Consider the following 55171-nt stretch of genomic DNA (forward strand, 5'->3'; position numbering starts at 1 on the left):
AAGCGCTTCGACGCCAAGGGCCGCACCAGCTGATCCGGGCCCGGCGCCCCACGCCCCACGCCACCCTCTTGACTTGGTTGGACTGACCATGCTCCTCTTCGCGCGGCGCGTGGAGGCCGCGGGCCGCGACGGCTGGGCCCCGGACGACCAGCTGATCGAGCCGGGGCTGCTGGCGGTGTCCGTGCCGCTGCGGGACCCGGCGGGCCGGATCGTCTGCGCGGTGAACGTGGTCAGCCACACCAGCCGCCACGACATCGCGTCCCTGGGCCGGACCGCGCTCGCCGCCCTGCGCGACCTGGTCCCCGCGATGGAGGCGGCGCTGGCCGCCCCCGCCGCGGGCGGGCCGGGCACCGAGCCGGGCGCCGAGCCGCCCCCGGCCGGGGGCGGCGTCGTCGGCGAGGACCCGGCCCGGCTGGCCAAGCGGGAGATGGGGGCGGGCTTTCTCCAGTCGCTGGCCCGCGGGCTGGCCGTGCTGCGCGCGCTGGGCTCCGCGGCTCCGCCCGGTCCGGGGCCCGAGCCCGGTCCGGGGCTCCCGGCCCGTTCGGGGCTCCGCCAGGGCGTGACCCTCACCGCCGTCGCCCAGGCCACCGGCCTGGCGCGCGCCACCGCCCGCCGCTCGCTCCTCACCCTCCTGGAGCTCGGCTACGCCGAGACCGACGGGGAGCGCCTCTTCCGCCCCACCCCCCGCGTCCTGGAGCTCGGCCACGCCCCGCTCGCCGGGCTCGGCTTCACCGACATCGCGCGCCCACATATGCGCGAACTGGTCGGCGCCGTCCACGAGTCGGCGTCCCTGGCCGTCCTCGACGGCGACGACATCCGGTACGTCGAGCGCGTGCCGACCGTCCGCATCATGAGCGTCAACATCACCATCGGCACCCGCTTCCCCGCCTATGCCACCTCCCTGGGCCGGGTGCTGCTGGCGGGCCTGGACCCGGACGCGCGCGCCGCGTACCTCGCCGCCCTCGACCCGCGCCCGCTGACCCGGCACACCCTCACCTCCGCACCCGGGCTCGCACGCGTCCTGGAGGGCGTGGCGGAGAGCGGATACGTCCTCGTCGACGAGGAGTTGGAAGAGGGGCTGCGCTCCCTCGCCGTACCCGTACGGGACGCGGACGGGCGGGTGGCGGCCGCGCTCAACCTCGCGGTGCACGCGGGCCGGGGCACCCCGGAGGACACCCTGAGCACCCTCCTGCCGCCGCTGCGCGCCGCCGCGGCCCGCGTCGAGGCCGACCTGCGCACGGCCTCCGCCCACCGCCCCCATGGCCTGGGCGCCAGGCGGCCGACGGGCGTCTGAGAGAGTGGCAACATGAGCGTGTCTTGGCGCGCTGCGCGGGCTGGACTGAGGAGCCGCGGAGCGACGGAGGAGCGAGCAGTGACGAGGGAAGCCCGTGCGTTGGAGCGCGCCGGGACTGAGCGGGTGGAGGGGTGCGTGTCTTGGGGCGCTGCGCGGGCTGGACTGAGGAGCCGCGGAGCGACGGAGGAGCGAGCAGTGACGAGGGAAGCCCGTGCGTTGGAGCGCGCCGGGACTGAGCGGGTGGAGGGGTGCGTGTCTTGGGGCGCTGCGCGGGCTGGACTGAGGAGCCGCGGAGCGACGGAGGAGCGAGCAGTGACGAGGGAAGCTCGTGCGTTGGAGCGCGCCGAGACTGAGCGGGAGGCAGGGGCATGAGTGCAGCCAACGGCCCCACGGGCCATGTCGTGGTCGTCGGCGGGGGCATCTCCGGGCTCGCGGCTGCCCACCGCCTGCTGGCCGGCGGGGCCCGGGTGACCGTCCTGGAGGCGACCGGCCGGCTCGGCGGCAAGCTGTACGCGGGCGAGATCGCGGGCGTCCCCGTCGACCTCGGCGCCGAGTCGATGCTCGCGCGCCGCCCCGAGGGCGTGGACCTGGCGCGCGCGGCCGGGCTCGGCGACCGGCTCCAGCCGCCCGCGACCGCCACCGCCTCGCTGTGGACCCGCGGCGGGCTGCGCCCGATGCCCAAGGGCCATGTGATGGGCGTGCCCGGGGACCTCGCCCCGCTGGCCGCCTCCGGGGTGATCTCGGACGAAGGACTCGCGCGGATCGCGGCGGAGAGCGGGCTGCCGCGGCCGGAGCTGGGCGAGGACGTCGCCCTCGGCGAGTTCGTCGCGGAGCGGCTGGGCCGGGAGGTCGTGGACCGGCTGGTCGAGCCGCTGCTGGGCGGGGTGTACGCGGGCGATGTGTACCGGACGTCGATGCGGGCTGCGGTCCCCACGCTCTTCGAGGCGGCCCGCACCCACGGCTCGCTGACCGAGGGCGCGCAGGCGCTCGCCGCGCGGGCCGCGGCGGCGCAGCCCGGCCCGGTGTTCACCGGCATCGACGGCGGGATCGGGCGGCTCCCGCTCGCCGTCGCCGACGCGGTGCGCGCCGCGGGCGGCGAGATCCGCACCGGCGAGCCCGTGCGGGAGCTGCGCCCGACCGCCGCCGCTGCCGGTGCCGAGGGCGCGGGGGAGGGCCGGGCGGCGCGCTGGACGGTCGTCACAGGCCGCGGCGAGACGCTGGAGGCCGACGCCGTCGTGCTCGCCGCCCCCGCACCGGTCGCGTCCCGGCTGCTCGCCGCCGACTCCCCGGCGGCCTCCGCCGAACTGGCCGGCGTGGACTACGCCTCCATGGCGTTGATCACCATGGCCTTCCGCCGCGCCGACGTGGAAGGGATCGCCCCCGGAAGCGGATTCCTCGTGCCGCCCGTCGACGGCCGCACCATCAAGGCCGCCACGTTCTCCAGCCGCAAATGGGGCTGGCTGGGGGAGGCCGACCCCGAACTCTTCGTGCTGCGTACCTCGATCGGGCGGTTTGCCGACGAGGCGGACCTGAGCCGCGACGACGACGATCTGGTAGGGCTGTCGCTCGCCGACCTCGGCGAGGCCATCGGCCTGGCCGCGCGCCCGGTCGCCACCCGGGTGAACCGCTGGGAGGGCGGGCTGCCGCAGTACCCCGTGGGCCACCTCGGCCGCGTGGCCCGCATCCGCGCGGAGGTCGCGAAGCTCCCTGCGCTGCGGGTGTGCGGCGCGGTGTACGACGGCGTGGGGATCCCGGCCTGCGTCGCCAGCGCCCGCACCGCCGCCGACGAACTGCTGGAGCTGCTGACCACGCGACACCGCCCGGACTCACCCGAGGCCGCTTAGGCCCTGTCCGGCGGCACCTGAGGCCTGCGGCGGGCTCGCCCCCCCCGGGGGGGCTTCGCCCGGATACCGCCTAGCCGCCACCCAGGCGCGGGGCGCCGGGCGCGGAGAGCGAGAATAGGGACCATGACTGCTGCACCCGCTCCCGAGACCGGCCCGTCCGGCAAGGTTCCCAACGCCGGCAAGAAGGCCAAGGACCTCAACGAGGTCATCCGCTACACCCTGTGGTCGGTGTTCAAGCTGCGCGACCTCCTGCCGGAGGACCGCACCGGCTACGCCGACGAGGTCGAGGAGCTGTTCGCGCAGCTCGCCGCGAAGGACGTCACCGTGCGCGGCACCTACGACGTCTCCGGGCTGCGCGCGGACGCGGACATCATGCTCTGGTGGCACGCGGAGACCTCCGACGCCCTTCAGGAGGCGTACAACCTCTTCCGCCGCACCAGGCTGGGCCGGGCCCTGGAGCCGGTCTGGTCGAACATGGCGCTGCACCGCCCCGCCGAGTTCAACCGCTCGCACATCCCGGCGTTCCTGGCCGACGAGAACCCCCGCGACTACGTCAGCGTGTACCCCTTCGTCCGCTCCTACGAGTGGTACCTGCTGCCCGACGAGGAGCGCCGCGCGCTGCTCGCCGACCACGGCAAGATGGCGCGTGGCTACCCGGACGTGCGGGCCAACACGGTCGCGTCCTTCTCGCTCGGCGACTACGAGTGGATCCTCGCCTTCGAGGCCGACGAGCTGCACCGCATCGTCGACCTCATGCGCCATCTGCGCGGCTCCGAGGCGCGCCGGCACGTGCGCGAGGAGGTGCCGTTCTACACCGGGCGGCGCAAGCCGGTGTCCGAGCTGGTCGCCGGGCTGGCCTGACCGGAGCCGGCCGGGCCGCCGTCATCCGTACGCCGCACCCGCGGCCGGTTCCGTTTCCAGGTCCGGTTCCGCTCCGGGACCGGGCGCCGACCAGACGGTGGGCTCGGGCAGCGCGCGCGGGGCGCAGGAGGCCGAGCGGCCCGGCGTCCGCCCGGTCAGCAGGTACGTGTCGACGTGGCGGTTGACGCAGGGGTTGGGGCCGCCCCACAGCCCGTGGGTGCCCGCCTTCCGCTCGGTGACCAGCGACGAGCCCGGCAGCCTGCGCCGCAGCTCCTTGGCGCCCTCGTACGGGGTGGCCGCGTCGCGCTCGGAGGCCAGCAGCAGTACTGGCGGCAGCTTCCCGCGTCCCGCGCCGCCCCGGGGGCCCACCGTCAGCGGCCGCCGGTGCGGTGCGGACCAGTAGGCGCACGGCAGGTTCATCGCCGCGTTGTCCCAGGTCTCGAAGGGCGCGCGGCGGGCCAGCGCGGTGTTGTCGCGGTTCCAGCGGGCCCAGCTGCGCGGCCAGGGCGCGTCGTTGCACTGCACGGCCGTGTAGACGGCGTTGCCGTTCTCCTCGGACACCGCCGCGGCCGGATCGGGCGCGGCCAGCGTCACCAGGGGCTCGGCGTCGCCGTCGAGATACGCGGCCAGCGCGTGCGCGCTCGGGTCCCAGTAGGCGTCGTTGTAGACGGTCCGCTGATACGCGTCCTGGAGCTGCGCGGTGCCCACCTGCCCGCCCGCCGGGTGGCGCGCCAGCCGCCGCCGGGCCTTGTTGTAGGAGGCGAGCACCTTCGCCGAGGTGTCGCCCAGGTGGTAGACCTCGTCGTACCGGGCGACCCAGCGCCGCCAGTCCCGCCAGCGCCGCTCGAAGGCCAGCGACTGCTTCAGATTGCTGCGGTACCAGATCTGCCGCGGGTCGGGGTCGACCACGCTGTCGAAGACCATGCGGCGCACATGCCGGGGGAAGAGCGTGGCGTAGACGGCGCCGAAGTACGTACCGTAGGAGGCGCCCACGAAGTTGAGCCGCTTCTCGCCGAGGGCGGCGCGCAGCACATCGAGGTCGCGGGCGTTGTTGAGGGTCGTGTAGTGGCGCAGCGCGCTCCCCGTGTTGCGGGCGCAGCCGCGCGCGTAGGCCCGCGCCCGCTTGACGATCTTCCGCTTGAAAGCCGCGGAGGGGCGGACGGGGAAGTTCGCCGGCGCCTTGGCGAAGGCGGCCGGGTCCTGGCAGGACAGCGGCCTCGAGCGGTCCACGCCGCGCGGGGCGTAGCCGACGAAGTCGTACGCCGCGGCGGCCTTGCGGAACGTGGCCACACTCGCGTACGCGGGGAACCCCAGGCCGGAGGCGCCGGGCCCGCCCGGGTTGTAGAGCAGCGCGCCCTGGCGGCTCGACCGGGGGCCGGTGGCGCGGATCCGGCTGACGGTGAGGGACAGCTGGGTGGCGCGGGGGTGCGCGTAGTCCAGGGGTACCTTGACGGTGCCGCAGCGGGCCGCGTCGGGCAGTTCCTCGTCGAGCGGGCAGCTGCCGAAGTCGATGCCGTGGGCGGCGGCGAGCCGGGCGGCGAGCGCCACGCCCCGGTCCTCGGCGGCGGTGCCGGGGAGGGAGGCTGCCGTGGCGGCGCCGGTGGCCGCGGCGGCGGTGGCGGCGGGCGCCGGGACGGCGAACAGGGCGGCCATGGCCAGGGCCAGGGACAGCGGCCGGAGGAAGCCGTTCAGCGGTACTGCTCCCACGGGCCGTCCCCTCGTAGTGCGTTCGCGTTCCGCTTGTCGTTCCGCGACGACCTGTCACTTGTCATTCCGTGACGAAAGGGATACTTGGCCCGGCGGTCGGCCATGTAAAGCACCGCGCCGAGGTGTCGGGGTCAATGACCCCAATGCGCCTTGAAGGCCGCGCGCAGCTCGGGGTCGGGGAGGGCGGACGCGCCGTGCAGCGCGAGCGCGACGAGCATCGCGTGTTCACCGCCGCCCCGGCCGTCACCGCCGCCCTGGCCATCGCCGTCGCCCCGGCCATCGCCGTCACCGTCGCCGCGACGTCCGCCGACGCGCCGGGCGGGCCGCGGCCGGGGCGCCTCGATCCGGCCCAGCAGCCGCTGCCCGGCGGGCGACGCCCACCGGGTGTACGGATGCACCTCGGCGCGGGCTATCGCCAGGCAGCCGAGGGTCAGCAGCAGCGGCAGCGCGAACCACGCCGCCGCCTGCCCCCGCCCCGAGTCGGGCGGCACGATCAGCAGCGCGGCCACCCCCATGAGCAGGACCAGCCCGGTGGCCGCCCACACCTGACGGACCGCGGCCGCCACGTTCGTACGCGCCGCCGCGGGCACCGCGAGCCCGGCGGCCACCAGCCGGTCGGCGAGCGCCCGGACCGGGGCCGCGACGGCGAGCGCGGCCCGCACCGGAGGGACGGGCGACTGGCCCCGCGGGCCTATCGCGGCGATGACGGAGCGCTCCAGCTCGTTCCGGCCCTCCGGGTCCACCACCGTGACCCAGCCGGTGTGCGCGAGCAGCAGCCGGCGCTGCCGGTCCATCGCCACCAGGGCGAGATCGCCGACGCGCCGCGGACCGCCTGAAAGGAACGCCACCTCGTACAGGCTCAGTCGGCGGCCGGCCCCGGCGCACTCGGGCTCCCGGGCGGCGGCGACGGCGGCCGAGCACAGCCGGGCGCAGGAGACGACGGCCGCGGCACAGGCGATGAGCAGGAACAACAGCCAGAACATGGCCGATTTGTACTCGACCCGCCCCGCCTTCCGCCAGACATTTCATCAGATGAACGCGGTGGTGGTGGCGGACGCCCGCCACCACCACCGGGATACGACGCGGCCGGTCAGCCGCCCCCGCAGCCGCCACCCCCGCCGCAGCTGGAGCCGCCCCCGCCCCCGCAGCTGGAGCCGCCGCCGCAGCTGGAGCCGCCACCGCCGCCGCCCCCTCCGCCGCAGCTGGAGCTGCCGCAGCTCGAACCGCCGCCCCCGGAGCCGCCGCCGCACCACGAGCCGCCGGAGCTCCCGCAGGACGTCGACCCCGAGGAGTTGGAGGAGGCGGAGTTCGAGGACCCCGAGGAGCCGGAGGACAGGGAGGAGCCGGAGGACGAGGCCGCCGCGGCGGCCTGGACGCGCTCCGCCTCCATCAGGTGGTGCCGCAGCAGCTCGTCGGCGGCCAGCGCGCCCACCCCTGCCAGCGCGACCGTCTCGGCCACGGACGCCACCCGGGTGCCGTCCCTCGGCTCGGTCGAGGCGTACGCGAGGTTCCGCCGGAACGACGCCAGCGCCCGCCTCCCGGACGTCGTGATCCGCTTCCGGTTCGAGGCGGCGCAGATCACGGCGGTCAGGAACCCCACGATCAGCGCCGGGAAGATCTTGAAGATGAACGGCAGCCCGCCGTCGTACTCCTCCCCCGTGGAGGCCCAGATGCCCAGGAACACGCCCGCGACGCAGGCGAGCGTCTGGAGGGCGGCCATCCACCGCCAGAAGCGCATCTTCTCCGGCCGCACCATCAGGCCGCGCTGCGCGAGCCGGTCGCCGATCGACTGCACCGCCCGGTGGCGCATCAACTCCGAGCGCAGCAGGGTGAGTCCGCCGTGCGGCGCGCGGGCGTGCACCTCCAGCAGCGCCTCCTCCACCGGGTTGCGGGCCACCGCCTGCCGCACCGAGACCACCCCCGGGCCGCCCACCGCAAGCCGCCCGTCGGTGTACATCTCGCAGATCACCGTGTCGGCCACCCGGCCCGGGCCGGCCTCCAGGAAAGCGGCCTCCAGAAGGTCGCGCGCCCGGTTGTCCCCCTGCGTGCCGGCCCCGCTCCGGGAGCGCACCGTGCCCGTGATGAGCGCCGCCGACGACACCGCGATCGCCAGATAGACCAGTTCCGTGTTCATGTTCCTCACCTTCCGAGCAGCGCGAGTCGGGCGGCCCGCGCCAGGCGCGCCGCGGGGCCGGGCCGTACCGGAGCGGGCCCCGACCGCTCCTGCCACCACTGCGTCAACTGCCGCCGCGCCGATGGGTCCTCCGGCCGCTCCGCGGCCAGCAGGTGCTCGGCGAACGCCAGGGCGTCGCGCCGGTAGCCGGCGGTCATCGGGCGGCCCAGGGCGTAGTCCAGGAACGCGGGGCGAAAGCCCGTGCCCAGGATCCGCGGCAGCTCGGGGGCGACCTTCCCGACCACATCGGCCCGCTTGGCCACCAGCGCCCGGCTCTGCACCCCCAGCCGCCGCCGGTCGAACCCCTCCGGCGCGGGGGTGCCCGCGACGAGCGAGGACAGCAGGGAAGCCTGCGCGAGCGCGAGCCGCCCCCGGGCGCCCTCCAGGGCCTCCTCCAGGGCCTCCTCCACGGCCTCCTCCACGGCCTCCGGCCCGGTCACCGAGCCGGAGGCCGGTCCGGTCGCGGCGGCCGAGCCGGCCGCGGCGGTTACGGCGCCCGCCTCGGAAGTGTTCCGGACCCCCTTGGCCACCACGCCGCGTATCGCGTCGAGTTCGGCCGCGAGCTCCCCGGTCGCGGGGAAGTTGTCGTCGCGCTCCAGCAGCACACCGGGCGGCGCCGTACGGGCGCACAGCTCGGCGAGCACATCGAGCACCGGCTGGGTCACCGGGTGGGCGTGGCTGTCGTGCCACACCCCGTCCCGCTCGACCCCGCCCGCGACATGGACATACGCGATGGCCGAGGTCGGGAGCGCGTCCAGGGCCGCCGCCGGGTCCTCGCCCCGGTTGACGTGGTTGGTGTGCAGATTGGCCACGTCGATCAGCAGCCGTACGCCCGTCCGCTCCACGAGCTCCGCGAGGAACTGCCCCTCCGTCAACTCCTCGCCCGGCCAGGAGATCAGCGCCGCGATGTTCTCCAGCGCGAGTGGCACCGGCAGCGACTCCTGCACGATGCGGACGTTCTCGCACAGCACGTCCAGTGCGTCGCGGGTGCGCGGCACCGGCAGCAGATGCCCGGCCTCGGCCGCCGGTGAGGCGGTCCGTGGGCCCCCCGCCCGTACGAACGCGATGTGTTCCGTGACCAGTGGCGAGCCCAGCGCCTCCGCCCGCTCGGCGAGCGCGGTGAGCCGTGCCGTGTCCGGTCGCTCCGCGCCGCCGAGGCCGAGCGAGACGCCGTGCGGGACGATCGTCGTCCCCCGCTCCCGCAGCCGCAGCAGCGCGTCGGGGAGGTGGCCGGGGCAGATGTTCTCCGCCACGACCTCCACCCAGTCAATGCCCGGCAGTCGCTCGATGTCATCGGCGATCTCCGGGCGCCATCCAATGCCGGTTCCGAGGCGCCTCATGGCTTCCCCCTCCTCGTCCGTCCCCTCGTCTGGGGTGATGACCCCGATGGGAAAGGACGAACCCAGGAGCGGTGCGGTTCAGAGGTTCATTTGAGCTTCGGGCGTTCACTGTGTGCCGCGTCCCGGACAAGCGGAGGGTGACGGTCGGCCGAAGTCCGCTTTTGTGGCGTGTCGTACGTGACGCACATCGCCAAATGTCATTACTGTTACAAACTTTTGGCGCTCTGAGGCGACAGATGTTCGGAAAGCATCATAGGGTCGGACCGTCTTCGGGGGGACGGACCATCAGACCTTTGGCCGCGCCCCGCGCGCGGATCGTGGGGGACACGTGCAGGGCAGCAACAACGCCGGGGGAAGACACCGCCGCGAGGCACCACCGCGAAGAGCGCCGCGCGGCAGAGCGTCGAGCGGCAGGGCGCCGGTGGCCTTCCAGGGGTGGGCGCTGCGTCGCTGGGCCGTCCGCCGCGTCCGGCTGGACTATCCCCGCGCGGGCAGAAGCGGCCCCTTGCGCTGGCTGCCCTCGTGGCGGCAGCTGGCCATGCTCTTCCTGTTCTGTGTCGGCGGGCTGACCGGCGTGCTGAGCTTTCTGTATCTCCAGACCGACATCCCGGACGACCTCAACGAGTTCGCGACCCAGCAGGACAACGTCTACTACTGGGCGGACGGTTCGGAAATGGCCCGCACGGGCCCGGTCAACCGCCAGGAGGTCCCGCTCGACAAGGTGCCGGAGAAGGTGCAGTGGGCGGTGCTCGCCGCCGAGAACGCCAGCTTCTACTCCGACAGCGGCGTCTCGCCCAGCGGTCTGATGCGCGCCCTGACCCGGATGGTGACGGGCGGTGAGACCCAGGGCGGTTCCACCATCACCCAGCAGTATGTGAAGAACGCCTATCTGAATCAGGAGCAGACCTTCTCCCGCAAACTCACCGAGATGTTCATGGCCATCAAGCTGGACGACCGGATGGACAAGGAGGAGATCCTCGAGAGATATCTCAACACCAGCTGGTTCGGCCGCGGCACCTATGGCATCCAGCGGGCCGCCTACGCCTATTACGGCAAGGACGTCTCCAAGCTCAATGTGAGCGAGGGCGCCATGCTGGCCTCCCTGCTCAAGGGCGCCGGGACCTTCGACCCCACGCTCGGCGCCAAGAACCACCGCCGGGCGGAGGAGCGCTGGAAATGGATCCTGGACCGGATGGTCGACATCGGCAAGCTCTCCAAGGCCGAGCGCGCCAAGTACACGAAATTCCCGGAACCCAAGGCGCCGCCGAAAGCGGAGGGGCTGACCGGCCAGGTCGGGTATCTGGTGGAAACGGCGAAGGCGTATGTGGCCTCCCACACCGATATCTCCGACGCCGATTTCGACCTGGGCGGCTATCAGATACACACCACCTTCGACAAGTCGAAGGTGAACGAGCTCGCCAAGTCGGTGGACAAGATGCGCGACGGCCTCGACCCGAAGTCGCGCAAGGAGGACCGGTACGTACGGATCGGCGCCGCGTCCGTCACCACGGACGGCCGTATCGCCGCGCTCTACGGCGGCCCCGGCTATCTCGAACAGGGCTTCAACGACGCCAACGCCTCCAATGTCCCGGCCGGCACGTCCTTCACGCCCTTCGTCTACGCCGCGGCCCTGCGCGACGGCGTACAGCTCGAACGTGACGGGGCGCGCACCCCGGTGTCCCCGACCAGCCTCTACGACGGCAACGACAAGGTGGCCGTGCGCACGCCCGAGGGCCCGTACTGGGACCGCAACGGCCAGATCGTGCGCGGTACGAACGACGGGCACCGCTCGTGGGGGCAGGTGACCCTGCGTCAGTCCATCGTGGAGTCGATCAATACCCCGATGATGCAGCTCGGCATGGACGTGGGCCTGGACCGGGTGCGCAAGGCGTCCGTCGACGCGGGGCTCCTGCCCAGCAGCTTCGGCGACCGGGTGCCCGCCTTCTCGCTCGGCACGGCCACCCCCAGCTCCATCCGCATGGCCAGCGCCTACGGGACGTTCGCGGCTGGCGGCAAGCACACCCCGCCGTACTCGGTCACCGGGCTCACCCACCGCGGCGAGCGGGTGCCCCTCGAAAAGCAGGCCGCGACCCGGCCGTTCAGCCAGGAGGTGGCGGCGCAGGTGAACGAGGCGCTGCACGGGGCGGCGCAGAGCGGGACCGCGCGCACGGCCTCGGTGATCGGCCCTGATGTGGCGGGCAAGGCGGGTACCGAGCAGGACAACACCTCGTCGTGGTTCGTGGGTTATACGAAGGAGATGTCGACGGCCGTCTCGCTGTCGCGGCTGGATCCGAAGACCCAGGAGCTGCTGCCGCTGGACGGGCTGGGCGGATCCGGCACCGGGAGCACCGACGGCACCCCCGGCACCTCTGGCATCGGGGGCACCCCCGGGACCCCCGATCCCGCCGGCACCACCACTCCGGGCGCCGGATCCACCTACGCCGTCGACATCTGGACGCGCTATATGAAGGCCGTCACTTCGTCTTCGTGAAGGCGGACCAGTCGGGTGACTGAGCCGGATCCAGCGTGCGGAGCTTGTCCAGGACCTTCGGGTCCTGGGCGTCCAGCCAGTCGGCGAGCTGCTTGAACGAGACGCACTCGACGTCCTTGCGGGGGCACACGTTCCGCATCACGTCCTCGATGGCCTGCATATAGATGCCGCCGTTCCAGGTCTCGAAGTGGTTGCCGATGAACAGCGGCGCCCGGCTGCCGTTGTAGACGCGCTCGAAGCCGTTCATATAGCCCTCGCGGGTCAGCCGCTCCCACTCCGGGTACCTCGCCGGGTCGCCCTCGGTGGTGTCGCCCGACTGGTGGTAGAGGAAGTTGAAGTCCATCGAGAGGACCTGCTTCTCGCTCTCCGGGTAGGGCACCAGCTGAAGCGGGAAGTTCCAGATCCCGTCCGTCTTCGACGGCCAGATCTGGAAGTCGCCGGGCGAGCTCGCGTCGTACCGCCAGCCCATCGACTTGATGGCCGGGATGAGGTTCTTCTGCCCCTCCAGGCACGGCGCCCGGCCGCCCACCAGCTCGACGTCGTAGTCGAAGGGCAGCGGGGCGACGTCCGTGAAGCCGGTGTTGGTCTTCCAGTTCTTCACGAACGAGTAGGCCTGCTCGGTCTCGCTCTTCCACTCCTCGGTGCTCCAGTCCTCGCCGCCCTTGGCGCCGCAGAAGTGGCCGTTGAAGTGGGAGCCGATCTCGTTGCCCTCCTGCCACGCCCCGCTCAGCTGCTCCAGCGTCTCCCGTATGTGCTCGTCGGTCGGGTACGAGATCGCGGCCGAGCCCCGGTTGTGCTGCGGCGGCTGGTACAGGCCGCTCTTCGACTTGGGCAGCAGATACATGCCGCTCAGGAAGAACGTCATGGTCGCGCCGCTCTCCTTGGCCACATCGCGGAAGTGGGAGAAGAGATGGTCGCCGTTCTCCAGCGCCCCGTCCCAGGAGAAGACCACGAACTGCGGTGGTTTCTCGCCGGGTTTCAGCTTCTTGATCTTGAGCTGGTTGGGCTGCGGCCCGGTGTACGAGGTCGAGCCGTCCCCGAGCACCTTGACCTTGCCGTCCCAGTCGGCGTACTTGTCCTTCTTCTTCTTGGTGCCGGGGGCCTCCCCGCCCGGCACGGGGGAGGAGCCCGCCACCGGGGCCTTCCCCCCGGGCGAACCGTCGTCCGCCTCACCGCCCGACGGCAGGACCGCCAATAAGACGGCGACGACGACGGCCACGACGATCAGCGCGCCCATGGGGCCCGTCACGCCGTAGGCGTTCCTCGGCCTTAACGCTTTCAAAGCCTTCAAGGTCTTCAAGCCCCCCTCACGGGTCGCGCCCCCGGAGACAGTACGGCTCACCAGTATCACTGAAGAATTACCGTCTCTTCACACAGGCCCCGCATCAATCGGCCGCCGCCCCGCGATGCGCCGCCGCCGGTCCTGGGCGATGCTGGATAAACACGTCAAGAGGTGAGAGGCAACGGATGCGTACCACCGGACTGACATCCCGCACGCTGACCGCCCTCCGCGCCAGGCGTCCCTACCCCGCGGTCACCATCACCCTGCCGACCCACCGCCGCGAGCCCTACCGCCCGGCGGACACCGTGCGGCTGCGCAACCTGGTCGCCGAGGCCAAGCGCCGGCTGGAGGCGGACCCCGACGTCCCGCGCGAGGCCCGCTACGACATCAGCGGGCAACTCGACCGGGCCCTGGCCGATGTGGATCTGCGCTACGCCCTGGACTCGCTCGTGATCTGCGCGGCGAAGGACGAGAACGAGGTGTGGTCCCTGCCGAGGGGCGCCCCCGAGCGCGTCGTGTTCAGTGACACCTTCCTGACCCGCAACCTGGTCGCGGCGCGGGAGCGGACCCGCCCCTACTGGGTGCTGGCGGTCGCCGTGGACCGTACGACGCTGTGGCGCGGCAGCAACGGCAACCTGGTGGAGGAGCGCGCCGCGGGCTTCCCGCTGGAGCCCGAGCCGATGGACAACGAGGACGTCGAGCGCAAGGAGCGGGTCGGCGACGTCCCCGGCCCGTACGACGACGAGGGCACCCGGACCTATCTGCGGCAGGTCGACACCGCCCTGGACGCCCTGCTGACCACCGACCCGCTCCCGCTCTACCTGGTCGGGCTCGCCCCCGCGCTGAGCCTCCTGGAGGAGGTCGGCTCGGCGGCCAAGGCGGCGGACAGCAAGGTCGTCAAGGGCGGGCTCCAGAACGGCCCCGCCCGCGCGCTCGCCGACGCGCTCGCTCCCGCCCTGCGGGAGCAGGCGGCGCGGCACACCGGGCGCGTCCTCGAACGCATCGGGATGGCGCAGGGGCGCCGCGCCTTCGCCGCCGGTCTCGAGGAGGTCTGGCAGGTGAGCAAGGAAGGCCGGATCGAGCTGCTCGCCGTCGAGGAGAACTACCAGCGGACCGTGAGGGTCACCGGCGAGCATCTGACCCCGGTCGACCCCGAGGAGGGCTCGCCCGCCGACCTGGGCGCGGCGGTGCTGGAGGACATCGTCGACGAGATCATCGAGACCGCGCTGGACACCGGCGCGGAGATCGCCTTCGTCCCGGACGACTCCCTGGCCGCGCACGAGCGCATCGCGGCGGTCCTGCGTTTCTGACGGGTCTTCGGTCACACGACGCTCACAGTGGGGACGACGCGGCGTTGCCTGCCGCTGCCAGCGTGGCGGCCGGTCACCCCCCACCGCAAGCGACCGACCGAGGACAGCACCATGACGGCAACAGCCCCGCGCGCCGCGCGGCGACCCCGCACCCTCCACGAGGTCAAGGGATGGTTCCCCAGCCTGGACCAAGTGCTCTTCGACCGCTTCCTGTCCCGGCAGCGACGGCTGGGACACCGCGGCGACCTGCTGGAGATGGGCGCCTACCTGGGCAAGAGCGCCATCTTCACCGCGGGCTATCTACGGGCCGGCGAGCGCTTCACGGTCTGCGACCTCTTCGACGCGCCCGCCCCCGACGAGCGGAACGCGGCCGAGGCCAGGAAGTCGTACGCCACCCTGACCCGGGTCGCCTTCGAACAGAACTACCTGGCCTTCCACGACTCCCTGCCGGACGTCGTCCAGGGCCCCACCTCGCTCGTCCCGCGCCATGTCGCCCCCGACAGCTGCCGCTTCGTCCACGTCGACGCCTCGCATCTGTACGAGCACGTGGCGGGCGACATCGACGCCGCCCGCACGGCGATGGTGCCGACCGGGGTGGTGGCCCTGGACGACTTCCGCTCCGAGCACACCCCGGGCGTGGCGGCCGCCACCTGGGAGGCGGTGTTCCTGCGCGGGCTGCGGCCGGTGTGTCTGAGCACGCAGAAGCTGTACGGCACCTGGGGCGACCCCGAGCCGCTCCAGGAGGAGCTGCTCGCCGACGAGGAGTGGCGGGCCGGGACGCACCTCAGCGTGCAGGAGATCGCCGGACACCGGGTGCTGCGCTTCTCGGGCCGCCCGCCCAACCCGGCCGCGCCCCGCTCCCGGTACGCCGACGAGCCCCGCGAGGCCGATGAGGGCGGGCGCGACGGGGCCGGGCGCACCGAGGCGCAGCCCGGCGCGCGGCGCCCGACGCCGGACCGTTCCGCGCCGTCCGCGCGGCGGCGCCGCGGCCCGGTCCGCAGGCTGGCGGCCGATGTGCTTCCGCCGGTCGTCACCCGGGCGATCCGCCGACGGAGCGGCGGCGGCCGGTAGCCGCGGGCGGTCGGGGCCGTCAGGCGCGGCCGGGCCCGCGCAGGGCCGGGTGGTCGGCGACGACCGTGCACGAGCCGGGCGCGATCTCGGTGTACCCCGCGTCGCGCACCACGGGCAGACCGCTCGCGACCAGCCGGGCCCAGTGGTCCGCCGACGGGGTGCGCACCGACAGCGGGAAGCCGGCCGCCTGCCAGGCCGCTCGGGTCGCGTCGTCCAGCTCCCACCAGGCGAGCTGCGCGCCGTGCCCGGCCTGCGCCATGGCCTTGCCCGCCGACATGTCGATCTCCGGGTTGAGCCACAGCACCGGCGCGGCGGGATCCGGCGCGGGCGGCGGCTCGGGGTCGTCCAGGTCGGTGCCCGAGACCTGGAGCTTGGCCAGGTCCTTCGGCCAGCCGTCGAGTGGCACCGGGGGGAACACCCGCACCTCGGCCGCCGCCGCGCCGCCGTCGGCCGCCGGGCCGCCGAGCGTGATGCCCGGCAGCGCCTCGGCCCGCCGCCACTCCGCGCCCCGCGCCCGCCGTACGACCTTGCGGATCCGGGCGTCCTGCCAGCTCCGCACGGCCTCCGTCCACTCGCCGTCCGGCGCCGTCGCCCGCTCGTCCGACAGCAGCACGAGCACGGCGCGCGCCGCCGTCTCCAGGGCGTCCGTACGGGACGGGGGCGCGGCCTTCTCGATGTGCACCACCAGGGGCAGCACGAACTGCGGCGCGGCGTCCCGGTCGGTCTCCGAGTGCCGGAACGGGCTGGTGCGGGCGGAGCCGGTGTCGGAAGAGAGGCCGGGGCTGGTGTCGGGGCTGGTGTCGGCGCTGGTCACGCGCCCCAGTGTGCCACCCGGGCCACCGTGCCCCCGGAACGGCCGCGGCCGCATAGGCTCAACCGGTATGAGACTGGATGGAGTTGGTCGCCGTTACGGCCTGCGCGGGCCATGGGTGCTGCACGGCGTCGACCTCGAGGTGCGACCGGGCTCGCTGATCCGGGTGGCGGGGAGCAACGGCAGCGGCAAGTCCACCCTCCTGCGGCTGCTCGCCGGTATCGACGCCCCCACCACCGGCCGGATCACCGGCCGCCCGCGCACCGCGTACGTCCCCGAGCGCTTCCCCGCGGAGCTGCCCTTCACCGCCCTCGGCTACCTCACCCACCTCGGCCGCCTCCACGGCCTCAGCGGCGCCGCGGCGGCGTGCGGGGCCGGGGAGTGGCTGGAGCGCTTCGACGCGGGCGGCCACGCGCGCACCCCGCTCGCCGAGCTCTCCAAGGGCACCAGCCATAAGGTCGCCGTGGTCCAGGCCCTCCTGGCCGCCCCGGACCTCCTCGTCCTCGACGAGGCCTGGACCGGACTCGACCAGGCCGCCCGCGCCGTCCTGGACCAGGCGGTCACCGACCGCGTCGCCGACGGCGCCGCGGTCGTCTTCGTCGACCACGACCCACGCCGCCTGGCCGACGCCGCCGACGAGGTCCTCCACGTCGTGGACACCCGGCTCGTCCGGGCGCCGGGCACGCCCGCCGCACCCCTCCCGAGCGACGCGCCGACCGGCCGGGCCGCCGACGCGCGCGTATGCGTCGAGGCGGAGGGTCCGCCGGGGGCCTCGCTGCCGGACGGCCTGCCGGGGGCGCCGGTCGGCGAGCCGGGCCCGGGCGGGGCCGCGCCCGCCGTCCGGCTGACGGTCGCCGCCGGCCACTCCGACGCGCTGCTGCGCGCCCTCCTCACCGCCCGGCCGCCGTGGCACATCCGCACGGTGACGACCGCGCCCGCCCAGGACCGGGACCGGGCCGCCCCGGGCGACGCGGTGCCGCGGCCCGGGGTCGGGCGCGAGCCCCGGCCGCGGCCGGCCGGAGCCGGGGCGGCGGCGGGGCGGCCGCTGCCCGCGCTGCTGCGCTATCAGGCCGCGCTGCTGGCCCGCTCGCAGCGCTGGGTGCCGCCGATCGTCCTGTACGCGGCGTTCATGGGCATCGGCGTGGCGGCGGGCCAGCCGATCCTCGACTCCTTCGGGTACGCCGCGGGCGCACTGCTCCCCATCGCGGCCTGGCTGGTGCGCGTGTGCGTCAGCAACGAGCCGCCCGCGGCGCGCAACTGCTCCGCCGCGGCGACGAGCCCGGCCCGGGTCCACCTCGGCGCCGTGCTCACCGGGCTGTCCGCGGCGGCCGTGCTCGGCGTCGCGGGAGCGCTGTTCGTCGCCCTGATCAGCGATCCGAAGACCTCCGATCAGCGGATCGACGTCTCACGCCTCGACGCCACCTCCGCCGGGCTGCTCGCGGCGCTCACCTGCGCCCTGCTGGGCGCGGTGGTCGGCGTGCTGTTCAGCCGTCCGCTGCTGCTCAGCAACGGCTGGGGCATCCAGGCCACCGCGGTCGCCTCGCTCCTGGTGCTGGTGGTCCAGGTGTCGCCCGCGAACGCCGCCGTGTCCGGCCTGGTCGGCGGCTCGCACACGGGCACCGTGACGCTGCCCCTGCTGCCGCTCGCCGCGACCGCGGCGGCCGCCGCGGGGGCGACCGCGCTGGCCTGCGCGCTCAGCTCACGACGGTCCTGAGGCCGTACGGGGGCGGCGGCGCGGACGGCCCGCTCCGGCCGAGGCGGTCGGAGCGGGCCGCGGAGCGGGGGCGCTCAGTGGCGCCAGGGCCCGGTCACCGCGAAGGTCGTGCCCGGGGTGTAGCAGTTGACGTACATCGTGCGGCGGTCGGCCGAGAAGGTCACCCCCGCGAACTCACCCCACTCGGGCTCCTCCGGGGTGCCCAGGTTCTGGCGCCCCCGGGCCATCGGGTAGACCTCCCCGCGCCTGGTCAGCCCGAAGACATGCTGCGCCCCGTTGCCGTCCTCGCAGACCATCAGGCCGCCGCTGGGCGCGAGCGTGATGTTGTCCGGGGACTCGCCGGGCAGCTGGACGTCCGTGCTCGGGCCGAAGACGATCACGAGGGTGAGCCGGCGCTGGTCCGGGTCGTAGCGCCAGATCTGCCCGTAGTGGTCGGCGGCCGAGCCGTTCGCGCTCTTGGCGAAGCTGGAGACGAAATAGACGGATGTGCCGCCCCAGTAGCAGCCCTCCAGCTTCTGCGCGTGCGTGATGCCCTTGGAGCCGAAGTCCTGGAACCGGATCGGGGTCTGCGCGGCCAGCGGGTCGGGGACCGGCACCCACTCGATGTCGTGGAAGGTCGTGCCGGTCTCCTGGACGGCCGACAGGTCCTTCACGCCGGGCACGCGCATCGCGTACAGGTCGCCGCCCGCGCGCAGCGAGCCCGTGCCGCCGAGCGGCTTGCGCGGCAGGAAGCGGTAGAAGAGGCCGAAGGGTTTGTCGAAGGCGTCCTCGGTCTCGTAGACGACGCCGTTGCGCGGGTCGATCGCGATGGCCTCGTGCTGGAAGCGCCCCATCGCGGTGAGCGGCACGGCGCCGGTGCGGCGCGGGTCGTACGGGTCGACCTCGAAGATGAAGCCGTGGTCCTTGGTGTAGCCGTTGGTGCCGGCCTTTTCCTCGGTCTCCTCGCAGGTCAGCCAGGTGTTCCAGGGGGTCGGGCCGCCCGCGCAGTTGACCGCGGTGCCCGCGATGGCGACGTGTTCGGCCAGGACGCGGTTGCCGGCGTCGAGTTCGAGGGCGGTGCAGCCGCCCATGCCCATGGGGTCGTAGGTGAGGCCCTTGACCGCGGGGACGCGGATCGCGGCGGTGGGGCGGTTCTCGTGGTTGCGGACCAGGTGGGTGCGGGCTCTGGCGCCGGACCGGCCCGGGAAGGCCGCCATGCCGTCGTGGTTGCTGGGGACCTTGCCCTCGCCGGAGCGCAGCTCGTCGCCCTCGCGGGACAGCACCCGGTAGCGGAAGCCCTTGGGGAGGTCGAGAAGGCCGTCGGGGTCGGGGACGAGCGGGCCGTACCCGCCCGAGCCGGCCGCGGCCTCCGGGCCCGGCTCGGCGGCCGCGGCGGTGCCGGCGAAGAGCTCGGAGATGGCACCGGCGAAGGCGATGGAGGCACCGGCCGCGCCGCTGCGGGCCAGGGCCTGACGTCGTGTTACTGACATGCGGTAACTCCCTGTTGGCGGACAGGAAATGTGACCGCACGTGTGTATCACGCGAATTCGCTTACGGGAACCATCCGATCGCGCGCCGCCACTCCGTCAGTCGCCCGGCTGCTCCGTCAGCCGTCCCGCGTCGCGGGCGAGCGCCGTGAGCCGGGATATCGCCCGGAAGTACTTCTTCCGGTAGCCGCCCTGGAGCATCTCCTCGCTGAAGAGCCGGTCGAACGGCACGCCGGACGCCAGCACCGGCACCTCGCGGTCGTACAGCCGGTCCGCGAGCACCACGAGCCGCAGCGCGGTCGACTGGTCGGGCACCGGCCCGACTCCGGTCAGACAGACCGCGTGGATCCCGTCGCACATCGCGCCGTAGCGGCTCGGGTGCACCCGGGAGAGGTGCGCGAGGAGGGCGGGGAAGTCGTCGAGCGAGGCGTCGGGCGTGCGGTGCGCGACGCGGGTGACGGCCTCGTCCGAATACGGGGCGGGGGCCTTCGGCAGACCGCGGTGGCGGTAGTCCTCGCCGTCGATGCGCAGCGCCCGGAAGTGGGCGGACAGCCCCTGGATCTCGCGCAGGAAGTCGGCCGCGGCGAACCGGCCCTCGCCGAGCTTGCCGGGCAGCGTGTTGGAGGTGGCGGCCAGCGCGACCCCCGCGTCGACCAGCCTGCCGAGGAGCGAGGAGACCAGCACGGTGTCGCCCGGGTCGTCCAGCTCGAACTCGTCGATGCACAGCAGCCGGTGGCCGCTGAGGGTCTGCACGGTCTGCTGGAAGCCGAGGGCGCCGACCAGGTTGGTCAGCTCGACGAAGGTTCCGAACGCCTTCTTCTCGGGCGCGGCCGGGGTGGCGTGCCAGAGGGAGGCCAGCAGATGGGTCTTGCCGACGCCGTAGCCGCCGTCCAGATACATCCCGCGCGGGCCGCGGGGCGCGGTGGGCCTGGACTCCCGGCGGAACCAGCTCCTGCGGCGGGGCTCCGCCGCCCCCGGGCCGCCGTCGATGGAGGTGGCGAAGGCCGCCAGCTCCTTGACGGCCGTGGCCTGGCTGGGCTGTCCCGGGTCCGGGATGTAGTTGTCGAAGCTCACCGTCGAGAAGCGGGGCGGCGGGACCATCTCCGCCACCAGACGCTCGGCGGGCACGTGCGGGGTGCGGGAGGCGAGGGCGACGGGGGCGGCGGGGATGTCGGAATTGCCGGGGGGTTCCTCGGCTATCGGACCCGCGGGCCTGTCGGACGTGGTGGTTCGCGATGACACAAACTCCCAGCGTAGTCCCTTCGGGGGAGGTCACCGTCCGATAGGGAGGCATGTCACACTGCGGCCTATGCGACGCCTGTTCCCACTGCCCGCCGACCCGCCGACCGGACCGTCCCCGTGGGAGGACCGCGAGTGGGCTCTGGACGAGCTGGCGGACCTCTACGCCTACCCGGAGCCCCCGGCCGGGCCGGGGCGGCCCGCGGGGGCCTGGCTGCGGGCCAACATGGTGTCCTCGCTGGACGGGGCCGCCCACCACGACGGGCGGTCGCAGCCGCTGTCCTCCGCCGCCGACATGCGGATCTTCGGGGTGCTGCGCGGGCTGGCCGACGCGGTCGTGGTCGGCGCCGAGACCGTACGCCGCGAGGGCTACCGCCCGGCCCGCGCCCGCGAGGCGTTCGCCGCGCGGCGGGCGGCGCTGGGCCGCCCGCCGGTGCCCGCGATCGCCGTGGTCAGCGCGAGCCTGGACCTGGACTTCTCGCTGCCGCTGTTCACCGAGCCGCTGGTGCCCACGCTCGTGGTCACCGGCGCGCAGGCGCCCGCGGAGCGGGTGGCGGCGGCCCGCGCGGCGGGGGCCGAGGTGGTCCTGGCGGGGGAGGGGAATCGGGTGGAACCGGCGCGGGTGGTGGCCGCGCTGGCCGAGCGGGGCCTCACCAGGCTGCTGTCGGAGGGCGGGCCGAGGCTGCTCGGGCAGTTCGCGGCGGCCGGGGTGCTGGACGAGCTGTGTCTGTCGCTGGCGCCGATGGTGGCGGCGGGCGACGCGGAGCGGATCGTCAACGGCCCCACGCTGATGGAACCGGAACGGTTCGCTCTCTCTTCTGTCCTGGAGGACGCCGGGTTTCTCTTCACCAGCTACCGTCGGAAGCGTCAATACGGCGATAATCAGCCTTAGCGTAGATATATCGCAGAAGAAGGGCGCCGCCCGTGTTCACGAGCGTATTGATGATCGAGATGCCCCTGAGCCCCGTCGACGTGGAATTCGTCACCGGCCTGCACAGCGACGACCCGGTCTCCTTCGTGGTGCTCATGCAGCCGCGGGGCAGCAAGGACCGGCTGCTGCGCGCCATTGACGACATCGCGCTCGGCGAACTGGAGCAGGCTGTCCAGGAGCGTGAGGAGCCCGAGGGGACGGAGGCGCTGGAGCCCGCCGAGCGAGCCCTGGCCCACTCCGTCGCCGCCCTGCGCGCGGCGGGCGCCGAGGCCCGCGGGCAGGTCGTCCAGCGCCACCCGCTGGACGCGCTGCGCGGCGTCGTCGAGGAGGCCCACGCCGACGAGGTGATCGTGCTGACCGCGCCGCACTTCGTGGAGGAGTTCTTCCACCGCGACTGGGCGTCCCGGGCGCGGCACAAGGTGGGCGTCCCCGTGCTCAAGCTCTTCTCCCACGCGGCCGACGAGGAACAGCCGACGAAGCGCGGCTGAGCGCGCCCGCCCGCCGCTGCCGCCGGTGCGCCGGACGGGCCTTCGCCGGACCCGTCTCCGCGGGGTGCGAGAATCGGGGCCGACAGCGACGAACCGCGACCCAGGGGAGACCCGCACATGGCACCGGCCGGCTTTGCCTCCGACGCGATGGACCGACCGCACTTCATCGGCATCGGCGGCGCCGGGATGTCGGGCATCGCGAAGATCCTCGCCATGCGCGGCTCACGGGTCGCGGGCAGCGACTCCAAGGACTCCCCGACCGTCGAGGCGCTGCGCGAGCTCGGGGTGACGGTGCACATCGGCCACGCCGCCGGGCACCTGGCGGCCGACGCCACCAGCGTGGTCGTCTCCAGCGCCATCCGCGCCGACAACGCCGAGCTGGTCGCCGCCGCCGAGCGCGGCGTCCCGGTCATACACCGCTCCGACGCGCTGGCCGGCCTGATGGACGGCGCCCGCCCGATCGCGGTCGCGGGCACCCACGGCAAGACGACCACCACCTCCATGCTGGCCGTCTCCCTCACCGCCCTCGGCCTCGACCCGTCGTACGCGATCGGCGGCGACCTGGACGCCCCCGGCTCCAACGCCCACCACGGCGGCGGCGAGATCTTCGTCGCCGAGGCGGATGAAAGCGACCGCAGCTTCCACAAGTACGCGCCCGAGGTCGCGATCATCCTCAACGTGGAGCTCGACCACCACGCCAACTACGCCTCGATGGAGGAGATCCACGAGTCGTTCCAGACCTTCGTGGAGCGGATCCGGCCCGGCGGCACCCTGGTGATCTCCGCCGACCACCCCGGCGCCCGCGAGCTGACCGGCCGCGTCACCGGCCGCGAGGGGCTGCGCGTCCTCACCTACGGCGAGCACCCGGACGCGGACGTACACGTGCTGGGGATCACCCAGCACGGGCTGACCAGCGAGGTCACCGTGGCGCTCGCGGACGCCCTCGGCGGCGCCGAGCTGACCTTCACGGTCTCCGTCCCCGGCCGCCACTACGCCCTCAACGCCGTCGCCGCCCTGACCGCGGGCGCCGCCCTCGGCGTCCCCGCCCGCGAGCTGGCCCCCGCCCTCGGCTCGTACACCGGCGTCAAGCGCCGCCTCCAGCTCAAGGGCGTCGCGGCCGGGGTGCAGGTCATCGACTCCTACGCACACCACCCCACCGAGATCTCCGCCGACCTCGAGGCGATCCGCGGCGGCGCGGGCGACGGCCGGGTCCTGGTGGTCTTCCAGCCCCACCTCTTCAGCCGCACCCGCGAGCTGGGCGCCGAGATGGGCGAGGCCCTCGCCCTCGCCGACGCCAGCGTCGTCCTGGACATCTACCCCGCCCGTGAGGACCCCGTCCCCGGCATCACCAGCGCCCTGGTGATCGACGCCGCGGCCCGGCACGGCGCGGACGTCGCCGCCGAGCACGACCGGACCGCGATCCCCGGGCTGATCGCAGGAATGGCCAAGCCCGGTGACCTTGTTCTCACCATGGGCGCCGGCGACGTCACGGACCTCGGTCCGGAGATCCTCGCCCGCCTGCGGAGCGTCGAGAGCGCCGAGAGCTAGGAGATTCCATGCCGTACGAGATCGACAAGCCGGAAGAGCAGTGGCGCGCGGAGCTGGACCCGCAGGAGTACCACGTCCTCCGCGAGGCCGGCACCGAGCGCGCCTTCACCGGTGAGTACACCGACACCAAGACGACCGGCGTCTACTCCTGCCGGGCCTGCGGGGCCGAGCTGTTCACCTCGCAGACCAAGTTCGAGAGCCACTGCGGCTGGCCGTCCTTCTACGACCCGGCCGACTCCGCCGCCGTCGAGCTGATCGAGGACCGCACGCACGGCATGGTCCGCACCGAGGTCCGCTGCGCCCGCTGCGGCTCCCACCTCGGCCATGTCTTCGCGGGCGAGGGCTACCCGACCCCGACCGACCAGCGTTACTGCATCAACTCGATCTCGCTGCGGCTGGAGCCCGGGGAGGGCTGACCCGGCCCCGCCTGGCCGCCGCCGCACCGCAGCACCACGGCCGTCTCAGGCGGCAGCCGCAGGGTGCCGTCCGCGGCGGGCGGGTCGGTGGGGCGCCAGGCGGCGACGACCTCGGCGCCGTCGGCGGCGGGGGCGCCGAGCCGGGCCTGTGCCGGGCGGTCGCGCGGGTTGACCAGGACGTACAGGGGGCCGCGCCGGAAGCCGAGACAGCCGTCCGCGGCGACGGACAGCCCGGTGGCGGACCACCACGGGTCGGCCAGGGCCGGTTCGGCGCGGCGCAGCGCGATCAGCCGCCGGTACCAGCCGAGCAGCTCCGCGTGCGGCTCGCGGTCCGGCTCGGACCAGTCCAGGCAGGAGCGCAGCCGCGTCGCCGGGTCCTGCGGGTCGGGGATGTCCTCCTCCGCCCAGCCATGGGCGGCGAACTCGCGGCGCCGGCCGCGCCGTACGGCCTCGGCCAGCTCCGGGTCCTGGTGGTCCGTGAAGTACTGCCAGGGCGTGCCGGCCCCCCACTCCTCGCCCATGAAGAGCATCGGCGTGAAGGGGGAGCACAGCACGACCGCGGCCGCGCAGGCCAGCAGCCCGGGGGAGAGCCGGGCGGAGAGCCGGTCGCCCGTCGCGCGGTTGCCGATCTGGTCATGGGTCTGGGCGTAGCCCAGCAGCCGGTACGAGGGGGTGGCCAGGGTGTTCAGCGGGGCGCCGTGGGTCCGGCCGCGGAAGGACGAGTAGGTGCCGTCGTGGAAGAAGCCGCCGAGCAGGGTCTTCATCAGGGCGTGCGGCCCCTGCTCGGCGAAGTCGGCGTAATAGCCCTGTCGTTCGCCGGTCAGCAGGGTGTGCAGGGCGTGATGGAAGTCGTCGTTCCACTGCGCGTGCAGCCCATGGCCGCCCGCCTCGCGCGGCGCCGTGGTGCGCGGGTCGTTCAGATCGGACTCGCCGATCAGGAACAGCGGCCGGCCCACCTCCACGGCCAGCGCGTCCACGGCGGCGGACAGCTCGGCGAGGAAGTGGCGCGCCCGGGTGTCGCGCAGCGCGTGCACCGCGTCCAGCCGCAGCCCGTCCAGGCGGTAGTCGCGCAGCCAGGCGAGGGCGCTGCCGAGGAAGTACGCGCGGACCTCGTCCGAGCCGGGGGCGTCCAGGTTGACGGCCGCGCCCCACGGCGTGTGGTGGGTGTCGGTGAAGTACGGGCCGAACCGGGGGAGATGGTTGCCGGAGGGGCCCAGGTGGTTGTGGACCACGTCCAGCACCACACCGAGGCCGTGGCCGTGCGCGGCGTCGACGAAGCGCGCGAGCCCCTCCGGCCCCCCGTACGGCTCGTGCACGGCCCACGGCGCCACCCCGTCGTACCCCCAGCCGTGCGTGCCCGGGAACGGGCACACCGGCATCAACTCGATGTGGGTGACGCCCAGTTCCGCCAGGTGCGGCAGGCGCTCGGCGGCCGCGTCGAAGGTGCCCTCACGGGTGAAGGTGCCGATGTGCAGCTCGTACAGGACCGCGCCCGGCAGCGCCCGCCCCCGCCACTCCCGCCGCCATGGGAAGCCCGCGGGGTCGACCACCGCGCTCAGGCCCTCGGGGCCGTCAGGTTGGCGGCGGGAGCGCGGGTCGGGCAGCGGTGCGCCGCCGTCCAGCGCGAAGCCGTAGCGCGCGCCGGGGCCGGCCTCGGCCGCCGCCCGCCACCACCCCTCCCGGGCCGGGTCGCGCTCCATGGGGTGCGTATGTCCCTCCAGCCGGAGCCCGACCCGCCCGGCGCGCGGCGCCCACACCTCGAACAGCACAGACCTCTCCTCACCTCATCGGCGTCCGGGGAACCATGCTGCGCGACGCGGGGCGCGCCGCGCAGCAGGAACGCCGCGATGAGGTCGGATGAGCTCAGACGAGGTCGATGCGCTCCTGGGTGATGGGATAGCCCGCCTTGGCGAAGTGCCTGGCCATCGGGAGGTTGGGCTGGTCGGTCGCCGCCGCGATCTTCGTCGCGCCGCGCTCCACCAGGTCGTGGGTGCACTCCACCAGCAGGTCGTACGCATAGCCGTGGCCGCGCTGTCCCTCGACCACCCCGATGTAGCCGACGCACGGGCCGGTCGGGTTGTGCGCGGGCACCTGGATGCCGACCAGCTCGCCCTCCGGCGTCCACGCCAGCCGCCACCACTCGCGCGGCGACGGGCACCAGTTGAGGAAGTCCATCAGCTCGCCCACCGCGGCGCCGACGCCCCCCTGCGCGATGGCCCGCAGGTCGTGTGCGTCGAGCGTGCCCGGCATGACGCGGCGCAGCACGTCGGCGATCACCGCGTCATCGGGCTCGGGACGGAACTCCAGCCGCCCCTGCCGCTCGGGCAGCCCGCACTCGGGCGTCCACTCGTAGCGGTAGCGCTCCACCAGCAGCTCCATCCCGCCGGCGACGGCGGCGTCGATCCGGGCCTGTGCCGCCGCCCGCTCCTCGGGCCGCTCGCGCCAGCCGGGCGGCGCGAGCAGGCTGAACTCGGCGCGCAGCGGGGCGGTGCGCAGCAGCTCCGCCGCCGCGTCGGCCTCGCCCTCGGCGAAGTCGAACCAGTCCAGCGCGGTGGGCTCCGTGGCGTCGGCCACGCCCCACCAGGCGGCGCGGGCGACCACGCGGCCGTCGCGCAGCGCGACCCAGGTCCAGTCGGGGCGGTATTCGCCGCCCTCGGCACGGGTGCGGTAGGTGTGGCCGAAGCGGCCGCGGCCGACGAGCGCGGGGTCTTCCAGGGTGTTGAAGAGATGTGCGTCGCCCTCGGTGAGCGCGCGAATGACCAGCTCGGTCATGGGATTCCTTCCGGGAATACGATGCGCTCCCGGTCGGATCGGAGATCAGACTTCAGGGACGCCCGGTGGACAAGGGGCGGGAGCGCGGGTACGTGATGATGTCCATGGCTCTCGCCTCCTTCCTCGATCATGGGCGTGCCCGCACACTATGCGGGCCGACGGGTTCATGTCCAGGCGTTTTCCGGGGCGTGCCCGACGGGGACGGCTCAGGGCTGCGCCAGATAGTCGGCGAGCGCGCCCCGGTTGCGCTGGAGGTCGTCGATGCGCTCGTCCACGGCCGCCAACTCCCGTTGGAGGGTGGCCCGCACGGCCGGGCACCAGTCGAACCCCGGCTGCTCGCCCCGGACGCACGGCAGCAGCGTACGGATCACCTCGGTGGACAGCCCGGCGCTCAGCAGGGCGCGGATCTGCCGCACCGTGACCACCGAGCCCTCGTCGTAGTCGCGGTAGCCGTTGGGGCCGCGCCCGGCCTCGAGCAGCCCCTGCTCCTCGTAGTACCGCAGCAACCGCGTGCTGACCCCGGTGCGCCGGGACAACTCCCCGATCAGCATGCGCCCTGCCATGCGTTCCGCCCCACTTCCGAGCTTGACCTTTCCATCGGTGTGAGCCCTTAACGTCATCTCGCGGGCGGTTATTCCGCGTCTCGCGCGCCCGTTCAGCCGATTCCGTCATCCGTTGGAGCGTTCATGACTTCCTTTGTCGCACACCGTAACGGCCGGGCGGCGACCGCCGAGGAGCTGGCGCCGCTCGCGTTCGCGGGCTACGCCCACTTCACCGCCATGCAGGTGCGCGGGGGCCGGGTCCGGGGCCTCGACCTCCATCTGGAGCGGCTGCGGACCGCCTCGGTGGAGCTGTTCGGCCGCGCGCTGCCCCACGACCAGGTGCGGTCGTATCTGCGGGCGGCGCTGGAGGCCGGTCCCGCCGACCTCTCGCTGACGGCCACGGTCTACTCCCCGGCGGGGGAGTTCACGGCGGGCGGCGAGGCCAGGCTCGATGTGCTGGTCCGCACCGGACCGCCCGCCTCCGGCCCGGAGGGCCCGCTGGCGCTGGCGGCGGTGGAGCACGAACGATTCCTCCCGGCCGTGAAGCACGTCGGCGAGGTGGCCAAGACCTACCTCCTCCGCCGGGCCGTCGCGCAGGGCTTCGACGACGCCGCCTTCGTCGACCGCCGGGGCCGGCTCAGCGAGGCGACGATCTGGAACCTCGCCTTCTGGGACGGGGACGCGGTGGTGTGGCCCGAGGCCGAGGTGCTGGGCGGGATCACCATGAGCATCGTCCGCCGGCAGCTGGACGGCCTCGGCGTCCCCCAGCGCGTCCAGGAGGTCACGCTCGCCGACCTGCCGGAGCTGGCCGGGGGCGTGGTCATGAACTCCTGGACGCCGGGTGTGGCGGTGCGCCGGATCGGCGCGGTGCCCCTGCCCGAGGCACCGGCCTTCCTGGACCTGCTGCACCGGGCCTACCGGGCCGAACCGCTCACCGCCCCGTGAGGGTCCGGACGGACGTCAGAGGCTTTGGCGGACGTCAGCGGACGTCGGCGGACGTCATTCGAGCAGGCCCGCGTCGTGGGCCAGCAGCGCGATCTGCACCCGGTTGTTGAGATCCAGCTTGGTCAGGATCCGCGACACATGCGTCTTGACGGTCGCGACGCTCATGAACAGGCCGGCGGAGATCTCGGCGTTGGACTTGCCCTGGCCCACGGCGACCGCGACCTCGCGCTCCCGGTCGTTCAGCCGGTCCAGCCGCCCCCGGGCCCGCTCCCGCCGCCCCTCCCGGCCGGAGCCCGCCACATGCTCGATCAGCTGCTGGGTCACCGCGGGGGACAGCACCGGCTCGCCCGCGGCCACCCGCCGTACGGCCGCGACGAGCTGGGCGGGCGGGGTGTCCTTGAGCACGAAGCCCGCCGCTCCGGCGCGCAGCGCCCGCAGCACATGCTCGTCCGCGTTGAAGGTCGTCAGGATCACCACCTCGGGGGCGGGTTCGCGCCGCCGCAGCTGCTCGGTGGCGGCCAGCCCGTCCACCGTCGGCATGCGGATGTCCATGAGGACGACATCGGGGGTGTGGCGGTCCACGAGCGCGTCCACCTCGGTGCCGTCGGACGCCTCGGCGACGATCTCTATGCCGGAGGACGCGCCGCCGAGCATCAGCCGCAGCCCGGCGCGGACCAGCGGGTCGTCGTCGACGATCAGCAGGCGGATCGGGGCGGGGGCCGCCGCCGGTGCGGGCGTGGGGGATTCCGGAGGGGATGGGCTCATGCGGGCCACGGTAGCCAGGCGTGGAGCCGGAAGTCCCCGGTGTCCGAAGGGCCGCACTCCAGCCGCCCGCCCGTCAGCGCCGCGCGCTCGGCCAGCCCGGCCAGGCCCTGGCCCGAACCGGGGATCGTCCCCGGCCGGTCCTCGTGATCCGGCGGCGCACCGGGTGCACCGGGTGCACCGGGCGTACGGGCGGGGGTGCGGGCGCGTACCGGGGCGCGCACGGGATTGCGCACCTCCACGGTCAGCCCCTCGCCGGGCGCTCCCGACGCCGTCACCGCCACCTCCGCGTCCGGCGCGTGCTTGCGCGCGTTGGTCAGCCCCTCCTGCACGATCCGGTACGCCGTACGGCCCGTGGCGCCCGGCACGGCCGCCGCGCCCGCCCCGGCGACGCCCGCGTCGTCCGACAGCGTCACCCGCATGCCCGCCCGGCGCGACTCCTCCACCAGCCGCGGCAGATCGGCGAGGGTCGGCTGGGGCCGGTCGGGCGCGCCGTCCGCGGCGGCGGGGTCAGCGGCGGCGTCCGGGGCCCGCAGCACGCCGATCACCTCGCGCAGGTCCTGGAGCGCCTGGTGCGCGCTGCTGCGTATCACCCCGGCGGCCTCGGCCACCTCCTGCGGGGACGCGTCGGCCCGGTACTCAAGCGCGCCCGCGTGCACGCTCAGCAGGGACAGCCGGTGCGCGAGCACGTCATGCATCTCCCGGGCGATCCGCTCGCGCGTCAGGCGCTGCGTACGCTCGGCGCGCAGCGCCGCCTCCGCCTCGGCCCGCGCGGCCCGGTCGCGCAGCGATTCGAGCAACTGGCGCCGGGAGCGCACGTACATGCCCCAGCCGATGGCGCCGCTGACGAGCAGCGCCCCGAGAAGCACGTTTCCGGTGTAGTCGAGGTCGGGGTCGGGGCGTACCGCCGGGGCGACGAAGATCTGGGCCAGCGCCGCCCCGCCGACCCATGCGACCGTACGCAGCGGCCGGTGCACCGCGACCGTGAACAGCGCCACGAGCAGCGGCCCCGAGACATAGAACGCGACCGTGCCGACGGCGAGCAGGACCAGCGCCAGCCCGACCGGCCGGCGGCGGCGCAGCCACAGTGCGAGACAGGCCAGGACGCCCGCCATCACGTCGGCGAAGAGCGCCTCGTCGGAAAGCGCGGGGTCCGTGGCCGTCGACTCGGAGGTCGTCAGCGAGAACAGGGCCGCGAGCGAGATGCAGCACACGTCCACGATCCAGTCGCGCAGCGCGCGGCGCTTTCCGGCGTTCGCCGTCGGCGCGGCGTCCGAGCTGCTCATACCGCTGAATGTAGTGAGGAGGGACGGGCCCCGTCGCCGCCTCGGACGCGGGTATCGACCAAAGTCGCAGGGCCTTAGACCTTTGGCCGACCCGCGTCCGCCGGTCCGCCGCCTAGCCTCGAACACATGAGAAACGCATGCGAGTTGGTGGGCGGCATTCTGCTCTTACAGGGGCTCGTCGGGATCGTCCACGAGCTCATCGGCTGGTTCCGGGTGATGGCGGTGATCCGTTTTCTGCCGTTCCTGGACGGCTATGAGCTGTACGCGAGTATCGGGCTGGCCGTGGTCGGCTTCATCGTGGTGGCCGTCGCCGAGGAGTCGGGCGAGCGCCCGTCCGGTCCGCTCATATCTGGTGCAGACCGCGCCCCGCGAGAGTGAGGAAGGCCTCGCCGACCGCCTCCGAGAGGGTGGGGTGCGGATGGATGTGGCGGGCCACGTCCGAGGGTTCGGCGTCCCAGCCCACGATCAGCTGGCTCTCGGCGACCATCTCCGAGACATGGGGGCCGACGAGATGGACGCCGAGGACCCGGCCGGTGCCCTCGCCCGCCCGCTCGGCGACGACCTTCACCATCCCGCCCTGGCCGTGCACCATGGCCTTGGCCACCGCGGTCAGCGGCATGGTGTTGACGACGACGTCGTGGCCCCGCTCGCGCGCCTGGGCCTCCGACAGGCCGACCGCGGCGGTCTGCGGGCTGGAGTAGGTCACCCGGGGGACGGTGTCGTAGTCGACGGGTTGGGGTCGGGGTGAGCGGCCCGCCAGGGTCTCGGCCACCAGCAGCCCTTCGGCGAAGGAGGCGTGGGCCAGCCCGAGCGAGGGCGGCGGCAGCAGATCGCCGACGACATGGATGCCCGGCACCGCGGTCTCCAGCCGCGACCAGTCGGCGGGGGCGACGAACCCGCGCTCGTCGGTGGTCAGTCCGGCGGCGCCCAGGCCCAGGCCGTCGGTGACCGGGGCGCGGCCTACGGCGACGAGCAGCCGCTCGGCGTCGAGGGTGCGCGGCTCGCCGCGGGCCGGGCGGACGGTGGCGCGCACCCCGTCCGCGTACGGCTCGGCGTTCTCCAGCCGGGCGCCGGTCAGCACCTCGATGCCGCGCTTCTTCAGCCCGCGCGTCAGATGGCGGCTGACATCCGCGTCCTCCAGGGGCAGCAGCCGGTCCGCCGCCTCGACGAGGGTGACCTGCGCGCCCATGGAGCGGTGCAGTGAGGCGTATTCGACGCCGATCGCGCCGCCGCCCAGCACCAGGACGGAGGCCGGGAGTCCAGGGGCGAAGAGGGCGTCGTCGCTGGTGACGACCTGGCGGCCGTCCGGCGGCAGGCCGGGGAGGGCGCGCGGGCGGGAGCCGGTCGCCAGCACGATGCCGCGGCGCGCGGTCCACTCGCCGGCCGCGCCCGCGTCCGTCTCCGTGCTGGTGGGCTGGATGCGTACCGTGCGGGCGCCGGTCAGGGCGGCGGAGCCGCGCACCACGCGGACGCCCGCGTGGGACAGATGGCCCTCGACGCCGCGATGGTTGCGGGCCACGATGTCGTCGCGGGTCGCGGTCAGCGCGGACCAGTCCACGGCGTCCAGGGTGGCCTTCACCCCCCACCGCTCACGCGCCTCGGAGATGCCGTCGACCAGCTCCGCGGCGTGCAGCATGGCCTTGCTGGGGATGCAGCCGCGGTGCAGACAGGTCCCACCCACCAGGTCGCGTTCCGCCAGCACGACGTCGAGACCGAGGGTGGCGGCGCGCAGCGCGGTGCTGTAGCCGCCGGTCCCGCCGCCGATGACGATGATGTCCGTCTCATGCATGGGTCCACCCTGTGCCCATAGCGAGGCATGAGTCCAAGGCAAAGTTTCTCTGGATACGATGAATTTTCTGCATGACAGGAGGGGGAGGGCGGGGGCCCGATGAGTCTGCGTCAGATGGAATATCTCGTGGCCGTGGTCGAGGAGGCGTCCTTCACCCATGCCGCCGAGCTGCTGGGCGTCACCCAGTCCGCGCTCTCCCACCAGATCAAGGCCCTGGAGCGGGAGGTCGGCGGGGCGCTGCTGGAGCGGCTGCCGCGCGGAGTGCGGCTGACGCCCATGGGCCGGGCGTTCCTTCCGCACGCCGAGTTCGCGGTGCGCAGCGCCCGGCAGGCCCGCCGCGCCGCGCGGGCGGCGGCCGGGGCGGCGGGCGGTGAGCTGCATATCGCCACCCTGCACGCGTTCGCCATCGGGGTGCTCCCCGAGGTCCTCGCGCGCTGGCGGCGCGGTCATGGGCAGGTGTGCCTGGTGGTGCACGAGTACGCCACCGGCGAGGAGCTGCGGGAGCGCATGGAGCGAGGGGTGGCGGATGTCGCGGTCGGTCACCGCCCCAAGGCGTGGCAGGGGCCCGTGGTGTCGCTGGGCGAGGAGGAGCTGGTGGTGGTCGTGGAGCCGGACGACCCGCTGGCGAAGCAGGAGTCCGTGCGGCTGGCCGAGCTGGCGGACCGGGACTGGGTGCGATGTGCGCTGGAGCCGATGGTCGAGGGGCGGCGCTTTCTGGACCTGGCCTGTGAGCAGGCGGGCTTCACCCCTCGTACCGGCGCCCACACCGAACACACCTCGACCGCCGTGCGGCTGGCCGCGGCAGGGGCGGGGGTGCTCATCGCCCCGGCGCATGTGGCCGCGGGGTACGACTGCGCGGTGCTGCCGCTGGATCCGCCCTGGCGGCGCGAGCTGACCGCGTTCTCCCGGGTCGAACTCACCGGGGCCGCGGCCTCCTTCGTCGGACTGCTGGACCGGCGGTGGTGGGGGCGGACGGGGAAAGGCCGGCCTGCCGCCCACGAGGGGGAAGGGGGCGGCAGACCGGCTGGGTGAGGTGCACCTGACAGGGCGGAGGAGCGGATCAGGGCACCGTGCGGATCGGTTCGGGTCGGGGCAGCGAGCCGTGCGGGTCGGCGCGCTGCGTGGGATCGGGTCAGTGCACCATGCAGATCGGCGCGGCCGCCGCGTCGGGTGAGCCGCCACTGGCCGCATAGCCGAAGGTCGTCGACGCCCCGGCCGCCAAGGAGCCGTTCCAGTCGGCGTTGGTCACCGATGCGGCCGAGCCCGTGGCGGTCAGTTTGCCGTTCCAGACGCTGTCCACCCGCTGCCCGGATGGCAGTGTCCAGTCGACCATCCAGGAGGAGATGGGGGTGGCGCCGGTGTTGGCCACCGTCACCTCGGCCTGGTAGCCGCCGTTCCAGGTGCTGGTGGTCTTCTGGGAGGCGGTGCACTTGGCCGTCGGCGGGTTGGTCGGGTCGCTGCCGCCGCTGGAGGCGCCCGGCACCGTCACCTCACCGTTGCCGCCGTCGAAGACCACGTCGGAGCAGCTGTAGAAGGTCTCCTGGCTGTCCGAGCGGGTCCAGACGGTGTAGATGATGTGGCGGCCGCTCTTGCCCGAGGGCAGATTGGCGGTCCAGGTGTACTTGCCGTCCACCGTGCCGACCGGGCCCGACTGCGGCGGGTCCGTCACCGTGTTGAACGGCTGGTCCTCCAGGTCGTTCCAGGTGAGCGGCTTCGTCGGGTCGATCGCGTTCTTGGTGACGTAGCTGCGGAACGAACCGGGGTGCGCGGCCCAGGAGTTGTAGGTGAACTGCATCGACTTGCCGGCGGTCAGATGGGTCACCGGCCAGTCGTTGCTGCCCAGGTCGAAGCCGGAGAAGTTGTAGACGGTGGCCGCGCCGCTGCACAGCTGGCCGTCCGGGATGAAGCCCTTGGTCCGGCCGGCCCCGTCCGAACGCAGCACCGCGAACCAGTTGTAGAACGGGGTTGCCCCGCTCTTGTCGAACGCGGCCTTGCAGGCCGGGTTGGTCGGCTTGACCTCTCCGGTGCTGGACAGGCTGTACTTCCAGCACAGATAGGTGCGGCTGCCCGGTGCCATCGGCGCGCCGTGCGCGGAGGCGCTGCCGCCACCGAAGAAGACCAGCCCGAGGGCGGGCAGCACACCGAGCAGGACCAGCAGAACGGACCGGCGGGCGCGGGAGGGGCCCGGCGGGCGAGCGGGACGTGCGAGAGCCATCAATCGTCGTGGCATTGCGCTTCTTCTTCCCTTCGACGCGAACGGGTCAGGAACCGTCGTATGGGAGCGCTCCCAAGTTACTTTGTGAAGGTAGCGCCGTCCGGAGTACGTGTAAATGCTTTAGGCCGCGAACGCAGCACGAGTTCTGGCGGACCGTCAGTTACGGATCAGCAGGGCCACCGGAAGTTGGCCGAAGAGCTCGCCGAGCGGGCTGCTGCCCTCGGCCGCCCGCCCGGTCAGCAGATCGCGCCAGCGCCCCGGCGGCAACGGCAGCGCCGTGCCCCGCCAGCCACCCGCCTCGGCGAGCCGCCGCGACAGCCGGGTGACGGCGGTGACCGCCCCGCCGCCCCCGCCCCCGTCTTCACCCTCGCCCTCGCCCCGGCCGTCCGTCCGCAGAAAGGCCACGCAGTGTGTGGCCGCCGGGCCCTCGGCGGCCAGCGGGATGTACGCGCCCGATGGCCCGAACCTCCGGGGCCGGCGCCTCCGCAGCCGCAGGGCCGCCGCGGTCAGCAGCAGCTTCTCGGCCGACGGCCCGTCAGGCCCGCGCCCGGCGTCCAGCTGGGCGAGCAGCTCGGGGCGCGGCTCGGGCGGGCGGCGGTTGTCGGGGTCGACCAGCGCGGCATAGCTGTGCTCGGTGCCCATGTAGAGGTCCGGCACGCCCGGCATGGTCAGCTGAAGCAGCGCCGCGCCCAGCGCGTTGGCGCGCGCGGGGCCGTCCAGCGCGCCGCCCAGCGCCGCCCAGGCCGCATGGCCGGGGTCGCACGGGCCCGCCTTCAGACAGGCGGCGACCTCCTCCTCGTACGCCGGGTCCTGTTCGGTCCACGTCGTCCGCAGCCCCGCCTCCCGCACCGACTTGAGCAGCGCGGGGACCAGCCGCTCGCCGTCCGCGGAGCCCAGGCCCACCGCGGTCTGCCACGCCGTCCACACCAGATGGGCATCGGGAGCCGCCGCGGAGCCCGGCGCCTCCCGCTCCTCCGCGTCCACCGCCGCCAGCAGCCGCTCCCAGCGCTCCGGGCACTCCGACAGCGCCGCGAGCCGCGCCCGCACGTCAGCGCTGCGCTTGGTGTCGTGTGTGGACAGCACCGTGCCCGTCGTGGGCCAGTCGGCCTGGAGCCGGGTGGCGAACGCGTGGAACTCCGCGGGGGAGACGGCGGGGTGCCCCGGGTCGCCGCCGACCTCCGCCGCCGAGAGCAGCGGGGCGTAGCGGTAGAAGGCGGTGTCCTCGACCGACTTGGCGCGCAGCGCGGCGGCGGTCTGCGCGAAGCGCGCGCAGAAGTCGCGGTGGTGCGGCCCGTCCCCCAGTCTGCCGAGCGCCGCGTCCCGCACCGTGAACACCGCCCGCGCCTCCTCCGGCACCGCGAACGCTCCCCGCGCGTCCTCCGCCGCCCGGGTCAGCATCTCGGCGTCCGCCCGCGCCGCCGGGGCGTCAGGCGAGACATACGGGCGGTAGACCGGCAGCCGCACCAGCAGCTCGTGGATCGCCGTGCGCAGCGCCCAGGGCGCGTGGTCGCGCAGGGCGGGGTCGGGCGCGCAGATCTTCACGGCCGAGCGCGTCAGCCGCTCCACCTCGGCGGCCAGCTCATGGGTCACCACGCGCCGCGCGGCGCGCCGCACGGTGGCCGGCCAGTCGCCGCCCAGGTCCTCCGGGGGTGCGGCGAAGGCACGGTAGAGCGCGGTCAGCTCGGCCAGCCCGCCCGGGTCGACGAAAAGGCCGTCGATGTGGTGCAGCGCGTCATAGCCGGTGGTCCCGGCGACCGGCCAGCGCGCGGGCAGTGGCTCGCCCCGGCCGAGGATCTTCTCCACGACGGTCCACCGGCCGCCGCCCGCCGCGGCCCGCACCTCGCGGTCCAGATGCCGCAGATAGCCCTCCGGGTCGGCGAGGCCGTCCGGATGGTCCACCCGCAGCCCGTCGATCACTCCGTCGCGCATCAGCTCCAGCAGCTTTCCGTGGGTCGCCGCGAAGACCTCGGGGTCCTCGACCCGCACCGCGACCAGCTCGGAGATGGTGAAGAAGCGCCGGTAGTTCAGCTCCGTACGCGCCAGCCGCCACCAGCCCAGCCGGTACCACTGCCGGTCCAGCAGCGCGGGCAGCGGCGTCTCCTCGGTGCCGGGCCGCAGCGGGAACTCGTGGTCGTGGTAGCGCAGCACGTCGCCCTCGACCCGCAGCTCCGCCAGCTTGTCGCCGAGCGGGCCGCCGAGCACCGGCAGCAGCACCTTGCCGCCGTGCCGGCCCCAGTCGATGTCGAACCACCGCGCGTATGCCGAGGCGGGGCCGTCCCGCAGCACCTCCCACAGCGGTTGGTTGAGCCGCTCCGGCGCGGGCACCGCCATGTGGTTGGGGACGATGTCGACGATCAGCCCGAGCCCATGGTCGCGCGCGGCGCGGGCGAGGGCGCGCAGCCCCTCCTCGCCGCCCAGCTCCGCCCGCACGGCCGAGTGGTCGACCACGTCATAGCCGTGTGTGGAGCCGGGCACGGCCTCCAGCACCGGCGAGAGATGCAGATGGGACACGCCGAGCGAGGCCAGATAGGGCACGGCCTCGCGCGCCGCCCCGAAGGGGAAGGCGGGCTGGAGCTGTAGCCGGTAGGTGGCGGTCGGGGCGGCGGCCCCGGGCGCGGTGCGGTCGGACGTCATAGAACGTACGTACCCACAACGCACCCGGCATCAGATCGGGGCAGCCGCCAAACACTCGTACGAGGGTTTCTTCGCCGAAACGGGAACCGGCCCCGTCCCCCTCCGTAAGCACAACCGGCCCACGGGGCTAAGCGGGCCGCTGAAGCACCAGCAGGCTCCGGTCCACCAGGGTCAGCCGGTCGCCCGCCGCGACCTTCGCGCCGCTGCCGGGCTCCACGCCCTCCGGCAGCGAGGTGTCCACGATCACCTGCCACTGCTTGCCGTGGTCGATGGGCACCGTGAAGTCCAGCGGCTCGTGGTGCGCGTTGAACATCAGCAGGAAGGAGTCGTCGGTGATCCGCTCCCCGCGCGGCCCCGGCTCGGAGATGGCGTTGCCGTTGAGGAAGACCGTCAGCGACTTGGCGTGGGCCGCCTGCCAGTCGCGCTGCCGCATCTCCTCGCCCTCGGCCGTGAACCAGGCGATGTCCGACAGCTCGTCGTGGGTGCCCTCCACCGGCCGCCCGTGGAAGAAGCGCCGCCGCCGGAAGACCGGGTGGTCGCGGCGCAGCCAGATCAGCGAGCGGGCGAAGCGCAGCAGCTCCAGGGCCGGCGCGTCCGCCTCGTTATGCCGGTCCGGCCAGTGCACCCAGGACACCTCGCTGTCCTGGCAGTACGCGTTGTTGTTGCCGTGCTGGGTGCGCGCGAACTCGTCGCCGTGGCTGAGCATCGGCACGCCCTGGGAGAGCATCAGGGTGGCGATGAAGTTGCGCATCTGGCGCTCGCGCAGCGCCCGCACCGCCGGGTCGTCGGACTCGCCCTCGACCCCGCAGTTCCAGGAGCGGTTGTAGCTCTCACCGTCCTGGTTGCCCTCGCCGTTGGCCTCGTTGTGCTTCTTGTCGTACGAGACCAGGTCGCGCAGGGTGAAGCCGTCGTGGCAGGTGACGAAGTTGACGGAGGCCAGCGGCCGCCGCCCGTCGCCCTGGTAGAGGTCGGAGGAGCCGGTCAGCCGGGAGGCGAACTCGGCGAGCTTGCGCGGCTCGCCCCGCCACAGGTCGCGCACCGTGTCGCGGAACTTGCCGTTCCATTCGGTCCACAGCGGCGGGAAGTTCCCCACCTGGTAGCCGCCCTCGCCGACGTCCCAGGGCTCGGCGATCAGCTTCACCTGGCTGACCACCGGGTCCTGCTGCACCAGGTCGAAGAACGAGGACAGCCGGTCCACCTCGTGGAACTGCCGGGCCAGCGTGGCCGCCAGATCGAAGCGGAAGCCGTCGACCCGCATCTCGCTCACCCAGTAGCGCAGCGAGTCCATGATCAGCTGAAGCACGTGCGGGCTGCGCATCAGCAGGGAGTTCCCGGTGCCGGTGGTGTCCATGTAGTACCGCCGGTCGCTGCTCAGCCGGTAGTACGAGGCGTTGTCCAGGCCCCGGAAGGACAGCGTCGGCCCCAGGTGGTTGCCCTCGGCGGTGTGGTTGTAGACGACGTCGAGGATCACCTCGATGCCGGCCTGGTGGAGGGCGCGTACGGCCGACTTGAACTCCAGCACCTGCTGTCCCCGGTCGCCCCAGGAGGCGTACGCGTTGTGCGGGGCGAAGAACCCGATGGTGTTGTAGCCCCAGTAGTTCGACAGTCCCGCGTCGGCCAGCCGGTGGTCGTGCACGAACTGGTGCACCGGCATCAGTTCCAGGGTGGTGACGCCCAGCTCCGTCAGGTGCTCGATGATCGCGGGGTGCGCGAGCGCCGCGTACGTCCCGCGCAGCTCGTCCGGCAGCCGGGGGTGGAGCATGGTGAGGCCCTTGACATGGGCCTCGTAGATCACGGTGCGGTGGTAGTCGGTGCGCGGCGGCCGGTCGTCGCCCCAGTCGAAGTACGGGTTGACGACGACCGAGGCCATGGTGTGCGGGGCCGAGTCGAGGTCGTTGCGCTTCTCGGGCCGCTGGAAGTGATAGCCGTAGACCTCCTCGCCCCAGCGGACCTGCCCGCTGACCGCCTTGGCGTACGGGTCGAGCAGCAGCTTGGCGGAGTTGCACCGATGGCCGCGCTCCGGCTGGTACGGGCCGTGGGCCCGGAACCCGTACCGCTGTCCGGGCATGATCCCCGGCAGATAGGCGTGGCGTACGAAGGCGTCGGTCTCGCGCAGCTCCACCGCGGTCTCCGAGCCGTCCTCGTGCAGTAGGCACAGCTCGATCCGCACGGCGGCCTCCGAGAAGACCGCGAAGTTGGTTCCGGCGCCGTCGTAGGTGGCGCCCAGGGGGTAAGCCTGTCCCGGCCAGACCTGCATGCGTCGACTCTTCCACTTCTTCCCGGGGGGCCGCGAGCACCCCTGGCACCGCACGAGAGGAAATCCTTGCCCAACTGACGCCCTGGGGTAGCGGTTTCGCTCCAAATTCGCTGAAACGGAGGCAACCTACGGTCAGATCGGTTCGTCCTACCGGGTGACTCCGCATACTGGATCTCCCGGTATGCGGTCCCATGCGACCTGAGGGGTGTTTGGGGGAGAATGTGCGCAACATGATGCACCGCCACCTGGGAAAGGTGGTGGCAGGTGCGGCCATCGCGGTCACCGCCACCGCGGTGATGGTGGGGGTGACGCTGCCGAGTAACGCGTCCGGCCAGGAGAAGGGCGCGGCCGCGGGGCGCGAAGGCGGCCCGCAGGGCTCGACGGCCGAGCAGAGCCAGTCGGGGCGGCCGCAGCCCGCCGTCGTGGAGTCCGCCCCCGCCCAGGGGAAGAAGGGCACCGGCCGCGACCCGCTCACGGGCGACGAGATGAAGCGCGCCGAGCAGCTCGCGCTGACCCGTGGCTTCCGCGACAGCAGCGAGAACGTCACCGGCGGCAAGGGCCCACAGCAGCTGGCCACCGACCTCGCGGAGCTGTCTCCGGAGGAGGCGGCCGAGGCCGCTCCGCCGCGCCGCGCCGAGGTCTCGTACTACGACTACAAGGGCGACAGCTACGTCACCAAGACCGTCGACCTCGACTCCGGCAAGGTCGTGGAGACCGACACCCAGCACGGCGTGCAGCCGCCGCCCACCCGCGACGAGGCACGCGAGGCCGCCCGCCTGCTGATCGCCGACAAGCTCGGCGACGGCCTCAAGCGGGACTACAAGGACGCCACCGGCAGGGCGCTGACCGGCCCCGACCAGCTGACGGTCACCGGCTTCGTCTACCGGGTCGACGAGGAGAACGCCGGGCCGGCCGCCCTCGCGGACTGCGGCACCCACCGCTGCATACGGCTGTTCACCAAGGTCGTCAACGGGCAGTGGATCGACACCCGGCAGATGGTGATCGACCTGAGCGCCCGCAGCGTCCACCGGCTGGGCTGACGCCCCCGGCGCGCTCCCTTTCGCACACCTTTACGTTCACCACAGGAGTTCCACCATGCCTGAAAGAAGGCTCCGCCGAGCCCGCGCCCGGGTCGCGGCGGCCCTCGGCGCCTCCGCGCTGATCGGGGTCACGGGCGTCGCGGCCGGTCCGGCCGGATCCGCCCAGGCCGCCCCCAAGGCGCCCGCCAAGGCCCCGGTCGCGGCCGCCGACTGCTCGGCCCCGTACCGGATCGAACAGAAGCTGGACGGCGGCACCACCTGGCGGATGTGCTGGCACTACGAGAGCAAGGCCGGGCTCGTGCTCGACGACGTCTCGTACCAGCCCAAGGGCGAGGCCGCCCCCATCAAGGTGCTGACCAGCGCCAAACTCGCCCAGATCCATGTGCCGTACGACGACGGCACCAATGAGTACGACGACCTCACCGGGCAGTCCTTCGCCCAGGGTCTCCAGCAGCTCGACCCGGCCGAGTGCCCCGGCGGCACCATCAAGACCGTCCGCGTCCCCGGCGCATGGGACCCGGACAACCCGGATGTGAAGGGTCTGTGCGCCACCACCCGCGCCCGCGGCCACGCCTACCGCATGGGCGGCGGCGGCCAGGACGGCAACAAGGTCTACCAGCTCCAGGGCAAGGACCTGCTCCTCTACACCGTCAACATGGTCGGCTGGTACGAGTACATCACCGAGTGGCGGTTCTCCGGCGACGGCACCATGACCATGCAGGTCGGCGCCACCGGCACGCTCTCCCCGGTCGACTACGACGCGGGCGACGGCCGCGGCTGGCCGATCGGCAAGGGCGCCAAGGACTACGCCACCAGCCACGCCCACAACGTCTTCTGGCGGCTGAACTTCGGCCTCGACGGCTCCCCGAAGAGCAGGATCGAGCAGTACGACTCCAAGACCACCACGGCCTCCGGGCAGAAGCCCAAGACCAAGACCACCCGCACCAAGGTCACCAAGGAGCTGGCCGGGGACGCGGCCGCGCAGCGCTGGTGGCGGGTCGTGTCCGACACGGGCAAGAACAAGGACGGTCACCCGCGCAGCTACGAGATCGTGCCCGGCCACACCAGCAAGTTCCCCGGCCGTAGCTACACCAAGCACGACGTCTACTTCACCGAGTACAAGAAGTGTGAGCAGTTCGCCAGCCACAACATCCGCAACTGCGGCGCCGGCGCGGGCAAGAGCGTCGACAAGTGGGTGGACGGCCAGACCCTCAAGCACCCCATCGTGTGGGTCAACATCGGCTTCCACCACATCGCCCGCGATGAGGACCAGGAGCCCATGCCGGTGCACTGGCAGGGCTTCCAGCTCGCCCCGCGAGACGTGACCGCTATGAATCCGCTCACGCCTTCTGCACTGTCCGATCACAACGGCAATACACAACAAGCAGGTTGACCGTAAGCTCGATCGATCGAGCTGCACCGCCCCCGTCCTCCGCAGTAGTCTGCGGTGATCGTTGGATGGGGGCGGAAGGCGGTGCGCAGGTGAGCTCGGGCGGGCTGGAGCTGCCCTCTGGGGACGCGGTTCCCGGGGGAGACAGCGCCACCGACACACCCCCCGGTGCGGTGTCCCTGGTACAGCCGGTGGAGATCGGAGCGGAACTGGACTGGGGCGCCGACGCCTGGGCCGAGGTGCGCACCCGCGCACGCCGGGCCGGGCGGGCCTACATCTGGCTGAACCTCGTCGAGCAGCGGCTGCGCGCGGTCGTGGCCGCGGTGCTCCGCCCCATCTACGAGCCGGTGCACAGCGACGACTGGGTCGTCGCCGCGGCCGGGCCGGCCGGGCAGGAGTGGGTGCAGCGCGCGGTCGCCGTGCGGGAGGTGAGCCGCCGCAAGGGCTATCTGCTGGACCCGGCGGACGACAACGTCCTCAGCTTCCTCACCCTGCCGCAGCTGCGCGAACTCCTCGTCCAGCACTGGCCGTGCTTCGAGCCGTACCTGGACGACCGGCGCGAGGTGGAGCTGGCCCTCGACGAGCTGGAGGTGGCCCGTAACGTCGTCTCCCGCAACCGCGCCCTGTCCGTGACCGTGCTGGCCCAGGCCGAGCGCGCCTCCGCCCGGCTCCTGGACATCCTCGGCAGCGGCACCGGCACCCCCTCCGCCGACCGGCTGCCCATCGACGCCGTCGAGGACCTGGTGGGGGACCGGTACGCGGATGTCGTCGGGGTCCACTCCGACCGGGTGCGGCTCCAGCGGCAGCTGCCCGTCGAGGACCTCTTCGGCAACGCCCGCCGCCTCGACGCCGTCGGCATCGGGCTCAACCTCCTGGTTCAGAACTACTCCGGCCGCCGGATGGTCCGGCTGGCCGAATCCGGCTGCCGGGCCCGGCTGCTGTTCCTCAACCCGGCCAGCAGCGCGGTACGGCGGCGCGAGCGCGAGCTGGGGCTGAAGAAGGGCGAGATGAGCCGGTCGGTGGAGATGAACATCCTCCACATGCGACGGGTGCGGGCCCGGCTGCGCGACCCCGGCGCGTTCGAGATCCATGTCTTCGACGAGACCCCCCGCTTCACCGCCTACCTGGTCAACGGGGACGGCGCGGACGGCCTGGCCGTCGTCCAGTCGTATCTGCGCAAGGCCCGGGGCATCGAGGCCCCGGTGCTGGTGCTGCGCGGCGGCGGGCGCGGCCATGATGTGCTGCGGGACGGGCACGACATGAGCCGGGACGGCGAGAACGGGCTCTTCGGCACCTACCGCGAGGAGTTCGAGAGCGTGTGGGCGGACTCCCGGCCGGTGTCCTGAGCAGCGTTGTCAGTGGCTGCGGCTAGCCTCCCGGCATGCCGGATGCCTACACCATGCTGTGGACCAACGACCTGTGCGCGTACCTCAAGAAGGAGGGGTACCAGGGCGAGCGCCTGGTGATCCTCTTCGGCGGGCCGTTCCAGTCGATGCCCAGCTTTGTACGCGCCGGGGTCAAGGAAGGCGACCACATCTACCCCGTGCGCGCCTTCCGCAAGCGGCTGTGGGTGCTGGGCCGCATGGAGGTCGGCCGGATCCTTCCGTACGACACGGTCGGCGAGCTCACCACCGACGAGGACTATGCCCGGGTGCTGCGCTGGCGGGCGCTGAAGGCCGGGGGCGGGGTGAGTGAGGTGCTGCTGGGCCCGCCCGGCTCGCCCCTGCGGTTCGACCGGGCGGTGCCGCCCGGCCTCCTGGCCTCCTTGACCTACCGCTCCCGGCGGGGCGAGCGCCGCATCAAGCACGTCGAAGAGGGCGAGCTGAAGCGCTCCCACAGCGTGCGGGGCATCTATCGGCTGGCCCCCGCGTCGGCGGCGGCCATGGCCGCCCTGGTGGCCGGCTGAGCCGGGCCGCCGGTACGGGACCGGCCGGTGCGGGCCGCCCAGCGGCCGTCGGTGCGGGTGATACGGACGGGATGGCCGAAGCAGTCGCTGATCCGCTCCGTGGTGACCACCTCGTCGGCCGCCCCGGAGGCCAGGGCGCGCCCCTGGCGCAGCAGCAGCGCGTGTGTGGTGCTCGCGGGCAGCTCCTCCAGATGGTGCGTCACCAGCACTGTGGCCAGCCCCGGATGGTCGTGCCGCAGCGCGTCCAGGCTGTCCAGCAGCTGCTCGCGCGCCGCCAGGTCGAGACCGGTGGCCGGCTCGTCGAGCAGCAGCAGGCGCGGGCGGGGCATCAGCGCGCGGGCGATCAGCACCCGGCCGCGCTCGCCCTGGGAGAGGGTGGGCCACAGGGCGTCGCGCCGGGCGCCCATCCCCAGTGTGTCGAGCAGCCGCTCGGCCTGCTCCAGCCGGGCGGGCTCGGGCCGCCGGCGCGGCACGGTCTCGACGGTGTTGGTCAGCCCGGTCAGCACCACGTCCCGCACCCGCAGCGGGGAGCGCAGCGGATGGCGCGGGTCGACATGGCCGACGAGGGTGCGCAGCTCCCGCAGATCCACCCGGCCCAGCGTGTGCCCCAGGACCTGCACCGTGCCCCGGGTGGGATGCGTCAGCGCGCCCAGCAGCCCGAGCAGGGTGCTCTTGCCCGCGCCGTTGGCGCCGAGCAGCGCCCAGTGCTCGCCCTCGCGGACGGTCAGCGACACCGACCGCAGCAGATACCGGCCGTCGCGGACCACGTCCACGTCCTCGGCCCGCAGCACGGCGGGGCGGATCATCGCACCTCCTCCTCGACCAGGGCCATGACGGACTCAAGATGGGCGGCGGTGGCCGCGACCGCGGCCGCGGCGTCGCCGCGCGCCAGGGCGTCCAGCAGCTCCGCGTGGGCGTGGGACAGATCGGGCAGCCGGGTCTCGTACGTCACCATCTCCACCAGCGCCTCGCGCAGCACCGGCAGTACGGAGGTGAACAGCCCGAGCAGCACGGCGTTGCCCGACAGCTCCACGACCGTCCGGTGGAACTCCAGATCGGCGTCCACGAAGGCGGCGGGCCCGGCCGCGGCGGACTCCTGCCGCCGCTTCAGATCCGCCGCGAGCCGGGCGACGTCCTCGGGGCGCGTGCGGCGCGCGGCCAGCCGGGCGGCCTCCACCTCCAGGGCCCTGCGGACCTCGTAGACCTCCAGCAGCCGGGCGCGGCGCAGCAACTGGGGCAGATCCGGCTCCCCGGCCGCCTCGGCCTGTTCGGGTGCGGCCTGCTCTGGTGCGGTCGGGGCGGCGAAGGTGCCCGAGCCGTGGCGCACGTCCAGCAGGCCGTCCCGGGCCAGCAGCCGTACGGCCTCCCGCACCGAGGACCGGCCGACGCCCAGCTCCGCCGCCAGCTTCACCTCGTTGGGCAGCCGCTCGCCTGGCCCCCAGCGCCCTTCGCGCAGCATGTCGCGCAGCGCGCCCTCGACCTGCGGTACAACGCGCCCGTGCCGCAGCCGGGTCGGCTCCGCCGCCACGCCCCCACCTCTCCTGATCATGTTCCGGGGACCCTAGCACGAGTCCTCAGACGTCTGAGGACTCAATGCGTTGTCAGTGGTGCGTGGGAGGGTGGTTCACACCAGGGGGAAAGTACGAAGGAGGGCCGGTATGGGCTGGCACCGAGAGCTGCTGATCGGATTCGATCTGGAGACCACGGGCACGGACCCGGGGGAGTCCCGGATCGTGACGGCGGCCGTGGTCGAGGTGAGGGGCGGGGAGCCGGTCGGGCGGCGCGAATGGCTGGCCGATCCGGGCGTGCCCATTCCCGACGACGCCGTCGCCGTGCACGGCATCACCACCGAGCGGGCGGCGGCCGAGGGGCGCCCCGCGCGCGAGGTGGCCGACGAGATAGCGGAGGCGCTGGTCGCCCACTGGCGGGCGGGAGCGCCGGTGGTCGCGTACAACGCGGCATTCGATCTGAGCCTGCTCGCCGCCGAGTTGCGGCGCCACGGGCTGCCCTCGCTGGGCGAGCGGCTGGGCGGCGCCGAGACCGGCCCGGTCGTGGACCCGTACACGATAGACCGGGCCGTCGACCGCTATCGCAAGGGCAAGCGCACGCTGGAGGCGGTGTGCGGGGAGTACGGGGTGGTTCATGAGCACGCCCATGAGGCGGGGGCGGACGCGCTGGCGGCGGTCCGCGTCGCGTACGCGGTCGCGGAGCGGCACGGCCAGGTGGCGGGTCTCGACCTGTGGGACCTGCACCGCAAGCAGGTCGTCTGGTACGCCCGATGGGCGGCCGACTTCCAGGCCTGGCTGCGCCGCAAGGGCACGGCGGACGCGGTGGTCGACGGCAGCTGGCCGCTCCACGAGGCCGAGGCGGTGGCGGTGGCGGGCTGACCGGCCGCCGCGCTCAGAACGCGTACCAGCGGACCGTGGGGTCGCCGTCCCGCAGGGAGGCCACCCGGCGGCCGAACTCCGCGAGTGCCGCCGGATTGCCCGGCGCGTGCTGGGCGACCCAGGCGCAGCTCGCGATCTCCCGCGCGCCCCGCAGCACCGCGCAGCCGTCCCACTCCCGTACGTCCCAGCCGTAGCCCGCCACGAACTCGTCGTACGCGGCCGGGCCGAGCCCGTAGCGGTCCCGGGTCAGGGCCATGACGACGAGGTCGTGTTCGCGCAGGTCGTACGAGAAGGTCTCCAGGTCCACCAGTACGGGGCCGTCTGGGCCGATGTGCACATTGCGCGGCAGCGCGTCGCCGTGCACCGGGCCGGGCGGCAGATGGGGGGTCAGCTCCGCGGCGGCCGCCGCGGCGTCGTCCCGGCGGGCGCGCAGATACGCCGCGTCCGCCGGGTCGATGGCGTCCCCGGCCAGCCGCAGCCAGCGCTCCACGCCGCCCAGCAGATCACGGCCGGGCAGGGCGAAGGGCGGCTCGGGCAGGGCGTGCACCAGCAGGAGCAGCTCGGCGAGGTCGCGGGGGCCGGCGGGGCGTACGGACTCGGGGAGCTGCTGCCAGTAGGTGACGAGGTGGCCCCCGAAGGGGAGGGGCTGCTCCGGGCCGTAGCGGCGGTCCGGCCGCACCGCGGGCAGGCCCTCGCGCGCCAGCCAGTCGGCGACCTGGAGTTCCCGGGCGGCCCGGTCCCACACCTCCAGGTCGCGGCTGATCCGCACCACGAGGGACAGGCTGTCGACGGCGAAGACGGCGTTCTCGCCGAGCGCCAGCAGCCGGGCCTCGGCGGTGCCCGCCCGGTACGGCGGCAGCGCGGCGCCGAGCACGGCGCGCGCCCGCGCCTCGGTGAGCGTCGTGGTCCCCATGCCGTGCCTCCCAGACGTGTTCGCGGTGGGGGTTCTGCCCCTCCCGCCCCTTCCCGCGACCGGGGGCAAGCCCCCGGCCCCCGTACGCCCGAGCGCGCCCATCACGCGGTCCGGCGCGGCGCGCTCCAGGCTACGGGCCCGGGCGGGCATCTCCGGGCTGGGGCGGCCCTGCGCCTCGTGGGCACGCCACGGAGCGTCCGGGGCCGGGGGCGAAGCCCGAGCGGGGTTGGGGGCGGAGCCCCAGCGGGGTCGGGGGCGAAGGCCCAGCGGGGTCCGGGGCGGAGCCCGAGCGGGGTCGGGGGCGGAGCCCCAGCGGGGTTGGGGGCGAAGCCCCAGCGGGGGCCGGGGCGGTGCCCCAGCGGGGGTCGGGGGCGGAGCCCCGATGGGGGTCGGGGGCGAAGCCCCAGCGGGTCGGGGGCGGAGCCCCAGCGGGGTCGGGGCGGAGCCCCGATGGGGGCCGGGGCGGAGCCCCGGATCGGGAAGGGGCGGGGTGGGGAAACAACCCCGCCGCCCAACTCCCGTACCCCTCACCTTGATCCAAACGCTTGACTGCGCCGCGCCCCCTCCGCACGATGACGTGGGCCTCCGCACCGGGCGCCCCAGTTCAGCCGTACTGCCGCGCCTGAAGGAGCCCCTCGCCGTGACATCGATGGCCGCAATGGCGCGGCCGGGCAACAGAACACCGGACGGGAGGCGGGGCCACGGCGCGTGGTTCCTGGTCCTGCCCGCCCTCATACCGATCCTCGTCCTCAGCGTCGGCCCCCTCCTCTATGGGATCGCGCTGGCCTTCACCGACTCCCAGTCGGGCCGCACCCGGCCCACCCAGTGGATCGGCCTGCTCAACTTCCAGGACCTGCTCCAGGACCGGCTCTTCTGGGAGTCGTTCGGCATCGGGCTCAAGTGGGCGGTCGGGGTGACGGTCCCGCAGTTCCTGCTGGCGCTCGGACTGGCCCTGCTGCTCAACCAGAACCTCCGCTTCCGCTGGCTGGCGCGCGCCCTCGCGATCGTCCCGTGGGCCATGCCGGAGATCGTCGTCGGCATCATGTGGCGGCTGGTCTACCACCCCGACGCGGGCGTCCTCAACGAGGCGCTGGGCACCGACAAGAACTGGCTGGGCGACCCCGCCACCGCCCTGCCCGCCGTCATCGTGGTCGGCGTGTGGGCGGGCATGCCGCAGGTGACGGTCGCGCTGCTGGCCGGCCTGGCCAATGTCCCGCGCGAGCTGCACGAGGCCGCGGCGGTGGACGGGGCCGGGGCCTGGCGCCGCTTCCGCACCGTCACCTGGCCCGCCATCAGGCCGATAGCCCTGGCCATCAGCGCGCTGAGCTTCATCTGGAACCTCAACTCCTTCGCGCTGGTCTACGTCCTGACCAACGGCGGCCCCGGGGGCCGCACCCGGCTGCCGATGCTCTTCGCGTACGAAGAGGCCTTCCGCTACGGCCAGTTCGGCTACGCGGCGGCGATGGGCTGCGTCCTGGTCGCGGTCGTCTCCGTGCTGCTCGCCGTGTATCTGGCCGGGCGGCTGAAGGGAGAAGACCGGTGAAGCGGCAAACGGCCGCCAAGCGCACGGCCCGCGCCGGCCAGTACCTCGCGCTGCTGTGCTACCTCGGCTTCCTCGTCCTGCCCCTCCTGTGGCTGATGTCCACCGCCTTCAAGCCGCCCCGCGAGCTGGCCACCCTCGACCCCGGCTGGATCCCCGACCACCCCACCCTGGACAACTTCCGCCAGGCGTTCGACGAGCAGCCGCTGCTCCAGGCCGCGGCCAACAGCCTGGTCGCCGCCGCCTGCGCCGCCGTGTTCGCCGTCGTCGTCGCGACCCCGATGGCGTATGTGATGGCCCGCCACCGGTCCGCGCTGTCCCGCGCGGCCACCGGCTGGGTCGTGGTCAGCCAGGCGTTTCCGGTGGTGCTGGTGATCATCCCGCTGTTTCTGGTCCTCAAGAACCTCCGCCTGATCGACTCCCTCGCGGGCCTGGTGGCGGTGTACGTGGTGTGGGCGCTGCCGTTCGCGCTGTGGATGCTCACCGGGTACGTCCGCGCCGTGCCGCGCGAGCTGGAGGAGGCCGCGGCCGTGGACGGCGCGGGCCGGGCGCGGATCCTGGTCTCGGTGACCGCCCCGCTGCTCGCCCCGGGGATCGTGGCCACGGCCCTGTTCGCCTTCATCACGTCCTGGAACGAGTTCTTCTTCGCCCTGGTCCTGCTCAAGTCGCCGGAGAAGCAGACCATGCCGGTCATCCTCACCCACTTCATCGGCGCGGAGGGCGTGGCCGACCTCGGCCCGCTCGCCGCGGCCGCGCTGCTCGCCACGATCCCCTCCCTCGTCCTCTTCGCCGTCATCCAGCGGCGGATCACGGGCGGGGTGCTGGCCGGGGCGGTGAAGCACTGATGCGCCGCAGGCACTTCCTCGCCGGGGCGCTGGCCGCGCCCGCCTCCGCCGCGCTGCTGCCCGCCTGTTCCGCGGACCGGCGCCGCCGCTCCGCGGACGGCACGGTCACCCTCCGCTTCCAGTCGCTGGCCTGGCAGCAGGAGTCCGTGGCCGCGAACAAGCAACTGGTCGCGGAGTGGAACGAGGCCCATCCGAAGATCCGGGTCGAGTACGTCCAGGGCAGCTGGACCGGCGTCCACGACCAGCTGCTGACCGCCTTCGAGGGCGGCGATCCGCCCGACATCATCCACGACGCCACCGACGACCTCGCGGACTTCGCGTACGGGGGCTCGCTCGCCGACCTCACCGACCTGCTGCCCCGGCGCCTCAGGGAGGACATCCCGCCCGAGAGCTGGCGCACCGCGACGTTCGGCGACGGCGTCTTCGGCGTGCCGTTCCTCCAGGAGCCGCGCATGATCATGGCGAACCGGGCCCTGCTGGAGGGGGCGCGGGTGCGCGTTCCGACCGCCGAGGACCCCTGGAGCTGGGAGGAGTTCGAGGAGGCCGCGAAGCGGCTGACGCGCAAGGGCACCTACGGCGTGGCCTGGCCGCTCAAGGAGCCCGTCTCCGCGACCCTCAACCTGTCCCTGTCCACCGGCGGTCAGGTCTTCCACCGGGGCGCGGACGACAAGGTCACCATCCGCTTCGACGCCGCCGACCAGGCCGTCCCCGCCGTCATCCACCGGCAGCTGGGTGCCGACGGCACGGGCGCCCGGGCCACCTTGAGCATGGGCGGTTCGGACACCCTGCCCGGCTTCTTCGGCGGCAAGTACGCGATGGTGCCGCTCGGCTTCTCGTACCGCCAGCAGATCGTGCAGCAGGCGCCCGAGGGCTTCGAGTGGACCGTTCTCCCGGCGCCCGCCGGGCCCGGGGGAGAGCAGCGGCAGGGTGTCAGCCCGCAGACGCTGTCCATCGCCCAGGACAGCCCGTACAAGGAGGAGGCGGCCCGCTTCATCGACTTCTTCCTCCGGCCGCGCAACATGGTGCGGCTCGCGCGCGGCGACTGGCTGCTGCCGACGGGCACGCGGGCCCTGGCCGACCCCGCGCTGCGCACCCGCGAGCACGGCTGGGCGACCGGCGCGGCCCTGGCGAGCGCGCTGCGCCCGGCGCCCGCCCAGGCGGTCCGGGGCTATCCGGAGTGGAAGGACAAGATCGCGACACCGGGGCTTCAGGAGTACTACGGCGGCGAGATCGGGATGGAGGAGCTGAGAGACCGGCTGGTGAAGGACGGAAACCTGGTGCTCGCCCGCTACCAGCGATAGCGATCGCCATCGCCATCGCGGCCGGCGCGGCGGTCGGCACCGGGTTCAAGTTGCACGAGACGTATCGTCTCGCCTAATGTCACGGCCGTGGCCGAACCCTTCGACGCCCTGCTGTGCCCGCTGTGCGGCGACGGCCTCCGTCCCTCCGCCGGGTCGCTCGGCTGTCCCCGCGGCCACGCCTTCGACATCGCCCGCCAGGGATACGCCAGCCTGCTCGTGGGCGGCGCCTCCACCGCGAGCGCCGACACCGCGGCCATGGTCCGGGCCCGGGCGGCGTTCCTCGGGGCCGGGCACTACGCGGGTCTCGCGGGCGCCCTCGCGCGGCTCGCCGCGCCGCTGTGCCCGCCCGGCTCCACCGTGCTGGACGCCGGGGCGGGCACCGGCTACTACCTGTCCGCCGTGCTGGACGCCGCCCCCGGCGCGGTCGGCCTGGCGCTGGACACCTCCAAGCACGCGCTGCGCCGGGCCGGGCGGGCCCACCCCCGCGCGGGCGCCGCCCGCTGGGACCTGCGGCGGCCGCTGCCCGTCCGGACCGGCTCGGTCGACGTGCTGCTCAACGTGTTCGCGCCGCGCAACGGCGGTGAGTTCCGCCGCGTGCTGCGGCCCGGCGGTGCGCTGCTGGTGGTCACCCCCACGGAGCGGCATCTCGCCGAGCTCCGTCCCTCCATGGGCCTGTTGTCGGTCGACGCGGCCAAGGACGACCGGCTGCGCCGCACGCTGGACGGCCGCTTCCGGCTGGAGCGCACCGCGTCCTGCGACCGTACGGTCGCACTGACCACCGAGGACGCGGAGAACGCGGTCTCCATGGGGCCCTCCGCCTACCACCTCGACGAGGCCGAAGTGCGCCGCCGGGCCGCCCGTCTGCCCGCCCCGCTGCGGGTGACCACGTCCTTCCGGCTGGCGGTCTACCGGCCGGCCTGACAGGGGCGGTACGGGCGGATCGGCCGGGACCGGGCGGCATCGCCCGTCACCGCGCCGGGGTGTGCATCCCCGCGAGCGTGAGGCCGACGAGCCGGTGGACCGCGGCTTCCGAGGGCAGGTCGGCGGCGGCCGTGAGTGAGTGAAGGCAGTAGGTGGCGAGTTCCCGGGGGGCGATGTCGTCCCGGAGTGCTTGGGCGGCCGCGGCCTGCGCGATCACATCTTCGAAGAGCCGGCTGAGGTCGCGCTGTGCCTGGACGATCGCTTCGCCGCGGTGGAGCAGCGCCGAGAGTTCCTCGGTGCCCTGGCCGCGTCGGTGGTAGGAGATGAGCGCGTAGCGCTCAAGGACCGCCCGAACCCTTTTGCCCGGGTCGGGGAGGCTGTCGCGGAGTTGGCGAAGCTGCTCGATGTGGCTTGCGACATGGCGTTCGTGGAACGCGCTCAGGATCGACTCGACGTCGGGGAAGTACTTGTAGAGCGTGGCCCGGCCGATGCCGACCTTCTCGGCGATCTGCGACATGGTCACCGACATGGGTCCCTGCTCGGTGGCCAGTGACCAGGTGGTGCGCAGGATCGCTTCGCGCACCGCATTGCGGTGCTCCTCGATCGTCTCGTTCCACAGCTTCGGCACCGCGCCATTGTACGCCGCGCCACTGTCGCGACGCTTCGACTTGACAGCGACAATGTGTATCGAAAAAGCTGTGATGAGCGTTGCCGGGCAGCCGAGACGGAAAGGGCGTCGCCATGACACAGCCGCATTCCCACGCCGGGGCTTCGGGGGAAACGACCCGCGACGCGGGCAGCGACATGCTGACCGCGCAGGCCTACATCCCGACCGACCGGGCGAGCCGGTACCTCGTCCAACTCTGCCGACACGGCAGCCAGATGACCGGAATCCCCGGCCACCGGCCGCGCGCCCACGCGGGCGGCGGGGCGCCTCCCCGGCTCCGGCACGTGGAATGGTCCGACACCGAAGGCGTCCTCGACTTCGGCTTCGGGCAGTGCGCTCTGGAAGCCGGTCCCGAAGGGCTGACACTCCGCGCCCGAGCCGACGGCGAGGAGCATCTGCGGCGCATCCTGGACGGCATCGCCGCACGCGTCGAGAAGATCGGCAGACGCGACAACCTGCACGTGACCTGGCATCGTCCCGACGCTGCCGACGCCGACGCCGCCCCCGGCGTGGCGGGCGGTCCACCCGCCCCCGCCTCACGGTCGCCGCTCCGCGCCCACGGCAGGGCGATCGCCTTGTCCGCCGTCGCCCTGCTGGTCCTGGCCGCGCACCTCGCGGCCGGCCGCACCCTGGTGGACTCCTCCTGGTCGAGCTGGGCGCTCGTCACCGTCCTCGGCATTGTCGCGGTCAAGGCCACTGTCATCACGACCGTGGTCATCCGCCGCCGCAAGGCCGCCAGGGCGCACCCCTGACAGGCCGATGCCATGGACCAGCTCCCTCCGGGAGACCGTTACCGCGGAGGAAAGGTTGTGTCCCGACTGCCTTGTGTCCCTTCTTAACTGCTTCTTACCGTCGAGTGAACTCTTGACTAACGCAGGAAAGTTGGACATGCGCGCAGACATACCGCCACTCGCCGAAGTACGTCGTATCACCGAGAAGAAGCGCGACGCGTGGTGGACCGTCATGCTTGTGGACCCGGTCGCCACACCACTGGTCCGCTGGACCGCGATGCACACCCGCGTCACCCCGAACCAGCTCACCTGGGGCGCGTTCCTCGTGGGCCTCGGGTCCGCCGCCTGCTTCGCGCAGGGGGACTGGCGCTGGCTGCTGCTCGGCGCCCTGCTCTACCACGTCAGCTTCATCTTCGACTGCATGGACGGCAAGCTGGCCCGGCTGACCGGCGCCGGCTCGGTCTTCGGCGCCTGGCTGGACTTCGTCTTCGACCGGATCCGGGTCCTGGTCTGCGCGGTCGCGCTGATGGCCGGCCAGTACGAGCGCACCGGGGACGTGCGCTACATCTGGCTCGCGCTGGCCGTGGCGGCCCTGGACGCGCTGCGCTATATCAACTCGCTCGAGACGTTCAAGATCCGGCACGGGATGCGCGAGCAGATCAAGGCCCGGATGGAGGCGGCCCGCGAGGCGCACAACGAGGCCGAGCTGGCCTTCATGGAGGACCTGCTGAGGGACAACCCCCAGGCCGACGTGGAGCACGACCGTGCCGTCGCGGCCGGGGCGGCGCGCGGGACGACGACGGAGGCGACGGCGGCGGAGGCGCCGAAGCAGGAGACCGCTCCGGAGGCTCCCGACGGGCCCGTGGTCGTCGATCTCCAGCGGTCGTTCCGCCGCCGCTTCCCTTGGTGGACGCGGTGCCGCTCGTTCCTTCAGCGGCACCGCGTCCGCGCTCATCTCGTCAGCGGTATCGAGTTCCAGATGGGCGTGTTCATCATCGGGCCGGCCCTGGACTCGGTTGTGGCGGGGACCGTCGTCTCAGCCGCTCTGCTGCTCGTCTTCGAGCTGGCCATCATCTACAAGCTGCTGCTGTCGACCCGGGACTTCACCCGCACCCTCAACTCCTTCGGCGCCACCGCTTGAGCGCCGCTCAGGCAGGCGTGCCGCTCAGCTCCTCGAACAGCACGAGCCACTGCCGCGGAGTCGCGTACGCCACCACGGCATCCCGGCCGAGCCCCGCCCGCCGGAACGCGGAGTCCAGCCGCCGGGCGGGGTGCGCGCGGCGCAGCGACGCGTACAGCGTCCCGCCGACGCCGGAGAAGCCGAGCTCGACCAGCCGCTCGTACGCGGCCCGCTCGGCCGCGCCCGTCAGCAGCGGCCGCGGGCGCCGGGTCAGCCGCATGATCCCGCCGTCGACCCTCGGCACCGGCCGGAAGGCGGCGCGCGGAACCCGCCCGCACATCCGCCACTCGACATCCGGCCAGGTCCGTACGGTCAGCAGGCTCCAGCGGCCGAAGTCCCCGGTGCGCTTGCGGGCGTACTCCAACTGGGTCAGGAAAGTGGCCGAGGTGAGCCGGGGCGCCCGCAGACACCAGTCGACGATCTCGGCGGTGCGGGCGTAGGGCACATTGCCGACCACCGCGAAGGGCTCCAGCGGAGGCCGCGCGGTCAGGAAGTCCCGGTGCACCACGCGCACATGGGGGTGCCCGGCCAGGCGCATCCGCAGGCCGGGGATGAGGTGGGGGTCGATCTCGTAGCCGATGAGCTCGCGGCAGTGCGGCGCGAGCGCCGCGGTGAGCGCGCCCTTGCCCATGCCGACCTCGACCACCAGGTCGCCGGGGCCGGGCCGCGCGGCCCGCACCACGCGGGCGACGGAGGCCGGGTCGACCAGGAAGTTCTGCGAGAGCGTACGGCGCGCCAGATCGCGTTCGGAATAGCGCGGGTTTCGGTATGGAGTTCGCTTGCGGGCCACAGCCGGCGGTCCTTTCGGAGCCGGGCGGGCGGCAGCAGCACGGAACGGGCCCTGCCGCCCGTCCCGGAGTGAATGATTCCTGGACTGGCGGGGGCCCTGGCCGAGGGCGTGCGGAAGCGAGCCGTAGGGCTGTGAAGCCGGAGGCGATACCGCTGCGAAGTGACGGAGCTACAGAGCTACGAAGGTACGGAGCTACGGGGCTCTGAAAGCCTCAGCGTCGGACAGGCGTCGAGCGCTCAGTGGCGAGCTGGCGAGCGGTCAACGGCTGGGGAAGGCGCTGGGCGCGTCCGGGCCGGCCAGGGCACCGGGGCCGCGCCGCGGGCGGCGGGTGAGCAGGAGAGAGGCGTTCACACACGCTGCCCGGGCGAAGCC

48 protein-coding genes (1 of these 48 cut by a window edge) are annotated in these 55171 nt (G+C 73.4%); 25 read left to right on the forward strand and 23 right to left on the reverse strand.

Annotated elements, in window-relative coordinates:
• Positions 1-73: 73 nt before the first annotated feature.
• The 3 genes from ABTY62_RS08570 (at position 74) to hemQ (ending at position 3999) form a co-directional block, all read left to right on the forward strand.
• Complete coding sequence (locus ABTY62_RS08570) at positions 74-1294, forward strand: IclR family transcriptional regulator domain-containing protein (RefSeq protein WP_352128666.1); 1221 nt, start codon at positions 74-76, stop codon at positions 1292-1294.
• Between the two features lie 368 nt (positions 1295-1662).
• On the forward strand, positions 1663-3138 hold the full coding sequence (gene hemG / locus ABTY62_RS08575) for a protoporphyrinogen oxidase (protein ID WP_352128668.1): 1476 nt from the start codon (positions 1663-1665) through the stop codon (positions 3136-3138).
• A gap of 123 nt (positions 3139-3261) precedes the next feature.
• On the forward strand, positions 3262-3999 hold the full coding sequence (gene hemQ / locus ABTY62_RS08580) for a hydrogen peroxide-dependent heme synthase (RefSeq protein WP_352128669.1): 738 nt from the start codon (positions 3262-3264) through the stop codon (positions 3997-3999).
• A 21-nt stretch (positions 4000-4020) separates the two neighbouring features.
• Here the strand turns inward: hemQ and ABTY62_RS08585 are convergent, their stop codons facing one another.
• The 4 genes from ABTY62_RS08585 to ABTY62_RS08600 all read right to left on the reverse strand — a co-directional run bounded on the left by ABTY62_RS08585 (position 4021) and on the right by ABTY62_RS08600 (position 9219).
• Positions 4021-5652, reverse strand: a complete 1632-nt coding sequence (locus ABTY62_RS08585; RefSeq protein ID WP_352129014.1) for an alpha/beta hydrolase — start codon at positions 5650-5652, stop codon at positions 4021-4023.
• A gap of 185 nt (positions 5653-5837) precedes the next feature.
• Positions 5838-6689, reverse strand: coding sequence for a TIGR04222 domain-containing membrane protein (locus tag ABTY62_RS08590; protein WP_352128670.1), 852 nt, complete (start codon positions 6687-6689; stop codon positions 5838-5840).
• A 107-nt stretch (positions 6690-6796) separates the two neighbouring features.
• Positions 6797-7840: a TIGR04222 domain-containing membrane protein gene (locus ABTY62_RS08595; protein ID WP_352128671.1), complete on the reverse strand. Its 1044-nt coding sequence runs from the start codon at positions 7838-7840 to the stop codon at positions 6797-6799.
• Between the two features lie 5 nt (positions 7841-7845).
• Positions 7846-9219, reverse strand: a complete 1374-nt coding sequence (locus ABTY62_RS08600; protein WP_352128672.1) for an MbnB/TglH/ChrH family RiPP precursor modification enzyme — start codon at positions 9217-9219, stop codon at positions 7846-7848.
• A 421-nt stretch (positions 9220-9640) separates the two neighbouring features.
• On the opposite strand from ABTY62_RS08600, the gene ABTY62_RS08605 reads away from it, so the two are divergent.
• Positions 9641-11710, forward strand: coding sequence for a transglycosylase domain-containing protein (locus tag ABTY62_RS08605; protein WP_502997427.1), 2070 nt, complete (start codon positions 9641-9643; stop codon positions 11708-11710).
• Here the strand turns inward: ABTY62_RS08605 and ABTY62_RS08610 are convergent.
• Positions 11694-12947 (reverse strand): polysaccharide deacetylase family protein, encoded by a 1254-nt coding sequence (locus ABTY62_RS08610; protein WP_502997436.1) that lies wholly within the window; start codon positions 12945-12947, stop codon positions 11694-11696. The genes ABTY62_RS08605 and ABTY62_RS08610 overlap by 17 nt on opposite strands.
• A gap of 230 nt (positions 12948-13177) precedes the next feature.
• Here ABTY62_RS08610 and ABTY62_RS08615 point away from each other — a divergent pair, with 230 nt between their 5' ends.
• Together ABTY62_RS08615 and ABTY62_RS08620 are read left to right on the forward strand one after the other, a co-directional pair.
• Positions 13178-14302: a baeRF3 domain-containing protein gene (locus ABTY62_RS08615; protein WP_352128674.1), complete on the forward strand. Its 1125-nt coding sequence runs from the start codon at positions 13178-13180 to the stop codon at positions 14300-14302.
• A gap of 111 nt (positions 14303-14413) precedes the next feature.
• Positions 14414-15373 carry a class I SAM-dependent methyltransferase gene (locus tag ABTY62_RS08620; RefSeq protein ID WP_352128675.1) on the forward strand — a complete coding sequence of 320 codons (960 nt, stop codon included), beginning with the start codon at positions 14414-14416 and terminating at the stop codon, positions 15371-15373.
• Between the two features lie 19 nt (positions 15374-15392).
• On the opposite strand, the gene ABTY62_RS08625 is transcribed toward ABTY62_RS08620, so the two are convergent.
• Positions 15393-16241, reverse strand: coding sequence for a peptidyl-tRNA hydrolase (locus tag ABTY62_RS08625; protein ID WP_502997428.1), 849 nt, complete (start codon positions 16239-16241; stop codon positions 15393-15395).
• 13 nt (positions 16242-16254) lie between these two features.
• Here ABTY62_RS08625 and ABTY62_RS47475 point away from each other — a divergent pair, with 13 nt between their 5' ends.
• Positions 16255-17898, forward strand: a complete 1644-nt coding sequence (locus tag ABTY62_RS47475) for an ATP-binding cassette domain-containing protein (protein WP_502997429.1) — start codon at positions 16255-16257, stop codon at positions 17896-17898.
• A 74-nt stretch (positions 17899-17972) separates the two neighbouring features.
• Here ABTY62_RS47475 and ABTY62_RS08635 read toward each other — a convergent pair whose 3' ends face one another.
• Together ABTY62_RS08635 and zapE are read right to left on the reverse strand one after the other, a co-directional pair.
• Entirely contained in the window at positions 17973-19367 is a 1395-nt protein-coding gene (locus ABTY62_RS08635; protein WP_352128677.1) for a PhoX family protein, read from the reverse strand.
• A 96-nt stretch (positions 19368-19463) separates the two neighbouring features.
• Positions 19464-20564 (reverse strand): cell division protein ZapE, encoded by a 1101-nt coding sequence (gene zapE, locus ABTY62_RS08640; protein WP_352129016.1) that lies wholly within the window; start codon positions 20562-20564, stop codon positions 19464-19466.
• 109 nt (positions 20565-20673) lie between these two features.
• Here zapE and ABTY62_RS08645 point away from each other — a divergent pair, with 109 nt between their 5' ends.
• From ABTY62_RS08645 to msrB, 4 genes are all read left to right on the forward strand, one after another.
• Complete coding sequence (locus tag ABTY62_RS08645; protein ID WP_352128678.1) at positions 20674-21495, forward strand: pyrimidine reductase family protein; 822 nt, start codon at positions 20674-20676, stop codon at positions 21493-21495.
• 50 nt (positions 21496-21545) lie between these two features.
• Positions 21546-22022 carry an indole-3-glycerol phosphate synthase gene (locus ABTY62_RS08650; protein WP_502997437.1) on the forward strand — a complete coding sequence of 159 codons (477 nt, stop codon included), beginning with the start codon at positions 21546-21548 and terminating at the stop codon, positions 22020-22022.
• Between the two features lie 117 nt (positions 22023-22139).
• On the forward strand, positions 22140-23570 hold the full coding sequence (gene murC / locus ABTY62_RS08655) for a UDP-N-acetylmuramate--L-alanine ligase (protein ID WP_352128680.1): 1431 nt from the start codon (positions 22140-22142) through the stop codon (positions 23568-23570).
• Between the two features lie 8 nt (positions 23571-23578).
• Positions 23579-23986 carry a peptide-methionine (R)-S-oxide reductase MsrB gene (gene msrB / locus ABTY62_RS08660; RefSeq protein ID WP_352128681.1) on the forward strand — a complete coding sequence of 136 codons (408 nt, stop codon included), beginning with the start codon at positions 23579-23581 and terminating at the stop codon, positions 23984-23986.
• On the opposite strand, the gene treZ is transcribed toward msrB, so the two are convergent.
• The 3 genes from treZ to ABTY62_RS08675 form a co-directional block, all read right to left on the reverse strand.
• Complete coding sequence (gene treZ / locus ABTY62_RS08665; protein WP_352128682.1) at positions 23938-25755, reverse strand: malto-oligosyltrehalose trehalohydrolase; 1818 nt, start codon at positions 25753-25755, stop codon at positions 23938-23940. The two genes, msrB and treZ, sit on opposite strands and share 49 nt — an antisense overlap.
• 94 nt (positions 25756-25849) lie before the next feature.
• Positions 25850-26758 (reverse strand): GNAT family N-acetyltransferase, encoded by a 909-nt coding sequence (locus ABTY62_RS08670; RefSeq protein WP_352128683.1) that lies wholly within the window; start codon positions 26756-26758, stop codon positions 25850-25852.
• A gap of 206 nt (positions 26759-26964) precedes the next feature.
• Positions 26965-27309, reverse strand: a complete 345-nt coding sequence (locus tag ABTY62_RS08675) for a MerR family transcriptional regulator (RefSeq protein WP_352129017.1) — start codon at positions 27307-27309, stop codon at positions 26965-26967.
• Between the two features lie 135 nt (positions 27310-27444).
• Here ABTY62_RS08675 and ABTY62_RS08680 point away from each other — a divergent pair, with 135 nt between their 5' ends.
• On the forward strand, positions 27445-28245 hold the full coding sequence (locus ABTY62_RS08680) for an aminotransferase class IV family protein (RefSeq protein ID WP_352128684.1): 801 nt from the start codon (positions 27445-27447) through the stop codon (positions 28243-28245).
• A 54-nt stretch (positions 28246-28299) separates the two neighbouring features.
• Here ABTY62_RS08680 and ABTY62_RS08685 read toward each other — a convergent pair whose 3' ends face one another.
• Both ABTY62_RS08685 and ABTY62_RS08690 read right to left on the reverse strand, forming a co-directional pair.
• Positions 28300-29010, reverse strand: a complete 711-nt coding sequence (locus ABTY62_RS08685) for a response regulator transcription factor (protein ID WP_352128685.1) — start codon at positions 29008-29010, stop codon at positions 28300-28302.
• Positions 29007-30293: a sensor histidine kinase gene (locus tag ABTY62_RS08690; protein ID WP_352128686.1), complete on the reverse strand. Its 1287-nt coding sequence runs from the start codon at positions 30291-30293 to the stop codon at positions 29007-29009. The genes ABTY62_RS08685 and ABTY62_RS08690 overlap by 4 nt, the downstream gene beginning before the upstream one ends.
• A 126-nt stretch (positions 30294-30419) precedes the next feature.
• Here ABTY62_RS08690 and ABTY62_RS08695 point away from each other — a divergent pair, with 126 nt between their 5' ends.
• A complete protein-coding gene (locus ABTY62_RS08695; protein WP_352128687.1) occupies positions 30420-30671 on the forward strand; it encodes a hypothetical protein in 252 nt (83 codons plus the stop codon).
• Here the strand turns inward: ABTY62_RS08695 and lpdA are convergent.
• Complete coding sequence (gene lpdA, locus ABTY62_RS08700) at positions 30637-32082, reverse strand: dihydrolipoyl dehydrogenase (RefSeq protein WP_352128688.1); 1446 nt, start codon at positions 32080-32082, stop codon at positions 30637-30639. The two genes, ABTY62_RS08695 and lpdA, sit on opposite strands and share 35 nt — an antisense overlap.
• A gap of 99 nt (positions 32083-32181) precedes the next feature.
• Between lpdA and ABTY62_RS08705 the strand changes: the two genes are divergently transcribed.
• Complete coding sequence (locus ABTY62_RS08705; RefSeq protein WP_352128689.1) at positions 32182-33114, forward strand: LysR family transcriptional regulator; 933 nt, start codon at positions 32182-32184, stop codon at positions 33112-33114.
• 100 nt (positions 33115-33214) lie between these two features.
• Here ABTY62_RS08705 and ABTY62_RS08710 read toward each other — a convergent pair whose 3' ends face one another.
• The 3 genes from ABTY62_RS08710 to glgX all read right to left on the reverse strand — a co-directional run bounded on the left by ABTY62_RS08710 (position 33215) and on the right by glgX (position 39188).
• Complete coding sequence (locus ABTY62_RS08710; RefSeq protein ID WP_352128690.1) at positions 33215-34312, reverse strand: lytic polysaccharide monooxygenase auxiliary activity family 9 protein; 1098 nt, start codon at positions 34310-34312, stop codon at positions 33215-33217.
• A gap of 141 nt (positions 34313-34453) precedes the next feature.
• Positions 34454-36931, reverse strand: coding sequence for a malto-oligosyltrehalose synthase (gene treY / locus ABTY62_RS08715; RefSeq protein ID WP_352128691.1), 2478 nt, complete (start codon positions 36929-36931; stop codon positions 34454-34456).
• Between the two features lie 127 nt (positions 36932-37058).
• The gene (gene glgX / locus ABTY62_RS08720; RefSeq protein ID WP_352128692.1) at positions 37059-39188 is read right to left on the reverse strand and encodes a glycogen debranching protein GlgX; all 2130 of its coding nucleotides are present in this window, start codon (positions 39186-39188) and stop codon (positions 37059-37061) included.
• Positions 39189-39421: 233 nt separating this feature from the next.
• Here glgX and ABTY62_RS08725 point away from each other — a divergent pair, with 233 nt between their 5' ends.
• The 4 genes from ABTY62_RS08725 to ABTY62_RS08740 all read left to right on the forward strand — a co-directional run bounded on the left by ABTY62_RS08725 (position 39422) and on the right by ABTY62_RS08740 (position 43524).
• A complete protein-coding gene (locus tag ABTY62_RS08725) occupies positions 39422-40228 on the forward strand; it encodes a Tat pathway signal sequence domain protein (RefSeq protein ID WP_352129018.1) in 807 nt (268 codons plus the stop codon).
• 55 nt (positions 40229-40283) lie between these two features.
• Positions 40284-41621 (forward strand): copper amine oxidase, encoded by a 1338-nt coding sequence (locus ABTY62_RS08730; protein ID WP_352128693.1) that lies wholly within the window; start codon positions 40284-40286, stop codon positions 41619-41621.
• A 65-nt stretch (positions 41622-41686) separates the two neighbouring features.
• A complete protein-coding gene (locus ABTY62_RS08735; protein ID WP_352128694.1) occupies positions 41687-42964 on the forward strand; it encodes a DUF5919 domain-containing protein in 1278 nt (425 codons plus the stop codon).
• 35 nt (positions 42965-42999) lie between these two features.
• A complete protein-coding gene (locus tag ABTY62_RS08740; RefSeq protein WP_352128696.1) occupies positions 43000-43524 on the forward strand; it encodes a hypothetical protein in 525 nt (174 codons plus the stop codon).
• Here the strand turns inward: ABTY62_RS08740 and ABTY62_RS08745 are convergent.
• Both ABTY62_RS08745 and ABTY62_RS08750 read right to left on the reverse strand, forming a co-directional pair.
• The gene (locus tag ABTY62_RS08745; RefSeq protein WP_352128697.1) at positions 43470-44330 is read right to left on the reverse strand and encodes an ABC transporter ATP-binding protein; all 861 of its coding nucleotides are present in this window, start codon (positions 44328-44330) and stop codon (positions 43470-43472) included. The two genes, ABTY62_RS08740 and ABTY62_RS08745, sit on opposite strands and share 55 nt — an antisense overlap.
• Complete coding sequence (locus ABTY62_RS08750; protein ID WP_352128698.1) at positions 44327-45052, reverse strand: FadR/GntR family transcriptional regulator; 726 nt, start codon at positions 45050-45052, stop codon at positions 44327-44329. Before ABTY62_RS08750 ends, ABTY62_RS08745 begins: the two co-directional genes overlap by 4 nt.
• Positions 45053-45182: 130 nt before the next feature.
• Here ABTY62_RS08750 and ABTY62_RS08755 point away from each other — a divergent pair, with 130 nt between their 5' ends.
• Entirely contained in the window at positions 45183-45911 is a 729-nt protein-coding gene (locus tag ABTY62_RS08755) for a 3'-5' exonuclease (RefSeq protein ID WP_311723576.1), read from the forward strand.
• A 13-nt stretch (positions 45912-45924) separates the two neighbouring features.
• Here ABTY62_RS08755 and ABTY62_RS08760 read toward each other — a convergent pair whose 3' ends face one another.
• Positions 45925-46824, reverse strand: a complete 900-nt coding sequence (locus ABTY62_RS08760) for a phosphotransferase enzyme family protein (RefSeq protein ID WP_352128699.1) — start codon at positions 46822-46824, stop codon at positions 45925-45927.
• A gap of 649 nt (positions 46825-47473) precedes the next feature.
• Here ABTY62_RS08760 and ABTY62_RS08765 point away from each other — a divergent pair.
• The 4 genes from ABTY62_RS08765 to ABTY62_RS08780 all read left to right on the forward strand — a co-directional run bounded on the left by ABTY62_RS08765 (position 47474) and on the right by ABTY62_RS08780 (position 51431).
• Positions 47474-48367, forward strand: coding sequence for a carbohydrate ABC transporter permease (locus ABTY62_RS08765; protein ID WP_352129020.1), 894 nt, complete (start codon positions 47474-47476; stop codon positions 48365-48367).
• On the forward strand, positions 48364-49209 hold the full coding sequence (locus ABTY62_RS08770; RefSeq protein WP_352128700.1) for a carbohydrate ABC transporter permease: 846 nt from the start codon (positions 48364-48366) through the stop codon (positions 49207-49209). Before ABTY62_RS08765 ends, ABTY62_RS08770 begins: the two co-directional genes overlap by 4 nt.
• A complete protein-coding gene (locus tag ABTY62_RS08775) occupies positions 49209-50510 on the forward strand; it encodes an ABC transporter substrate-binding protein (RefSeq protein WP_352128701.1) in 1302 nt (433 codons plus the stop codon). Before ABTY62_RS08770 ends, ABTY62_RS08775 begins: the two co-directional genes overlap by 1 nt.
• Before the next feature lie 87 nt (positions 50511-50597).
• Positions 50598-51431: a putative RNA methyltransferase gene (locus ABTY62_RS08780; protein ID WP_352128702.1), complete on the forward strand. Its 834-nt coding sequence runs from the start codon at positions 50598-50600 to the stop codon at positions 51429-51431.
• A 46-nt stretch (positions 51432-51477) separates the two neighbouring features.
• On the opposite strand, the gene ABTY62_RS08785 is transcribed toward ABTY62_RS08780, so the two are convergent.
• A complete protein-coding gene (locus ABTY62_RS08785) occupies positions 51478-52059 on the reverse strand; it encodes a TetR/AcrR family transcriptional regulator (RefSeq protein ID WP_352128703.1) in 582 nt (193 codons plus the stop codon).
• 113 nt (positions 52060-52172) lie between these two features.
• On the opposite strand from ABTY62_RS08785, the gene ABTY62_RS08790 reads away from it, so the two are divergent.
• Positions 52173-52850 (forward strand): DUF2218 domain-containing protein, encoded by a 678-nt coding sequence (locus ABTY62_RS08790; RefSeq protein ID WP_352128704.1) that lies wholly within the window; start codon positions 52173-52175, stop codon positions 52848-52850.
• 136 nt (positions 52851-52986) lie between these two features.
• A complete protein-coding gene (locus ABTY62_RS08795) occupies positions 52987-53970 on the forward strand; it encodes a CDP-alcohol phosphatidyltransferase family protein (RefSeq protein WP_352128705.1) in 984 nt (327 codons plus the stop codon).
• Positions 53971-53977: 7 nt separating this feature from the next.
• Here the strand turns inward: ABTY62_RS08795 and erm are convergent, their stop codons facing one another.
• Both erm and ABTY62_RS08805 read right to left on the reverse strand, forming a co-directional pair.
• Positions 53978-54748 carry an ErmE/ErmH/ErmO/ErmR family 23S rRNA (adenine(2058)-N(6))-methyltransferase gene (gene erm / locus ABTY62_RS08800; protein WP_352129021.1) on the reverse strand — a complete coding sequence of 257 codons (771 nt, stop codon included), beginning with the start codon at positions 54746-54748 and terminating at the stop codon, positions 53978-53980.
• Between the two features lie 309 nt (positions 54749-55057).
• Positions 55058-55171, reverse strand: partial view of a hypothetical protein gene (locus ABTY62_RS08805; protein WP_311723567.1) — the 3' portion only. It continues 39 nt past the right edge of the window; 114 of the gene's 153 nt are visible here — the last part of the coding sequence; the start codon falls outside the window, past its right edge — the gene reads right to left on this strand; its stop codon occupies positions 55058-55060.

The sequence above is a fragment of the Streptomyces sp. NPDC097640 genome (assembly GCF_040302705.1).
GTDB lineage: Bacteria > Actinomycetota > Actinomycetes > Streptomycetales > Streptomycetaceae > Streptomyces.

Excerpts from the sequence above, each read along its gene's own strand:
- ABTY62_RS08625 (WP_502997428.1), bottom strand. The coding sequence starts at position 16,241 with ATGCGGCCGCGGCCGTTCCGGGGGCACGGTGGCCCGGGTGGCACACTG.
- ABTY62_RS47475 (WP_502997429.1), top strand. The coding sequence starts at position 16,255 with ATGAGACTGGATGGAGTTGGTCGCCGTTACGGCCTGCGCGGGCCATGG.
- ABTY62_RS08590 (WP_352128670.1), bottom strand. The coding sequence starts at position 6,689 with ATGTTCTGGCTGTTGTTCCTGCTCATCGCCTGTGCCGCGGCCGTCGTC.
- ABTY62_RS08610 (WP_502997436.1), bottom strand. The coding sequence starts at position 12,947 with ATGGGCGCGCTGATCGTCGTGGCCGTCGTCGTCGCCGTCTTATTGGCG.
- ABTY62_RS08685 (WP_352128685.1), bottom strand. The coding sequence starts at position 29,010 with ATGAGCCCATCCCCTCCGGAATCCCCCACGCCCGCACCGGCGGCGGCC.
- ABTY62_RS08650 (WP_502997437.1), top strand. The coding sequence starts at position 21,546 with ATGATCGAGATGCCCCTGAGCCCCGTCGACGTGGAATTCGTCACCGGC.
- ABTY62_RS08710 (WP_352128690.1), bottom strand. The coding sequence starts at position 34,312 with ATGCCACGACGATTGATGGCTCTCGCACGTCCCGCTCGCCCGCCGGGC.
- ABTY62_RS08670 (WP_352128683.1), bottom strand. The coding sequence starts at position 26,758 with ATGACCGAGCTGGTCATTCGCGCGCTCACCGAGGGCGACGCACATCTC.
- ABTY62_RS08725 (WP_352129018.1), top strand. The coding sequence starts at position 39,422 with ATGCACCGCCACCTGGGAAAGGTGGTGGCAGGTGCGGCCATCGCGGTC.
- treY (WP_352128691.1), bottom strand. The coding sequence starts at position 36,931 with ATGACGTCCGACCGCACCGCGCCCGGGGCCGCCGCCCCGACCGCCACC.
- ABTY62_RS08680 (WP_352128684.1), top strand. The coding sequence starts at position 27,445 with ATGACTTCCTTTGTCGCACACCGTAACGGCCGGGCGGCGACCGCCGAG.
- ABTY62_RS08740 (WP_352128696.1), top strand. The coding sequence starts at position 43,000 with ATGCCGGATGCCTACACCATGCTGTGGACCAACGACCTGTGCGCGTAC.
- ABTY62_RS08705 (WP_352128689.1), top strand. The coding sequence starts at position 32,182 with ATGAGTCTGCGTCAGATGGAATATCTCGTGGCCGTGGTCGAGGAGGCG.
- ABTY62_RS08730 (WP_352128693.1), top strand. The coding sequence starts at position 40,284 with ATGCCTGAAAGAAGGCTCCGCCGAGCCCGCGCCCGGGTCGCGGCGGCC.
- hemG (WP_352128668.1), top strand. The coding sequence starts at position 1,663 with ATGAGTGCAGCCAACGGCCCCACGGGCCATGTCGTGGTCGTCGGCGGG.
- ABTY62_RS08765 (WP_352129020.1), top strand. The coding sequence starts at position 47,474 with ATGGCCGCAATGGCGCGGCCGGGCAACAGAACACCGGACGGGAGGCGG.
- ABTY62_RS08675 (WP_352129017.1), bottom strand. The coding sequence starts at position 27,309 with ATGCTGATCGGGGAGTTGTCCCGGCGCACCGGGGTCAGCACGCGGTTG.
- ABTY62_RS08760 (WP_352128699.1), bottom strand. The coding sequence starts at position 46,824 with ATGGGGACCACGACGCTCACCGAGGCGCGGGCGCGCGCCGTGCTCGGC.
- glgX (WP_352128692.1), bottom strand. The coding sequence starts at position 39,188 with ATGCAGGTCTGGCCGGGACAGGCTTACCCCCTGGGCGCCACCTACGAC.
- ABTY62_RS08620 (WP_352128675.1), top strand. The coding sequence starts at position 14,414 with ATGACGGCAACAGCCCCGCGCGCCGCGCGGCGACCCCGCACCCTCCAC.
- ABTY62_RS08795 (WP_352128705.1), top strand. The coding sequence starts at position 52,987 with ATGCGCGCAGACATACCGCCACTCGCCGAAGTACGTCGTATCACCGAG.
- ABTY62_RS08790 (WP_352128704.1), top strand. The coding sequence starts at position 52,173 with ATGACACAGCCGCATTCCCACGCCGGGGCTTCGGGGGAAACGACCCGC.
- ABTY62_RS08600 (WP_352128672.1), bottom strand. The coding sequence starts at position 9,219 with ATGAGGCGCCTCGGAACCGGCATTGGATGGCGCCCGGAGATCGCCGAT.
- hemQ (WP_352128669.1), top strand. The coding sequence starts at position 3,262 with ATGACTGCTGCACCCGCTCCCGAGACCGGCCCGTCCGGCAAGGTTCCC.
- ABTY62_RS08755 (WP_311723576.1), top strand. The coding sequence starts at position 45,183 with ATGGGCTGGCACCGAGAGCTGCTGATCGGATTCGATCTGGAGACCACG.
- ABTY62_RS08690 (WP_352128686.1), bottom strand. The coding sequence starts at position 30,293 with ATGAGCAGCTCGGACGCCGCGCCGACGGCGAACGCCGGAAAGCGCCGC.
- ABTY62_RS08775 (WP_352128701.1), top strand. The coding sequence starts at position 49,209 with ATGCGCCGCAGGCACTTCCTCGCCGGGGCGCTGGCCGCGCCCGCCTCC.
- ABTY62_RS08635 (WP_352128677.1), bottom strand. The coding sequence starts at position 19,367 with ATGTCAGTAACACGACGTCAGGCCCTGGCCCGCAGCGGCGCGGCCGGT.
- ABTY62_RS08695 (WP_352128687.1), top strand. The coding sequence starts at position 30,420 with ATGAGAAACGCATGCGAGTTGGTGGGCGGCATTCTGCTCTTACAGGGG.
- msrB (WP_352128681.1), top strand. The coding sequence starts at position 23,579 with ATGCCGTACGAGATCGACAAGCCGGAAGAGCAGTGGCGCGCGGAGCTG.
- lpdA (WP_352128688.1), bottom strand. The coding sequence starts at position 32,082 with ATGCATGAGACGGACATCATCGTCATCGGCGGCGGGACCGGCGGCTAC.
- murC (WP_352128680.1), top strand. The coding sequence starts at position 22,140 with ATGGCACCGGCCGGCTTTGCCTCCGACGCGATGGACCGACCGCACTTC.
- ABTY62_RS08595 (WP_352128671.1), bottom strand. The coding sequence starts at position 7,840 with ATGAACACGGAACTGGTCTATCTGGCGATCGCGGTGTCGTCGGCGGCG.
- ABTY62_RS08735 (WP_352128694.1), top strand. The coding sequence starts at position 41,687 with ATGGGGGCGGAAGGCGGTGCGCAGGTGAGCTCGGGCGGGCTGGAGCTG.
- ABTY62_RS08645 (WP_352128678.1), top strand. The coding sequence starts at position 20,674 with ATGCGACGCCTGTTCCCACTGCCCGCCGACCCGCCGACCGGACCGTCC.
- ABTY62_RS08585 (WP_352129014.1), bottom strand. The coding sequence starts at position 5,652 with ATGGCCGCCCTGTTCGCCGTCCCGGCGCCCGCCGCCACCGCCGCCGCG.
- ABTY62_RS08745 (WP_352128697.1), bottom strand. The coding sequence starts at position 44,330 with ATGATCCGCCCCGCCGTGCTGCGGGCCGAGGACGTGGACGTGGTCCGC.
- ABTY62_RS08615 (WP_352128674.1), top strand. The coding sequence starts at position 13,178 with ATGCGTACCACCGGACTGACATCCCGCACGCTGACCGCCCTCCGCGCC.